Raw genomic sequence first — 57671 nt, forward strand, 5'->3', positions numbered from 1 at the left:
CGCCGCCGTTCCTCGACCGGGCCCGGGAGCGGGCCAGCGGCATGAACAACGTGGACTTTGCCCTCGCCGACGCCCAGACCGAGGCCTTTCCGCCCGCAGCGCGCGACGCCATGATTTCACGTTTCGGTATGATGTTCTTTTCCGACAACGCTGCCGCCTTCGCCAATATCGCCCATGCTCTGAAACCCGACGGGCGCATGACCTTTGCCGCCTGGGGGCCGCTGGCCGGAAACCCCTGGTTCTACATTCCCCACCGCGCGGCCACCGACCGGCTGGGCCAGATGCCCAAGGCAGACCGCAACGCACCGGGGCCTCTGGCCTTTCACGACATTGACCGCGTCACCGGCTTCATGGCCGAAGCCGGTCTTGCCGATATCGAGGCCCATGCCGTTGAAGTTAAGCTGACCCCGCCCGGCGGGTTGGAGGGGGCCTCGGCGCTCTGCACCCGGTTGGGACCAGCCGCGCGGGTCCTGGCGCATTTCAACGGCACCGAGGCGGACGAAGCCGCGATCCGCGACGCGGTCAGCACTGCGCTCGAACCTTACGTCGAAGACGGCCGGATCCTCATGCCCGCCACCATCAACCTGTTCCAGGCCCGGCGCGCCGGAACCGCTTGACGCGGCTCCGGCCATTGCGTATTCGAACCCGGTGAGCGCGGGTATGGTGTAGTGGTAGCGCGCCGGCTTCCCAAGCCTGAAGTGCGGGTTCGATTCCCGCTACCCGCTCCAATCTTTCTGGCAGAGAACCCGATGCAGCTGTTTTCCGACACGGAAAACAGCCCGGAAAACATGTGTTTTCCGGGCCGGAAATCCCCGATTTCCGGTTCCGCCCGGCTCAGCCGGTCAGGACATCCTTGAACTGATCCCGCAGCGTCCGTTTCAGCACCTTGCCGGTGGCGTTCAGTGGCAGCGCGTCCACAAAGACGACGCGGTCGGGCACTTGCCATTTGGCGATCTTGCCGTCGAAGAAGGCCAGCAGTTCCGCCTCGTCGGGCGTCTCTCCCTCGGCGCTCACCGCCACCAGAAGCGGGCGTTCGTCCCATTTCGGATGCGGAACACCGATCACCGCGGCGGTGGCCAGTTTCGGATGCGCCACGGCGATATTCTCCAGCTCGACCGAGCTGATCCATTCGCCGCCCGACTTGATGATATCCTTGGATCGGTCCCGGATCGTCATATATCCGTCGCGGTCCAGCGTTGCCACATCGCCGGTGGCGAACCAGCCATCCGACAGGATCGGCTGGTCCTGCAACTGGAAATAACTGTCCAGCACCCAATGACCACGTACCATCAGGTCGCCCTGGGTCTGGCCGTCATTGGGCAACTGGTTACCGTCGTCATCGACGATCTTCAGTTCGACCCCATAGGGCGGACGGCCCTGGTTCTCGCGCAGCTTGTGCTGTGCCTCGACCGGCAGTTCCGCGTGTTTTGCCAATGGCTGGTTGGTGGTGCCCAGCGGGCTCATCTCGGACATGCCCCAGGCATGCACCGTATCGACGCCGTAGCGGTCGCGGAATTCGGCGATCATCGAGGGCGGACAGGCCGCGCCGCCGATCACCGTGCGGGCAAGGCTCTCCAGCTTGCTGCCCTTGGCCCGTGCTGTCGTCAGCAGGCCCTGCCAGATGGTCGGCACCCCCAGCGCGATGGTCACGCCATACTGGTCGATCAGCCCCACCAGCGCCTCGCCATGCAGATCCGGCCCCGGCAGCACCATGCACGAGCCTGACATGGCACAGGCATAGGGCGTGCCCCAGGCGTTGACATGGAACATCGGCACCACCGGCATCACTACGTCGCGCGCAGAAAAGCCGATGCAATCGCGGGTGTTCGACCCGAAACTGTGCAGCATCGTCGAACGGTGAGAATAGAGCACACCCTTGGGGTTGCCCGTGGTGCCCGAGGTGTAGCACAGGCTCGATGCCGTGCGCTCGTCCAGATCGGGCCATTCAAAACCCGCATCCCCGGTAGCGATAAATTCGTCGTAGAATTCCAGCCCCTCGATCCGCGCCGCAGCCGCCTCGTCGCGCGGCCCCATCAGAATCAGCCGTTCGACGGTGGAAAGTTCGCCGCGAATCCCCTCTACCAGAGGCAGGAAGGTGGCGTCGAAAAACAGGATACGATCCTCGGCATGGTTGAGGATATAGACCAGCTGTTCGGGGAACAGGCGCGGGTTGATCGTGTGCAGCACGAATCCGGCGCCGGACACGCCGTAATACAGCTCCAGATGCCGCCGGTTGTTCCAGGCGAGCGTTGCCACCCGTGACTGTGGCGCCAGCCCGGCCCCGCTCAACGCCGAACCGAGACAACGGGCATTGGCCGCGACCCCGGCCCAATTGGTCTCCTCGACCCCACCCTCGGTATTGACCGACCAGATCGGCGCCTCGCCATGATAGCGCGCAGCATGGTCGATCAGCGACGAGATCAGCAGCGGCTGATACATCATCTGTCCCAGCATTATCGGGTTCCTTCCCTGTTCTTCGCGTGACGGCCGCACCCCGGCGCGACGTCACAAGCATCCTCATCGTGGCCGCGTCGACGCGACCCCGCCCAATGCCGAACCCTGCCAAGCAGCGGACCGGGTGACAATAACTTTGTGTTCGTTTGACGGGCCGGAACCCTACGTCAGCCCGGGGTCACGATGACGCAGAGCATAGGCCACCAGCGCGGCGGTCGACCCATCCTTGCCGGTGGCAGGTTCAGCTCCCTCGACAATGGGGCCCAGAGAGGTCGCCAGTTCCTTGCCCAGCTCGACCCCCCATTGATCGAACGAGTTGATGCCAAGGATCACGCCTTCGACAAACACCCGGTGCTCGTAAAGCGCCACGATCCTGCCCAGCATGTCGGGCGTCAGTTGCGGATAGATCAGCGTGGTCGAAGGGCGGTTTCCCTCGAACACCCGATGACGGGCCTGGCGGTCGAGCTCGGCATCGTCATAGCACCGGCCCGCGACGATGGCGCGTGCCTCGGACAGGGACCGGCCCCGCATCAGCGCTTCGGACTGGGCCACGCAATTGGCCAGCAGGAGGCGGTGGTGGTGGTCCAGCTCCGGCTCGTGTCCGCGGGCGGCCACCATGAATTCACAAGGAACGACCTGACGCCCCTGATGGATCAGTTGATAGAATGCGTGCTGCCCATTGGTGCCCGGCTCGCCCCAGACGATGGGACCGGCGGCCTGATCCAGCGCGGTGCCGTCCATCGCAACCGATTTGCCGTTCGATTCCATTTCGAGTTGCTGGAAATAGGCCGGTAGACGTGCAAGCCGCTGGTCATAGGGCAGCACCGCGCGACTGGGATAACCGCAGACCTGATGATGCCAGATACCGGTCAAGGCCAGCATCACAGGCATGTTCTCGTGCCAGGGCGTGCTGCGGAAATGGTCGTCCATTGCCTGCCCACCGCGCAGAAAGGCGTCGAAATCGTCTGGGCCGATCGCAATCATCAGGCTCAGCCCGATCGGTCCCCACATCGAGTAGCGCCCGCCGACCCAGTCGGCGAAGCCAAAGACATGCGCGTCCGGGATGCCGAAATCGGCGGTTCTGTCCGTCGCACTGGAGAGCGCCGCGAATTGCCGTGCCGGGTCGCCGCCGCCGCGCTGCATCCAGTCGCGGGCAGTGCGGGCATTGGTCATCGTCTCGATGGTGGTGAAGGTCTTGGAGGCGACGATCACCAGAGTGCGCGTCGGATCCAGCCCCCGCAGCGTATCCGCGATATGAGCCCCATCCACGTTCGAGACGAAATGGCAGCGTGGCCCGTCGTGATAGGGTGCCAGCGCCAGCGTGGCCATCGCCGGTCCCAGATCGGAACCACCGATACCGATATTGACCACATCGGTAAAAGCCCCCCCTGCTCCGCTCAACCCTCCGTTTCGCACCGCATCGGTAAAGGCCCTCATCCGCGCCAGGGTCGCGCGCACTTCAGGCATCACGTCGCTGCCATCCACAAGGACCGGCCCGCCATCCAGATTGCGCAGTGCCGTATGCAACACCGCGCGGCCTTCGGTCTCGTTGATCGGTTTGCCCGAGAACATCGCCTCGCGGCGCGCGGCCAACCCGGCCCGCTCGCAGAGCGCGATCAGCGCGGCCCGGATATCCGCGTCGATCAGGGTCTTGGAGTAATCCAGTCGCATCTCGTCCAGATCGGCGCTGAACCGTTCGGCCCGGCTGGGATCCGCGGCGAAAAGATCGAGGATGCGGCGGCCCGACCGGTCAGCGTGAAGCGCGTTCAACTCTTGAAACATGGAAGAAACCTATTCCGCCCAATGGACAGTGATACTGTCCAAAACCGCCGCGATCGGCGCCTCTTCGGGATGCATCGACATGGCCCGCTCAAGTGCGTTGCGCTTGGCGGCGCCATAGATGATCAGGTGCTTTGACAGCGCCCCGTTCAGCACCGGGGCGGTCAACGTGATCCGGGCCTCGGGCTGGGTTTCAGGCCGGGCGACAGCCAGAGTCGGCGCGTCCCCATCCAGCGCTGCCTCAAGCCCCGGCATACCGGGAAAGAGCGAGGCAGTGTGCATGTCCTCGCCCATGCCCAGCACCAGTACCGACAGCGGCAGCACCGGGGTCAGCAGCGTCTCGATCTCGGCCAGACAATCCTCGGGCTCGGCGCCGGGCAGGTAAAGCGGCAGATAGCTGGCGCTGGCGGCGCGGTTGACCAGCAACTGCTGCGCGATCAGCCGGGCATTGGCGCGCGGATGGTCCTGCGGCACGCAGCGCTCATCGGTCGGCAGCACCATGACTCGGTGCCAGTCCAGATCGGCGGCGCAGAGCACGTCGAAGACCGGGCCGGGCGTGGTGCCGCCCGCCACTGCCAGCGTGGCGCGGTCATGGGTCAGCAGTGTCGCCTCCAACTCTCCGGCCAGGCGGTTGGCGAGGTCGATAGCGAGCATTTCGCGGTCGGGATAGTCTTGGATATTCATGGGTTTATCCCCTGCCAGCGGCGACCGTCGCGTCTCATCAGCAGCTCGGCGTCGCCGGGGCCGGTGCTGCCGCAATCATAGGGTTTGGGCACATCGCCACGGGCCTGCCAGCCCGCAATGATCGGGTCGGTCCAGGCCCAGGCGGCCTCGACCTCGTCGCCGCGCATGAAAAGGGTCTGGTTGCCCCGGATCACATCCATGATCAGCCGTTCATATGCATCGGGCGGGTTCTGGTTCTCGGGCCCCAGCGCCTTGGCGAAACTCATGTCCAGAGGCACCTCGACCAGCCGCATGCCGCCCGGTCCAGGCTCTTTGATCGTCACCTTCAGCGTGATGCCCTCGTTGGGTTGCAGCCGGATCGACAACACATTGGCATGTCGCCCAGCCTCTTCGCCAAAGATCGAATGGGGCGCGTCCTTGAACATCACGTTGATGACCGAGGACCGCGCCACCAACCGTTTGCCCGTACGCAGGTAGAAAGGCGTGCCAGCCCATCGCCAGTTGCTGATATGGGCGCGCAGCGCGATATAGCTTTCTGTGATCGAGCGCGGATCGCCCACTTCATCGCGATAGCCCTGCCCGGCACCGCCCACCGGCACCGCATATTGACCGCGCACGATATGGTGCGGCTTTACCGGGTCCAGTGCCCGGATCACCTTGAGCTTTTCATCGCGCACCGCGTCTGGGTCGAACTTGGCCGGCGGTTCCATGGCGATCAGGCACAACAGTTGCATCAGGTGATTCTGCATCATGTCGCGCATGGCGCCGGCCCGGTCGTAGTAATCGGCCCGGCCGCCAACGCCCACGGTCTCGGCCACGGTGATCTGGATATGGTCGACATACTGGCTGTTCCAGAGCGGTTCGAACAGCATGTTGCCAAAGCGCACTGCCATCAGGTTCTGTACCGTCTCCTTGCCCAGGTAATGGTCGATCCGATAGATCTGGCGTTCATGGAAATGCGCGGCCAGAGTGGCGTTCAGCGCCTGCGCGCTGGCCAGATCGTGACCAAAGGGTTTCTCGACCACGATGCGGGTATCCTGGCTGACCAGCCCGTGCTGATGCAGCCGTTCGGTCAGCGCACCAAAAAGACCCGGCCCGACCGAGAAATAGAAGGCACGAACGCCCTGCCCCAATGCCGCGGCCAGCCCGTCCCAGCCCTCCGGTCGGGTGGCATCCAGCGCCATGTAGTCGAGCCGGGCCAGAAACCGGTTGAGCGCATCGGGCGATTGCACCGCCTCGGGCCACAGCTCGCGCAGACCCTGCGCGATCAGGGCGCGATAGGCCTCGGCGTCCATGTCCTGACGCGCGACGCCGATGATACGGTTGCCCTCGGGCATCTGCCCTGCAACCGAGCGCCGGAACAGCGCCGGCAGGATCTTGCGGCGGGCAAGATCACCGGTGCCGCCAAAAACGACCAGATCGAAAGGTTCTACCGGGATGATGCGCGATACCATGGCTGCTCCTTACCGTTTTGCCGGGGTTCTGTCCACTGTTAGCGCAAACAATTCGAACCTCTCCCGGCATCACAAGCCCGTCAAACCATCTGATCCCGCTTTCTTTTCCCGCTACATTACTGCTAGATCAAGCCAATATGCAGGCACAGGCAGGATTGATGAAGGATCACGCGCAACAGACCGCCAATATCGGCAAGTTTCAGGACAGTTTCGTGACAGCGGACGGCCAGCAACGGGCCAGCGTGGCCCTGAGCCGACCCGAGACGCTGTGGTTCAACACGGGCACCCTGTGCAATATCGAATGCGCCAATTGCTATATCCTGTCGAGCCCGAAAAACGACGCGCTGGTCTATATGACCACCGATGAGGTCACCGGTTATCTGGACCAGATCAAGGCGCGCGGTTGGCCGATACGAGAGATCGGGTTCACCGGTGGCGAACCCTTCATGAATCCGCAGATCATCGGCATGGCGCGGGCGGCGCTGGAACGCGGGTTCGAGGTGCTGATCCTGACCAATGCGATGCGCCCCATGATGCGCAAGGCGATGCGGCAGGGGGTGGCGGCGCTGGTGCGCGAGTTCGGCGACAGGCTGACCCTGCGGATCTCGGTCGATCATTACAGCGCGCATTTTCACGACGCCGAACGCGGGCCGGGCAGCTTCGCCAGGACGCTGGCAGGGATGGCCTGGCTGCGCGATGCCGGTGCGCGAATGACCGTGGCCGGGCGCACCGTCTGGGGAGAGAGCGAGGCAGAGGCGCGTGCGGGATATGCCGCGCTCTATGCCGAACACGGGTTTTCCATTGACGCCGCCGATCCCGGCCAGACCGTGCTGTTCCCCGAGATGGACGAACGGGTCGAGGTGCCCGAGATTACCACAGCCTGCTGGGGCATCCTGGGCAAGTCGCCCGACACGCTGATGTGCGCCAGTTCGCGCATGGTGGTGAAACGCAAGGGTGCGGCGCATCCTGTGGTGCTGGCCTGCACCCTGTTGCCCTATGCCCCCGAATTCGAACTGGGCGAGACCCTGGCCGAGGCCGAACGCCCGGTGCAGCTGAACCACCCCCATTGCGCCAAGTTTTGCGTTCTGGGCGGAGCCAGCTGCTCGGCCTGAGGGTCGGGCGGAGTATCGGTTCAGTGCAGCCGGAACTCGCCCACCACGTTGCGCCACTCGCCCGGCGAAATCATCTTGCGGTGAGTGAAACGCACCGAATGCAGCGGGCCGTCGATTTCGCGCTGCCAGAACTCGATGAAGCCGAACAGCCTGGGATGGTCCGGCGCAAGGTCGTAATCCTGCCAGACAAAGGTATTCAGCACATGGATATGGTCCGGCATGTGATAGAAGAATTCCGCCGTGGTCAGCCCATACCCCTTCAGCATCAGCTCGGTTTCTGTTGCGCTCATTTTGAACCTCCAGTTACCCCCGGTTCAGTCAGGATGCCTGATTCTAATAATAAATCCATAAAAACAGTATGTTGGCAATGTGGCGCCGTGGCTGCCAGCCTAATTTCGCTCTATGCATTGCACCTTATGTACGGGGTCTGTTAAGATGCGCCCACAATATATAGAACCTGCACAAGAAACGGGCAGTTTACGTGAGCGATACGCCAGAAACCCCTGAAAACGAAGACGAAACCCCCATCGCGCGCAGCGCCTATGTGGGGCCGACCGTTTCCATCGAATCCGAGATGCGGACCTCGTATCTCGACTATGCGATGTCGGTCATCGTCAGCCGTGCCATCCCCGATCTGCGCGACGGGCTGAAACCGGTGCATCGGCGAATCCTCTATGCCATGCACGAGACCGGCAACGGCCATGACAAGCCCTATCGCAAATCGGCGCGTCCGGTGGGCGATGTGATGGGTAAATACCACCCGCATGGCGACTCGGCGATCTATGACGCGCTGGTGCGGATGGCGCAGGATTTCTCGATGTCGCTGCCGCTTCTGGACGGTCAGGGCAACTTCGGCTCGATGGACGGCGATAACCCCGCCGCCATGCGTTATACCGAAGTGCGGATGGACAAGCCCGCCGCCTTTCTGCTGAGCGATATCGACAAGGAAACCGTCGATTTCCAGGACAACTACGATGGCAAGGACCGTGAACCCACGGTGCTGCCGGCGCGCTTCCCCAACATGCTGGTCAACGGCGCCGGCGGCATCGCCGTCGGCATGGCAACGAACATCCCGCCCCACAACCTGGGCGAGGTGGTGGATGCCACCCTGGCGCTGATCGACGATCCGGACCTGACCAGCGAGCAGCTGATCGACTATGTACCGGGCCCCGATTTCCCCACCGGAGGCGTGATGCTGGGCCGCTCGGGTGCGCGCAAGGCCTATCTGGAGGGGCGCGGCAGCGTCATCATCCGCGCCAAGACCCGCGTCGAAGAGCTGCGGAAGGACCGCTATGCCATCATCGTGGACGAGATCCCCTATCAGGTGAACAAGGCCGCGATGATCGAAAAGATCGCCGAGGCGGTGCGCGAGAAGCGTATCGAAGGCGTCGCCCATGTACAGGACGAAAGCGACCGCAACGGCGTGCGCGTGGTGGTGGAACTCAAACGCGACGCGACGCCCGAGGTGGTTCTGAACCAGCTCTACCGCTTCTCACCGATGCAGACCTCGTTTGGCTGCAACATGCTGGCGCTTAATGGCGGCCGGCCCGAACAGCTGACCCTGCGCCGCTTTCTCACCTGTTTCATCGACTTCCGCGAGGAAGTGGTCGCCCGCCGTACAGCCTATGAGCTGCGCAAGGCGCGCGAACGCAGCCATATCCTGTGCGGCCTGGCGGTTGCGGTGTCGAATGTCGATGAGGTGGTCGCCACCATCCGTTCGTCTGCCGATGCCGCGGATGCGCGCGAGAAACTGATGACGCGGCGCTGGCCCGCCGCCGAGATCGCCGGATACCTGCGATTGATCGACGATCCGCTGTCCAAGATGAACGAGGACGGCACCTATAACCTGACCGAGGTGCAGGCCCGCGCCATCCTTGACCTGCGCTTGCAGCGCTTGACCCAGCTGGGGGTCAAGGAAGTCACTGACGAGCTCGAGGTTCTTGCTGGCAAGATCAAGGAATACCTAGAGATTCTGGGATCGCGCGAGCGGATCATGGGGATCATCGCCGACGAGCTGCGAGAAGTTCGCGAGCAATTCGCCGTGCCCCGCCGCACCGAGATCGTCGACTGGGCCGGCGACATGGACGACGAGGACCTTATCGAGCGCGAGGACATGGTGGTGACCGTGACCTCGGGCGGCTATATCAAGCGTACCCCGCTTGCCGATTTTCGTGCCCAGAAACGCGGTGGCAAGGGTCTGAGCGGCATGCAGACCAAGGAAGAGGACGTGGTCACCACCCTCTTCGTGGCCAATACACATACGCAGCTTCTGTTTTTTACCACCGATGGCATGGTCTACAAGCTCAAGACCTGGCGCCTGCCGCAATCGGGGCGCACCGGCAAAGGCAAGGCGATCGTCAACATCCTGCCCATTCCCACCGGTGTCTCGATCGCCGCGATCATGCCGGTCGATGTGCCGGACGAAGAGTGGGAAAACCTGCAAATCGTGTTTGCAACCACTGGCGGAGACGTGCGCCGGAACCGGCTGTCGGATTTCACCAATGTGCGTCGCAATGGCAAGATCGCGATGAAACTGCCCGAAGACGGGTCCATTCGTCTGGTCAATGCGCGCATCTGTTCCGAAGACGATGACGTGTTGCTGGTGACCAACTCGGGTCGGGCGATCCGCTTCCGGTCCACCGATGTGCGCGTTTTCAACTCGCGCGAATCCACCGGTGTGCGCGGGATCAGGCTGGTCAATACGGGGGATGAGGTCGTCTCCATGTCGGTGATCCGTCATTTCAGCGCCGAACCGTGGGAGCGCAATGCCTTCATCAAACGGTTCCGGGGTGAACTGGGCAATGATGTGACCGAGGACGACGCCAGCGATGACGCCGAAGGCGAAGTCGCCGAAGGCACCCTGTCCGAGGAACGCTATCAAGAGATGCTGGCCGCCAATGATCTGCTGGTGACCATCAACCGCGCGGGCATCGGCAATCTGACCTCGGCCCATGATTACCGCGTCAGCGGGCGCGGCGGCCAGGGGGTCGGCGCGATGCGGGGCGGCGCCATTGTCGCCACCTTCCCGGTCGAGCTTGAGGATCAGATCATGCTGGCGACCTCCAAGGGCCAGTCGATCCGCTGTCCGGTCAAAGGCATCTCTTTCCGCTCGCGTGGTGCCGGTGGTGTCCGGGTCTTCAACACCGGCAAGGGTGAAGAGGTCGTCAGCGTCGCCTGGATCGCCGAACGGGACGACGAGGAAGAGGACGGCGCAGAGTAACCACGCCGAACAAGTTGAAAAAGGGCGCGGGACACCGCGCCTTTTTGCCTTTTAACCAGTTGGAAATTGCTTATGCGGCAATCTGGCCCGAACGGTCACATAGGACGTTCCGGTCATGAACCTCTACCATTGCGCAATCGACCTGAAACACGAGGCCAAGGCACTGGCCTTTGCCGCGGCACTTGAACATTGGATGCAGTATCTCAAGGCACGCGGTGTGGTGCGCGACTGGCGGCTGTTGCGGCGCAAGCTGAACCTGGCCGCCGACAGCTGCCGTGATTTCCTGCTTGAAATCGAGTTTGACGACATGAGCCAACTCGACCGTGCCTTTCGGGTGCTTGGCGAGCATGACGAAGAGGTCGAGCGTCTCTATGGCGCGGTAACGGCCCTGATCGCCCGGTCCGACTTTGGCCTCTACCGCCCCTTCCCGGATCCCGAGCGGGCCGAGCGCATGGCGCTGCTTTAGAAAAGCAATGCCCCGAGAACATAAAGTGCCATGAAGATCACGATCAGGGATCCGATGGTGTAAAACGTCGCCCGGATATCGTGGGTCTGTTTCGTCGCATAGGCCACAGCATGCGCAGCGCGTGCCGCGACGAAACCGTACATAAGGACCTGCGCCAGCCACAAGGGCGGCGCGACCATGACCATCAGAAACCCCGCCATCCAGAAACCGGGAATATTCTCCAGATCGTTGCGGTGCATCCGGCGCGACCGATCGACATAGTCGTCAATCTCCAGCTGCTCGGGACGCGGGTTCGGGTTCAGCGGCGTCTTGCGCAGATCCTCGGGACTGACAAAACCTCCATCCTTTCGCATCATGCGAATGACGGTCATCCAGCCCTGCCCCATGATCTTGAGCACCATCAGAGCGGACGCAATCGCATAGGTCACGAAAACCGGGTTCTCCAACGTCAGATAGTCCAAGATCGCACCTCTTTTTCGACATCCTATCACGAACCAGGATGGTGTTCACCCTGGCCGGGATCACCCGAATTTCGAGCCCGCTCAGAGCCCGTAAAGCGCGCTGAACTTGGCCTCGAGATACTCAAGCAGAGGTTCGGGCCCTGGCTCGATGCCGCTGGCTCGTGCGATCACCTCGCGCGGGGCATACAGGCCGCCATGACGCTGCACCCGATCTGCCAGCCAGCCGGTCGCCGCGGCTGTGTCACCCTGCGCCAGATCCGTCTCAAGACCCGGCACCGCCTGACGCAACGCTTGATAGAGACAGCCGGCATAAACATTGCCCAACGCATAGGTCGGGAAATAGCCGAACAGGCCCACCGACCAGTGCACATCCTGCAAACACCCGTTCGAGGGCTTGTCCACCTGATAGCCGAAATCGGCGGCAAAGCGATCGTTCCAGGCGGCCTCCAGATCGTCGACCGTCAGATCTCCTGCCATCAGCGCCCGCTCCAGATCGAAACGCAGCATGATATGCAGGTTATACTGCACCTCGTCCGCCTCGGTGCGGATATAGCCGCGGTGCACCGTGTTGACGGCGGCATAGAACGCATCCTCATCCGCAATCCCGAAATCGCCAAACGCCTCGCGCATCTGGGCAAACAGCCAACCGGTATAGGCGCGGCTGCGGCCCAGCTGGTTCTCGTAAATCCGGCTCTGGCTTTCATGCACCCCCATCGACACGCCGCGTCCCAGCGGGGTCAGCAGATAGGCGCGGTCGATATTCTGCTCATAGGCCGCGTGGCCCACTTCGTGAATGGTCGAGTAGAAACAGTTGAACGGATCGGCCGGATTGGTCCGCGTGGTGATCCGCACATCGAGACCGGAACCGGAACTGAACGGATGCACCGCCTTGTCGACCCGGCCATGCGCCATGTCATAGCCAAAGCTGCGCGCCAATTGCCGGCTGAGCTTCATCTGGGCGGACTCGTCGAACTCCCCCTCCAGCCGTTGTGGCATCGGGCGGTCCAGCACCGCAGAACGCAGCGCCACCAGGCGCGGGCGCATGGTGTCAAAGGTCTCGGCGATCTGGGCCGCACTGGTGGCAGGCTCGTATTCCTCCAACAGCGCGTCATAGAGATCGCCGCCCTGGGCCAGCGCCTGCCCCTCTTCGCGGCGCAGCGCGACGACCTCCTTCAGCACGGGCAGAAACGCCGCCACGTCCTCGGTCGCCCGCGCCTCGGCCCAGATGCCTTGCGCCCGCGCCGTGGTGCGGGCCAGCGCGCGGGCCAGATCGGCGGGCACGCGCGCGGTCCGATCAAAGCTGCGTCGGATCTCGCGCAGCTGCGCGGCGCCGGCCTCGTCCGGCGCCGCGGCCGCCGCCAGCCAGTCGCCCACCTGCGGGTCGGTGCGACGGGCATGCAGCACACCGGCGATGGCGGCGCTTTCCTCGGCCCGTTGCGGCGCCGCACCGCGCGGCATCATTGTTTCCTGATCCCAGCCCAGCCGCCCGGCGATCTGGTCCAGCGCCGCCGTCTCGCGGGCATGCGCCATCAACTGTTCGAATGCGCTCATGATGTCTTATCCCCGGATAGAGGTTGCAATCGGATAGGCGCAGAGGAACCGCGCCCGCAGGATCAGCACAAAAACCCCAACCGCCAGCAACTGGTGCAGGATGGCGATCTGCCAGGGCGCGGCATATAGGACGGTGACGATGCCCAGCACCACCTGCAGGCCCAACGCTGCAAAGCCTGCGTTGAAGGCAAAACGGGTTTGCGCATGCGCGCTGCGGCGCCCACGCAGCCAGGCCATCACCCCGTAGGCCAGCAGCAGATAGCCGACGATACGGTGGATGAACTGCACCAGACCTGGGTTTTCAAAGAAGTTGCGCCAGACTGGGCTCAGCTCCAACGGGTCGGGCGGGATCACCTGCCCCGCCATCAGCGGCCAGTCGACATAGTTGCGCCCGGCATCGAGGCCCGCCACCAGCGCGCCGATCAGGATTTGCAGGAATGCAAGATGCAGCCAGCCCGTGGCCAGACCGAACAGCCGCGCCTCCTTGGCACGGCGGGCCTGCATCAGATCGCGCTCGCTGCGCCCCAGTTGCAGGATGTACCAGGTCAATAGGCCCAGAATGACAAAGGCCAGTCCCAGATGCGTGGCCAGCCGGTAGGACGCGACCGAGGTCATGCCCTCGCCCTGGGTCACGCCCGAGGCGACCATCCACCAGCCGACCGCGCCCTGCACCCCGCCCAGCACGCCGGGCAAGACCAGCCGTCCGGTCCAGCCAGCGGGGATCTTGCGCGCGATCAAAAAGCCGAAGAACCCCAGCGCCCAGACCAGTCCGATCACCCGGCCCAGCTGCCGGTGCCCCCATTCCCACCAGTAGATCGACTTGAAATCGGCCAGTTCCATCCACTGGTTCTGCAAGCGCCACTGGTCGATCTGCTTGTACTTGTCGAATTCCGCCTGCCAGTCGGCCTCGCTCAGCGGCGGCACAGCCCCCGTGACCGGACGCCATTCGGTGATCGACAGCCCGCTATCAGTCAGCCGGGTCAGCCCGCCCACCACGATCATCGCCACCACCAGTGCAAAGAGCACCGCCAGCCAGGCCCGGATCGCGCCGCGCGCGCCGCCCCGTCCCCGGTCGATCATGCCGGGCTGCGCCGCCGCCGCCCGCGTTCCGTCCGAGACCTCTTCAAAGATGCTGCGCTTGCCGCTCATGCCATCCTCATTCCTGTCGCTTTGACTGCAAGCTAGGCCTCGGGCGCGCCAAGGTCCAGCACCCGGCTCAGCCGCGTTCCTTCCAGCGGACCATCTGCCGCATGATCCCGTGCAGCATCTGCACATCCGCGCGGGTCAGCCGCATCCGGCTCCACAGGTTGCGCAGGTTCTGCTGCATGCCTTCGGCCTTTTCGGGAGGAAAGAAGAAGCCCGCCTCGTCCAGCCGCTGCTCGTAATGCTCGGCCAGCTTCTCGATCTCCAGACCGGTGGCCCACTCGCCCTTGGGGCCGGGCGTGTCTGACAGATGCACCACGTCCCCGGTCTGGCGCATCCACTCATAGGCCACCAGCAAAACGCATTGGCCAAGGTTCAACGAGGCATAATCGGGGTTCACCGGCACGGTGATGATCGCATTGGCGCGCGAAATATCATCGTTTTCCAGCCCGGCCCGTTCCGGCCCGAACAGCACCGCCACCTTCTCTCCCGCCGCCAGTTTCTCGGCGGCCAGCTGCATGGCGCGCTCGGGGCTGAACACCGGCTTGGTCATCTCGCGCGGACGCGCGGTGGTGGCAAAGACATAGGTGCAATCCGCCAGCGCGCCCGGCAGATCGTCATAAAGCTGCGCCTCGTCCAGCAGCCGCCCCGCACCCGAGGACATGGCCACCGCCCGGCTGTTGGGCCAGCCATCGCGCGGCGCCACGATGCGCATCCGGTCCAGACCGAAATTCCACATCGCCCGCGCGGCGGCACCGATATTCTCTCCCATCTGCGGCCGCACAAGCACGATTGCGGGCTGCGCCTTGTCGCTGGGCATGTCTCACCTCCGAATGCTGTGCCCGCTCTAGCGCCCGGCGACCTGATGGACAAGACCGCCCCTGCCCTTCATTCCGCTACAAATACTCCGGGGGACAGAACAAAATTCGACGAATTTTGTTCGCCCCGGGGGCGGAGCCCCCGAATTGGGATCCTGTGCGGAGCCCCCGGAAACCAGCCCTTGACCAGAAGCCCCTTCGCCATATTCCCATTCGCCGTCCGATCGGCTAAACCGCAGCAACTCCAGACCAGAGGTCCCGCCATGGAAACCCCCGAACAGCCGCAGCTTTATCTGATCACCCCACCCAGCATCGACCTCGACTTGTTTCCCGACCAATTGGCGCGTGTCCTCGACGGGGCCGATATAGCCTGCATCCGCCTGGCCCTGGCCAGCCGGGACGAGGATCTGCTGTCACGCGCGGCGGACGCCTGCCGCGAGGTCGCCCATGCGCGCGATATCGCGCTGGTGATTGCCGATCACGTGCTGCTGGCCCAGCGGCTGGGGCTGGATGGGGTGCATCTGTCGGATGCCGCCCGCTCGGTCCGCAGCGCCCGCAAGGAACTGGGCGCCGATGCCATTGTCGGCAGTTTCTGCGGCACATCTCGCCATGACGGGATGAACGCGGGCGAGGCCGGGGCCGATTACGTGGCCTTTGGTCCGGTGGGCGCGCATGGGCTCGATGACGGCAGTGTGGTCGATCCCGAACTCTTTGAATGGTGGTCGGCGGTGATCGAGGTTCCGGTGGTGGCCGAGGGTGGACTGACGCCCGAGATGGTGCGCAGTCTGTCCGCGCAGACCGATTTCTTTGGCATCGGCGACGAGATTTGGGGCGCCGAGGACCCGCTGGCCGCGCTCAAGACACTGACGGCGGCGATGGGCCGGGACTAGGCCAGCAGAGTCCGTTCCACCACCCAATACGCGCCGATCATCGCAATCAGCATCGAGGCCGGGATCGCGATGCGACCCCGGTACCAGCGCCGGTTGCGAAACCACAGGCCGACGCTCAGGAACGCGGCGGCGATCACCGCCAGCTGGCCCAGCTCGACCCCGATGTTGAAACCCAAGAGTGCCGGCAGGAACTGACCGGCGGGCAGGCCGAATTCCTCCAGCACGCCGGCAAAACCCAGCCCGTGCAGCAGACCGAAGCCAAAGACCATCACCGGACGCCAGGCATGCAGGCGGCGCACCAGGATGTTTTCCAGCGCGACAAATGTGATCGAGGCGGCGATCAGCGGCTCGACAATCGCCGGTTCCACCCGGATCGTCCCCGTCGCCCCCAGCGCCAGCGTCAGCGTATGTGCCAGCGTAAAGGCGCTGATCTGCCACAGCAGCGGCCGTAGTCGCGGCGACAGGAAAAACAGGCCCAAGACAAACAGGATATGATCCAGCCCCTTGGGCAGGATATGGGTGAAGCCCACCGGAATGTAGGCCTGAAAGGTCTCGAGCGGCCCCAGCGCCGCGCCGCCTGCCAGCGGGATGGGCGGGCTGCTTTCACCGCCCTGAAGGTAGCCGGTATAGGGATCGTCGACCCCTTGTTGGCGCAACACCAGCGCGCCCGCTCCACTGGGCCAGGTCAGTGTCAGGCTGGCCGCGCCAGCGGGCAGATATGCGGTGAGCAGCAGGTGCGAGACACGTGGCAGGTCGGGATTGCCGACGACCGGAATGCGCGCACCTTCATAGGACAGTTCCAACGGCACGCCACCGGCGTTGAGACTCAGCTGTTCCTTCCAGGCGACGGCGAAATCCCGCACCTTCGGCTCCAACTCGGCCGCGCCCATGGCACGTAGCTGGTCATAACTGTCCGACCCATCAGAATCGTCGGTATCGCCCAGCCCATCCAGGTCGATCCCGGCCACAAAGGCTTCGACGTTTAGACGCAGATCAAGGATGACTGTCTCATTTTCGACCCGCAGATCGGCAACCGTGGGCGTGACCTCATGGGCGCTGGCCCCCTCTGTAAGCGGGCTTGACAGCAGCGCCACAAGCGCCAGCTTGAACAGCACCGCCAAAAAGGCTCCGCCCATGTTCCGCATCCTTGTCCCTCTCCTCTGCCTCATGTTTGTTGCCCGGGTCGGGCTTGCTCATGAGTTTTGGATCGAACCCCATGAATATCAAGTGGAAACCGGAGCTGAACTGGTGGCCGACCTGCGCGTGGGAGAGCGGTTCGAGGGCGCCGCGCAAGTTTTCTTTCCCGACCGCGCCCCCCGATCCGAGATCCGGGTCGGCGGCGAAATCAGACCCTATGCAGGGAGAATGGGCGATGTTCCGGCGATCGGGCTGGTGGCCGACGCGTCGGGCCTGTGGGTGCTGGTGCACGAGACCAGCCCCAGCAGCGTGAAATACAAGGAATGGCAGAAATTCGCGGATTTCGCCGCCCATAAGGACATCCCCGACATAAAGGCCCGGCACGAGGCGCTCGGCCTGCCGCCGGTCGATTTCTTCGAGACCTATACCCGCCACGTCAAGGCGCTGGTCGGGGTTGGCGCCGCGGAGGGCAAAGATGGCGAAACCGGGATGGAGACCGAATTCGTCGCGCTCACCAACCCCTACACCGACGATCTTTCAGACGGCATGCAGGTGCTGCTGCTCTATCAGGGTCAGCCACGCCCGGATGCGCAGGTCGAGATATTCGCACGCGCGCCCGATGGCGCTGTCACCGTGGATCTCGCCCGCACCGATGCGACGGGGCACGCCACCCTGCCCGTCTTGCCCGGATACAACTATCTGCTCGATGCGGTGGTCCTGCGCCCCGCGCCCGAAGGGGAACGCGCGGTCTGGCAATCGCTCTGGGCCGGGCTCAGCTTTGCGGTGCCCGTACGCTGACAGGCGCGCTACGCTTGAACGGCCGTTTCTCCTGTGCATTCTTGGATCGGAGAGATTTCGTTGACCCGGTATTCACCCAAGCCTCAGGAGCGGCCACCTTGTCCAGCAAGTTCATCATCCATCACATTCCAGTCTGCCCATTTTCACAACGGATCGAGATACTTCTTGCCCTGCGAGGTCTGACCGATGCGGTCGAGTTCCGCGTTGTCGACATCACCCGACCACGTGATCCCGAGCTTTTGACGAAGACCCGCGGAACCACTGCCCTGCCGGTGCTGGAAACGCCGGACGGCAAGATCATCAAGGAAAGCCTCGTCATTCTGCGCTATCTCGACGAGGTTCTGCCCGGCGCGCCCTTGCGGCGCCGCGATCCGGCGGAACATGCGATCGAATCCATGCTGATCGCCAAGGAGGGCGCGTTTGTCACCGCGGGATATCTCTACGTGATGAATCAGGACCGATCACAGCGCGCGGCGCATCTGGACCGGCTGCTGGGCCTCTATCGCGGCCTCGATGATTTTCTTGTCGAACACAATCCCAAAGGCACATGGCTGTTTGATGCGTTCGGACTGGCCGAGGCGGTTTTCGCTCCGATCTTCAAACGGTTCTGGTTCCTGGATTATTACGAGGATTTCACGCTGCCCGACGATCCGGCCTATGACCGGGTGCGCGTCTGGCGCGAGGCCTGCATGGCGCATCCCGCTACCGATCAGGTGAGCGAGGAAGAAATCGTGAAGCTTTATTACGATTACGCGCTTGGCGCCGGGAACGGCGCGCTGGTCGATGGGCGCACGGTGTCGAGTTTCGCCTTCGAACCGGACTGGCGGTCACGGCCATGGCCTCCGCGCGAGAAATATGATGGCACCGCCTCGGACGCGGCACTTGGCCTCGTATCCGCCTGAGCGGGATGTGCAAGCCCGCTTGCACCTGCCTGCGCCCTGCGGCATGAGGGCAGAATGACCCAAACCTCGGATATCCTCTGCATCGGCTCGGTCCTTTGGGACGTGATCGGACGCTCGGCCAGCCATATGCGGCAGGGCTCGGACGTGCCGGGCCGCATCACCCGCCTGCCCGGTGGCGTCGCCATGAACATCGCCATGACGCTGGCGCGCTTCGGCATGCGCCCCACCCTGCTCACCGCCATCGGCCGCGATGCCGAGGGGGACGAGCTGATCCGTGCCTGTACCCAGATGGGCATGAACACCGATCACGTCTATCGCTCGGAGGACCTGCCCACCGACCGTTACATGGCGGTCGAGGGCGCCAACGGGCTGATCGCCGCCATCGCCGATGCCCATTCACTCGAGGCGGCGGGTGCCAAGATCCTGCGCCCGATACTGGACGGGCCGCTGGGCAATGCCGCCGCACCCCATGCCGGGCCGGTGGCGCTGGATGGCAACCTGACCCTGTCGCTGCTGGAAGAGATCGCACACAGCCCCGCCTTTGCCCGCGCCGACCTGCGGGTGGCCCCGGCTTCGCCCGGCAAGGCCGAGCGGTTGCTGCCCTTTGTGCGTCAGGGTCGTGCCACGCTCTATGTCAATCTCGAGGAGGCGGGCCTGCTCTGCCAGACCGAGTTCACCGACTCCGCCAGCGCCGCCCAAACCCTGCTTGAGCGCGGCGCCCAGCGGGTTCTGGTCACCGATGGCGGACGCTCGGCCAGCGAGGGCGACGCCAACCGCCTGATCACCCAGACCCCGCCCGCCGTTCTGGTCACCCGCGTGACCGGCGCGGGCGACACGTTCATGGCGGCCCATATCGCCGCCGAGGCGCAGGGCGCCGACCGCGACAGCGCTCTGTCGCGCGCGCTGCATGCCGCCGCAACCTATGTATCCGGAGAGACCCCCCTGTGATCGACCTGCACCTGTCCGCCGAGGTTCACGCCGCCCGTGTCGCGGGCACCCCTATCGTGGCGCTGGAAAGCACCATCATCACCCATGGCATGCCCTATCCGCAGAATGTCGAGACCGCCCGCGCAGTCGAACAGGACATCCGCGACGCCGGCGCGGTGCCCGCCACCATCGCGGTGATCGAGGGGCGGCTGCATGTGGGGCTGGAACCCGATCAGCTTGATACGCTGGGTCAGGCGCAGGGGGTGGCGAAACTCTCGCGCGCCGACATGGCCGCCTGTATCGCCACCGGCGGCACCGGCGCCACCACCGTGGCCGCCACCATGATCGCCGCCCGCTTTGCCGGGATCGAGGTGTTTGCCACCGGCGGCATCGGTGGCGTGCACAAGGGGGCCGAGCACAGCTTTGACATCTCGGCAGACCTGCACGAATTGGCCCAGACCCCGGTCACCGTGGTTGCCGCCGGGGCCAAGGCCATTCTCGACCTGCCCAAGACGCTTGAGGTGCTGGAAACCCTGGGCGTGCCGGTCATCGCCTATGGGCAGGACAGCTTTCCCGCCTTCTGGTCGGCCACCTCGGACCTGCCCGCGCCGCTCAGGATGGAGGACAGCGCCAGCATCGCCCGCGCCCATGCCACTCGCCGCGCGCTGGGCCTGCCGGGCGGCCAACTGGTCGCCAATCCGATCCCGACTGTCGACCAGATCGCTGCCGAGGATCTGGCCCCGGTCATCGCCGAGGCGCAGGCCCAAGCCGATGCGCAGGGCATTTCCGGCAAGGCGGTCACCCCCTTCCTGCTGCAGGCGATCTTCGAGGCAACCGGGGGCCGCTCGCTGACGGCGAATATCGCGCTGGTGCGCAACAATGCGCGCCTGGCCGCGAAAATCGCCCGGGATCTGATCGCGCTGGGCGGCTGAGGGCGGTTTCCTCACCCCCCCATTGCGGGCGCGCGGCGGAATGACTACGTTCGCCCACAAACGCGCGGACGGACCCGATGAACACACCCTTTGACGAAGAACCTCACCACGTGAAACCGCGCCGCTTTGCCGGGCTGCGCGCCTCGTTCCTGACCGGCATCGTGGTGATCGCACCGGTCAGCCTGACCATCTGGCTGTTCTGGTCCGTGGTCGGCTGGGTCGACAGTTTCGTTCTGCCGCTGGTGCCGCATCAATTCCGCCCCGAACAGTATATCGGCATCAACCTGCGCGGTGTCGGGGTCATCTTCCTGCTGGTCTTCACCATTCTGGTGGGCTGGATCGCCAAGGGTATCATCGGCCGCTCGCTGATCCAGTATGCCGAGGGGCTGGTCGACCGGATGCCCGTGGTGCGCTCGGTCTATTCCGGGATCAAGCAAATCTCGGAGACGGTGTTTGCCCAGACCGAACGCAGTTTCGAACAGGCCTGCCTGATCCAGTATCCACGCCGGGGCATCTGGGCCATCGGCTTCGTCTCGACCACCGCCAAGGGCGAGATCGCCGACAAGGCCGAGACCGGCGGCCGGTTGATGAGCGTGTTTGTCCCCACCACGCCCAACCCGACCTCGGGCTTTCTGCTCTATTTCCCCGAAGAGGACGTGATCATCCTCGACATGACGGTCGAGGACGCGGCCAAGCTGGTGATCTCGGCGGGCCTTGTCTATCCCAACGACAAGCAAAAGAGCGACGAGTGAGCGTCATTCGCGCCGCCCGGCCCGAAGACGCCGCCCCGCTGGCGGCGCTCTCGATCGAGGTCTGGCTGGCCACCTATGTCAAACACGGTGTGCGGGCGGATTATGCCGACTATGTCCTGACCACCTTCACCCCCACCGCCATGGAGGCGCTGATCGCCGCCTCCGACAGCACGGTGCTGGTGGCCGATTGCGCCGAGGGGATCGGCGGCTACCTCCATCTCCGGTATGACAGCCCGGCCCCGGCGGGCAATGCCCAAGTCGAGATCGACAAGCTCTATGTGCAACCACGCCATCAGGCCGCCGGGCTGGGCCGTGAGCTGTTACAGGCAGGACTGGAGAGGTTGGCCCCAGGCACGCCCGCCTGGCTGATGGTCAGCTCTGAAAACGAACCTGCGCTGCGGTTCTACCGCGCGCGTGGATTTGCCCATGTGGGCGACACCCATTTTCGGCTGAACGAGAACGCCTATCTGAACCATGTGTTCCAGATCGAGGCCGGGGCCTAGCCGAACATCGCCTCCATATCGACAGTCGAGCGCTGGCCCAAGTCGTCCTTATGGGCATCCAGAAACGAATCCGCCGCCGTCCGGCCCGCCTGTTTCAGCCGATCCAGGATCTGGGGCAGCGGCACCACTTTGGTTGCCACCGACAGGCTGTTCATCAGCGCGTCATCGGCGATCATGTGAACCAGGACCCGGCTCATCCGGCCCCGCTCCAGCGTGCCATCCTCCAGCAGGCGCTGCACGAAGTGGATCGCCCGCAACTCGCGCAACAGGGACGAGTTGAAGCTGATCTCGTTGATCCGGTTCTGGATCTGCTGCGGCGTGACCGGCAGCGCGTCGCGCTCCAGCGGGTTGATGTTGACGATCACCACATCGTCGGGCAGGTCGCGGTTGAAGAGCGGAAACAGCGCCGGATTGCCGGTATAGCCGCCATCCCAATAGGCCTCGCGCCGCCCGGTCTCGGGATCGTCGATCTCGATCGCCTGAAACAGGGTCGGAAGGCAGGCCGAGGCGAGGATGGCGTCGGTGCTGATCTCTTCCTCGGCAAAAACCCGGATCTTGCCGGTGCGCACACGGGTGGCGCAGATGTAGAGCTTTGGCCCCTCATGAGCGCAGACATTGGCGAAATCCAGCGCCTCGACCACCGGGCGCAGCGGGTTGCCGTAGAATGGCCCATAGGCATAGGGCGACACCAGCCGCGACCATGTTTCGGCCAGGGCAAAGGGGGCGGAATATTCCAGCATCCGGGCCAGCTGCGCCGGATCCCCGGCCCCCAGCCAGCCGCTGATCCGGTCGTCGTTGACCGCGCCCATGCGTCGCCAGACCCGGTCAAGTGCTGCGCGGGCGCCCTCTCGCCCTCCGGCCACCATGCCGGCCTTGAAGGCGGCCCCGTTCAGCGCCCCGGCCGAGGTTCCGGTGATCGCCGCCACCTCGACATCCGGCTCGTCCAGCAAGCGGTCGAGCACGCCCCAGGTAAAAGCGCCATGCGCGCCACCTCCCTGCAAGGCCAGATTGATCCGACGCACCGCGATCCCCTCTTCATTTCGCTACAAATACTCCGGGGGGAGGCAACAAAATTCTGCGAATTTTGTGCCGGGGGGCAGAGGCCCCCTCCGCCCTCGGCTCAAAGTGCGGTCCAGCCGCCATCGACACTGATCGTGGTGCCGGTGATCTGGGCCGCCGCATCGGAACACAGGAACACGGCGGTGCCGCCCAATTGTTCGACAGTGGCAAATTCCTTGGACGGCTGCCGCTCCAGCATGACCTTCTTGATCACGTCCTCGCGGCTCATCCCGTATTTCTCCATCGTGTCGGGGATCTGCGCCTCGACCAGCGGGGTAAGCACATAACCGGGGCAGATGGCGTTGCAGGTGATCGGCTCCTGCGCGGTTTCCAGCGCCACGGTCTTGGTCATGCCAACCACCCCATGCTTGGCGGCCACATAAGCCGCCTTGAAGGGCGAGGCGGTCAGGCCATGGGCCGAGGCGATGTTGACGATCCGGCCCCAGCCCGCCTCGCGCATCATCGGCAGTGCGGCGGCCATGGTGTGAAAGGCCGAATTCATGTTGATCGCGATGATGGCATCCCATTTTTCCTGCGGGAACTCGTCGATCGGCGCCACATGCTGGATACCGGCATTATTGATCAGGATGTCGCAGCGCCCGGCCTGCGCGATCAGCGCCCGGCACTCCGCTCCCCTGGACATGTCGGCTTTGACGTAGCGGGCGGCCACGCCGAATTCATCGGCGAGACCTGCGGCCAAGGCGTGATCCTCGTCGCGGTCGGTGAAGGAGTTCAGAACCACATCGGCTCCCGCCCGGGCCAGTTCACGGGCAATCCCCAGGCCGATGCCTGAATTCGATCCGGTAACGATAGCGGTCTTGCCGTTCAGCGACATGTCTTTCCCTCTCTGAAACAGGTTCTGTCGCGCAACACCCTGCCATGCTGCACCTGCAAAGAAAACGGGTATTTCCGGGGGCGGTGAGAGAAAGGGGGGCGGAGCCCCCCGCCACAAAATTCGTAGAATTTTGTCACCTCCCCCCGAAGTATTTCGGGCGAAGTGAAGTGCGCATGGCTGTGCGGGTTTTTGCTGCTGCGCTATCTGAGCTGCCAAAAAAAACGCCCGCACAAGGCGGGCGTTAAGTTATTGAGGCAGGTTTCATACAGGCAAGAAACCTATCGAGCAGTGACCCCTTTATAAGCAATTCCGCGCCCGCATCCAAGCTAAAAGTTTGAAAAGACGTGAAACCATCGTTAGAGTGAGGGTCAAGAAAATAAGGCCCGAGCAGGATTGTTGCGCAAGTGCGACCAGATTATTTCCGACAGTTCCGCCTGCTGACGGCGGGAATCGCCTTTCTATTGGGCACCAGTTTAGCCAATGCAGAATCACGTCATGCCATAGCTATGTATGGCGAGCCTGCCTTGCCACCGGATTTTGTGTCCCTGCCCTATGCCAACCCGGACGCGCCCAAGGGCGGGCGCGTAGTGTTCGGCAACACCGGCGGCTTTGACAGCCTCAATCCTTTTGCCCAGAAAGGCACCTTTCCCTGGCAGATGCCCTTCTGGTCGTATGAGAGCCTGATGGGCCGGTCTTGGGACGAACCCTTCACGCTTTACGGTCTTTTGGCCGAATCGGTCGAAGTGCCGCCGGACCGCGCATGGGTCGAATTCACCCTGCGAGAAGAGGCCCGATTCTCGGATGGCAGCCCGGTCACGGTCGAGGATGTGATCTGGTCCTACCAGACCCTGGGCACCGAGGGGCATCTGCGCTATCGCGGTTTCTGGTCGCGCATCGCCCATATCGAAGCCACCGGGCCGCGCAGCGTTCGGATCACCTTCGCCGATGACGACCGCGAACTGGCCATGCTGGCCGGTCTGCGCCCGATCCTGCAAAAGGAACAATGGCAGGGTCGCAGCCTGGCCGAGGGCAGCATCCACGACATCCCCATCGGCACCGGCCCTTATGTGGTCTCGACTTATGAGCCGGGGCGCTACGTGAGCTTTGCCCGCAATCCCGACTATTGGGGCGCCGATCTCGGCTTTCGCCGCGGCACGATGAATTTCGACGAAATGCGGATCGACTTTTTCGGCGACGGCACGGTGCTGATGGAGGCATTCAAGGCCGGCGAACTGAGTGCCATTCGCGAGTTCAACGCCCAGAAATGGGACAGCGCCTATGATTTCCCGGCCGCCCAGCGTGGCGATGTGATCAAGACCGAGATCGCCCATGGCAAACCTTCGGGGATGACCGGTTTCGTGATCAACACCCGGCGCGCACCCTTCGATGACTGGCGCCTGCGCGAGGCGCTGCTGTTGGCCTTCAACTTCGAATTCATCAACGACACGGTGACCGGTGGGGTGATGCCGCGCATCACCTCGTATTTCTCGGGCACCGATCTGGCCTATCGGCCCGGTCCCGCCAGCGGGCGCGAGGCCGAGTTGCTGGCCCCCTTTGCCGCGGATCTGCCGCCCGGCACGCTCGAAGGCTATGCCCTGCCCCAGGGCGATGGCACCGCGCGCAACCGCGCCAATCTGCGCCGTGCCGCGCAATTGCTGGAACAGGCCGGGTTCCGCATCGAGCAGGGTCAGCTGCTGGGGCCAGACGATGCGCCGCTGGCGCTGCGGTTTCTGCTGCGCCAGGGCGACAGCGACATGCAGACGGTGCTCGAGATCTATACCCGCGCGCTGGAGCGGCTGGGCATCTCGGCCCAGATCGAAAAGGTGGACAACGCCCAATATACCGCCCGCGTGGCCGAGCTGGATTTCGACCTGACCCCTTTCCGCCGTGACCTGTCGCTGTCGCCCGGTAACGAGCAAAGGCTCTATTGGGGCTCGCAAAGCGCGGGTCAGCCGGGCAGCCGCAACCTGATGGGCGCGGCTTCTCCCGCCATCGACGCCATGATCGACGCCATGCTCGCGGCCACCACGCAGGAGGAGATGACCGAGGCAACCCGCGCGCTGGATCGGGTCTTAACCGCTGGACGCTATGTGATCCCGATCTGGCGCTTCGATGTGGGACGCATCGCCCATATCAGGCAGCTGCGCTTTCCGCCCAATCCACCGATCTATGGCGACGGGCCGCAATACATGCCGGATGTCTGGTGGTATCAGGACTGATCCGACGGCACTCGCCAAAGGTGTGACTCCAGCAAATATTCGCCCAAATGTCGTGCGGCGTTTTGCCCGGTGCTTGCAAAGCTGTTACATTTCTAGGCTGAGACAAGGGAGGAGCGTTTCCGTCAACCACCCACGAAGGAATGCTCAGCGATGTTGACCTGGACCGACCTGACACAGGATTGGGCAAGCGCCTTTGCCCGGGCAAAGCGCCGGTTTCCCAATCTGGATGATAGTGACATGCCGTTCCTGAAGCTCGACCGCGGCCGATTCGAAGCCTATCTGGCCGACCGCCACAACCTGACCCTGTCAGAAGCGCGCGAGGAGCTGGAGGATTTTCTCTATGTCGAAACGCTCAGCCGCGAACTTGATGACTAGGCGTTGCCTCAGGTCAGCGATGTGACCCACAGGATGGTGGCGTCCTCGTCACTGACCGACACCACGTTATGGCCCATCGAGGCATCGTAATAGGCGCTGTCGCCCCGGCGCATCTCGATCGGTTCGTAGAATTCGGTATAAAGCCGGATCACTCCGGTCAGCACATACAGGAACTCTTCGCCGTCATGGCGGACCCAACCGTCGAATTCCTCCATCGTGCGGGCGCGGACGCGGGCGCGATAGGGTAGCATCTGTTTCTTGGTCAGGCTGTCGGCCAGCAGCTCGTGTTCATAGGTGGCGGTGGCATGGCCCGCGCCCGAACCCGATTTGGTCACCGTCATGCGCCCGTTCACCTGTCCCTTTTGCGGCGGGGTGAACAGCTGGGGCACCGAGATTTGCAGCCCCACCGCCAGCTTCTTGAGCGCCTCATAGGTGGGCGACATCTGGCCGTTCTCGATCTTGCTCAGCGTCGAGCGGGCCAGACCGGCCTGGCTGGCCGCTTGTTCCAGCGTCCAGTCGCGGGCCTTGCGCAGCTCGCGCACGCGTGCGCCCAGATCCAGCGGTTCGGCCTCGGCCTCGGCGCCGTTTTCACGGGCGATACGGATCAGGGATGACGGGTCGCGCTTGGTCATGACCGGTCTATAGGCGCAGCCACGCCCGCTTGCAACGGGCGCGGTGTCAGGCTAGCCAAGGCCATGCTGTCGATCTTTGACCAAGGGCCGCCGCAGCCCTGCCCCGCCCCGTTCAACCTGGCCGCCCACGTGATGCGCCATGCCCGCCGCCAGCCCGACAAGGTGGCGCTGTCGGTGCTGCGCCCCGGTGGAGCCGAGGATTGGAGTTATGCCCGACTGGAGCATGCCATTCTGGGCACCGCGACGGGGCTGTTGCAAGCGGGGCTGGCGCCCGGTGACATCGTGCTGATGCGGCTGGGAAACACGGTCGAATTTCCGATCGCCTATCTGGGCGCCATCGCGGCAGGGATTGTGCCGGTGCCAACCTCGTCGCAACTAACCGAGCCAGAGACCGCGCGCATGATCGCCGATCTGGCGCCCGCCGCCATCCTGCGCGCGCCCGATGTGGCCTGTGCCCCGCATCCCAAACAGATCGGCATCGAGGCGCTGAACGCGATGCACGCCCTGCCGCCCGCCGACTATGCGCTGGGCGACCCCGAGCGGCTGGCCTATGCGGTCTATACGTCGGGCACCTCGGGCAAGCCGCGCGCCGTGGCCCATGCCCATCGCGCCATCTGGGCACGGCAGATGATGGTCGAGGGCTGGTATGGGCTGACGCCCGAAGACCGGCTGTGCCATGCGGGCGCCTTCAACTGGACCTATACGTTGGGCACCGGATTGATGGACCCCTGGGCCATCGGCGCCACCGCGCTGATCCCCGAACCCGGCACCGATATCGCCGCCCTGCCCGGCCTGCTGGCCGCCCATGGCGCCACCCTCTTTGCCGCAGCACCCGGTGTGTTTCGCAAGATGCTGCACGGGACGGGCTTGCTCGACCTGCCCGCTTTGCGCCATGGCCTGTGCGCGGGCGAAAAACTGCCCCGTGCCTTGCACGAAAGCTGGACCCGCGCCACCGGGACCGAGCTGTACGAGGCGTTCGGAATGTCCGAATGCTCCACCTTCATCTCTTCCAGCCCCGCCCATCCGGCGCGTGGTGACGCTCTGGGACAGCCGCAGGTGGGCCGCCGCGTCGCCATCCTCGGCCCCGACGGGCCGGTGCCGCAGGGCCAGCCCGGCACCATCGCGGTGCATCGGGGCGACCCCGGCCTGATGCTGGGTTATCTGAACGCGCCCGACGAAGCCGCCGCCCGGATGCAGGGCGACTGGTTCCTGACCGGCGATCAGGGTGCCATGGCCATCGACGGGCAGATCACCTATCTGGGCCGCGACGATGACATGATGAATGCGGGCGGCTATCGCGTCTCGCCGGTCGAGGTCGAGGCCGCGCTGATCCGCTTTCCCGGCATCGAGCAGGTCGGCGCCGCCGCCGTCGAGGTGAAACCCGACACCTATATCATCGCCGCCTTCTATACCGGCCCCGCCGAACTGGACGCGGGCGCGCTGAGCACCTATGTCGAGGCCAATCTGGCCCGCTACAAGCAGCCGCGCGCCTTTGTGCATCTTCCGGCGCTGCCCACGGGTGGCAATGGCAAACTCCTGCGCCGGGCGCTCCCGGCCTATTTCAAGGCCCCGCAACCATGACCCAGACCGTCAAGCTCGACATCCTGTCCGATCCGATCTGCCCCTGGTGCTATATCGGCAAGACCCAGCTGGACAAGGCGCTGGCGGCGATCCCGGATCATCCCTTTGTCATCGAATGGCACCCCTTCCAGCTCAACCCCGACATGGCCCCCGAGGGCATGGACCGGCGCGAGTATCTGGAGCGCAAGTTCGGCGGCAAGGAGGGCGCGGTGCGCGCCTATGCGCCGGTGGTGGAACATGCCGAAAAGGCCGGGCTGGCGATTGACTTCGAGGCGATGCAGCGCACCCCGAACACGCTGGACGCCCATCGCCTGATTCACTGGGCCGGGGTCGAGGGCAAGCAGACAGAGGCCGTCGATGCTCTCTTTGCCGCCTATTTCACCGAAGGTCGCGATATCGGCGACGCCGAGGTGCTGGCCGATATCGCCGACAGTATCGGCATGGATGCCGCCGTGGTCCTGAAACTGCTGAAATCGGATGCCGACCGCGACGATATCGCCAAGCGCGACAGCCATTCGCGCGAGATGGGGGTCAGCTCGGTCCCGACCTTCATCGTTGCCAACCAGCACGCGGTTCCGGGCGCGCAGCCGCCGGAGTTGTGGGAACAGGTGATCCGCGAAATCATGTCTCAGATCGAGACCACCTCCGCATGAACGCACAGATATCTGTGCGGTTCTGAACTGGTCCCCTCTGCCCGCCCATGTTAGCGCCAAAGCAGAGGAGACCCCCAGATGGCAGACCGGATGTCCAAGGCCGAATTCATCGCCCTGATCGCGATGATGTTCGCAACCATCGCCTTTTCCATCGACTCGATGCTGCCCGCCCTGCCCGAGATCGGGCAGGAACTGAGCCCCGATGCGGTGAACCGGGCGCAGCTGATCCTGACCTCTTTTGTGTTGGGCATGGGCATAGGCACGTTCTTTACCGGTCCGCTGTCGGATGCCTTTGGCCGCAAGCCGGTGATCTATGGCGGTGCGGCGCTTTACATCCTGGCCAGCGCGGTAGCCTTGTTCAGTTCGTCGCTCGAACTTGTGCTGGCTGCCCGTGTCGCCCAGGGACTGGGTGCTGCCGGGCCGCGCGTGGTGGCAATGGCCGTGGTGCGCGACCTTTATGCCGGGCGCCAGATGGCACGGATCGTGTCGATTGCGATGCTGATCTTTACCCTGGTGCCGGCGGTGGCACCGCTGTTGGGCGCGGGCGTGATCGCGCTGGTCGGCTGGCGCGGCATATTCCTCTCGTTCATCCTGTTCTCTACCATTGTTGTGCTGTGGATGGGGCTGCGCCTGCCGGAATCGCTGCCGGTCGAGAACCGCCGCCCGTTTCGCGGCCCGCTATTGGCCGATGCGGTGCGCCAGATGTTCGCCCATCCCACGGTGCGCCTGTCGATCATGGTGCAGACGCTGTGCATGGGCACGCTCTTTACCATGCTGACCATGGTGCAGCCGGTCTATGACGTGATCCACGACCGCGCCGACAGCTTTCCCTTCTGGTTCGCGTTGGTGGCGCTGATCTCGGGCTCGGCCAGCCTGCTCAACGCGGCGCTGGTGGTGCGGCTTGGCATGCGCCGAATGGTAACCTGGTCGCTGGGCGCACAGATCGTATTCACCACCGCCATGATCGTCAGCGGCTGGGTCGAGATGTCTCCCGACGCGCGGTTCGGCCTGTTCGTGGCCTGGCAGACGGCGGTGTTCTTCATGGCCGGCACCACGCTGGGCAATCTGAACGCCATCGCGATGGAGCCGATGGGCCATATCGCTGGCATGGCAGCCTCGGTCATCGGAGCAGTCGCCACCGTGCTCGCCGCCGCCATCGCCGCCCCTGTGGGCCTGCTGTTTGACGGCTCGATGGCACCGCTGACCACCGGTATCCTGATCATGTGCGCGCTAGGCTTTGCCCTGATGCTGCATATGGGCCGGATCGAGGAGCGGGCGATCGCCTGACCTTTTCCTGCCGCGCGGCCTGTTCTAGTCTCAGGCTGAAAGCAAAGGGAGGTGAGGATGAGCGATTACGGCTATGATCTGGGCAACTACAGCTGCCCAGTGACCACCACCGCGCCCCAGGCGCAGCTGTGGTTCGACCGGGGCCTGATCTGGACCTATGGCTATAACCATGCCGAGGCCGCAGCCTGTTTCCGCCGCGCGCTGGAACATGACCCGGATTGCGCCATGGCCCATTGGGGCCTCGCCTATGCCAGCGGCCCAAATTACAACATGCCGTGGGAGCGTTGGGACAGCGCCACCCGGGCCGAGGCGCTGGCCACGTCCTTTGATGCAAGCCAGGCCGCGCTGGCGCGGGTCGAGGGCGGCACACTGGTTGAACAGGCGCTGATCCGCGCCCTGCCCGCACGCTATCCTCAGCGAGAGTTGGACGCGGACATGCACCGCTGGGACCACGATTTTGCCGACGCCATGCGCACCGCCTTTGCCGCGCATCCCGATCACCTCGACCTGCGCGCGATCTATGCCGAAAGCCTGCTGAACCTGACCCCATGGAAGATGTGGGATCTGGCCACCGGCCAGCCCGCCCCCGGTGCCGCCACGCGAGAGGCGCAGGAGGTACTGGAAACCGCCCTGAGTGACGCCCCGGGCGCGATGAGCCATCCGGGGCTTCTGCACCTCTATGTGCACCTGATGGAGATGTCGCCCACCCCCGAAAAGGCGCTGAAGGCAGCGGATGTGCTGCGCACACTGGTGCCCGATGCTGGCCACCTGGTGCATATGCCCACCCATATCGACGTGCTTTGCGGCCAATATCACGATGTCGTCCACTGGAACCGCCGCGCCACGCTGGCCGACCGCAAGTATCTCGACCGCGAGGGCGCGTTCAACATCTATACCGGCTATCGCATCCACAATTGCCATTTCGCCATCTATGGCGCCCTGTTCCTGGGCCAGATGCAACCGGCGCTGGAGGCCAATCGCGATCTCTGGGCCTCGGTCCCCGAAGAGATGCTGCGCATGGAAAGCCCGCCGATGGCGGATTATTTCGAGAGCTACATGGCGATGGGGCCGCATATCCTGATCCGGTTCGGCCGCTGGGACGAGGCCATCGCGCTGGAACCGCCCGCCGATCCGGATCTCTACCGCACGCTTACCGCTACCGTGCATTACGCCCGTGCCGTCGCCTTTGCCGCCACCGGCCGCGTGACCGAGGCAGAGGCCGAGGAACAGGTGTTCCTGAGCGCTGCGGCCCGGGTGCCCGAAAGCCGGTTGCTGCACAACAACCGCGTCATCGACCTTCTTGATATTGCCAAAGAAATGTTGCGCGGCGAGATCGAATACCGGAAGGGCAACTACGATCTGGCCTATACCCATCTGCGACGCTCGGTCGAATTGGACGACAATCTGCCTTATGACGAGCCCTGGGGCTGGATGCAGCCCACGCGCCACGCCCTGGGCGCGCTGCTGTTCGAACAGGGCCATACCGACGAGGCCGAGGCAGTCTACCGCGCTGATCTGGGCCTGGGCGGCCAGTTGAGCCGCGCCGCCGTTCATCCAGATAATATATGGAGTCTAAAAGGTTTGCACGATTGTCTGAAAGCGCGTGGCGAAACGGTCGAGATCGTCCAGATCCGCCAGCGGCTTGACTTGGCGCTGGCGCGGGCCGATCGCGCGGTCGGCGCTTCGTGTTTCTGCGCTCAGGCGGCGATGCGGGCGGCCGAGTGACGATGAGAGTACTGATCCTGTCACTGGTCCTGTTTCTGGCCCAGCCCGCACTGGCCCAGCGGCAGAGCTTTGTCCCCCGGGACGAGGCCTTGGCAAATACTGAGGTTCTTGCCCTGCGCGACAGTCTGCGCACAGCAGTCGCCGTGCGCGATCTTGACGGGCTGGCCGCCGCAGCCTGCCCCGATCTTAGCCTCAGCGACGACGGCCCGGGCGGTCCGGACGAATTGCGCCAGATGCTGACCCCATCGGGCACCAATCCCCAAAGCGCGGTCGACAACCGGTGGCAGGCGCTGGCCGAAACACTGGCCGCGCCGGGATATTTCGATGCCGAGGGCGAGTTCTGGATGCCCTATCACTGGCGCATCCAGTTGCCCGCCAGGATCGATCCGACACAGGCCTTTTTCGTCGATGGCGAGAATGTAAACCTGCGCAAGGCCCCGGACCGAAGCGGGGATATCCTGACGCGGGTCAGTTTCGAGGTGGTACTTGTCGCCGGGTTCGACCCCGAGGCCGAGTTTCGTGCCGTGATCCTGTCAGACAGCACACGCGGCTATCTGCATCGCGATTACCTGACACCGATGTCAGGAGCCCGCGCGGCTCTGGTCCAGTCGCCAGAGGGCATCTGGCAACTTTGCACATTCACCACCGGGCGTTGACCACGCGGGGGCAAAATCTTCGACGAAGATTTTGCATGCAGATTTTCACTTGAAAATCTGCGCGCTACGCCTTGCTCTTCTTCTCCGCCGCGACCTTTTCGGCCAGATCCCGGGCCACCGCAAAGGCACCCTTGATCTTGTCCGCATCCGACCGCCAGTCCCGCCGCACCACGATCTTGTTGTCCTTGATCTTGGCCAGACCCTTTTGCGCCTGAATGAACTCGACCAGCCCCGCTGGCGAGGCGAACTTGTCGTTGTGGAACTGGATGGTCGCGCCTTTTGGCCCGCCGTCCAGCTTGGCGATGCCTGCGCGCTTGCACATGGCCTTGATCCGCACCACCAGAAGCAGCGTGTTCACCTCCTTCGGCAGCTTGCCAAACCGGTCGATCAGTTCGGCGGCAAAGCCTTCCAGCTCCACCTTGGTACTGAGCGATGAAAGCCGCCGGTAGAGACCCAGCCGCACGTCCAGATCGGGCACATAGTCCTCGGGGATCAGCACCGGCACGCCCAGATTGATCTGCGGCGCCCATTGGTCGTCGGCCTCGCTCAGCCCCTCCATCTGGCCGCTGCGGATCTTGGCGATCGCCTCTTCCAGCATCGACTGATAGAGTTCATAGCCCACATCGGGCATCTGGCCCGATTGTTCCTCGCCCAGGAGGTTGCCGGCACCGCGAATATCGAGGTCCTGCGAGGCCAGCGAGAACCCGGCGCCCAGCGTGTCGAGCGAGGCCAGCACCCGCAGCCGCTTTTCTGCGGCAGGGGTCAGGCGCACCCTCGGTTTGGTGGTCAGATAGGCATAGGCGCGCGCCTTGGACCGGCCCACGCGGCCCCGGATCTGGTAAAGCTGTGCCAGTCCGAACATATCGGCCCGATGCACGACCATCGTGTTGGCGGTGGGGATGTCCAGCCCGCTTTCGACGATGGTCGTCGCCAGCAGCACATCGTATTTGCCGTCGTAGAACGCGTTCATCCGGTCGTCGAGCTCGCCCGCCGCCATCTGGCCATGCGCCACCACATAGGTCAGTTCCGGCAACTGTTCCTTCAGGAACGCCTCGATATCCGGCAGATCGGTGATGCGCGGCACCACATAAAAGCTCTGCCCACCCCGGTAATGCTCGCGCAGCAGCGCCTCGCGGATGGTGACCGCGTCGAATTCGCTGACATAGGTGCGGATGGCCAGCCGGTCGATCGGCGGCGTGCCGATAATCGAGAGATCCCGCACGCCGGTCAGACTCAGTTGCAGGGTGCGCGGGATCGGTGTGGCCGTCAGCGTCAGCACATGCACGTCCGAGCGCAACTGTTTCAACCGCTCCTTGTGACCGACGCCGAAATGCTGCTCCTCGTCGATGATGAGCAGACCGAGATTCTGGAACCGGATGCCCTTGGCCAACAGCGCATGGGTGCCGATCACGATATCCACCGTGCCGCGCGCCAACCCCTCGCGGGTCTGCTGCGCCTCCTTGGCCGAGATGAAACGGCTGAGTTGACGCACCTCCAGCGGAAAGCCCCGGAACCGGTCGCGGAAGCTGGCGGCATGCTGGCGGGCCAACAGCGTGGTGGGTGCGATCACCGCCACCTGCAGCCCGGACATGGCCGCAACAAAAGCCGCGCGCATGGCCACCTCGGTCTTGCCAAAGCCGACATCGCCGCAGATCAGGCGATCCATCGGCATGCCCGAATGCAGATCGTCCATCACGTCACCAATGGCGCGCAGCTGGTCGTCGGTCTCCTGATAGGGAAAGCGGGCGCTAAAATCCTCCCAGGCATGCGGTGGCGGGTCCATCACCGGCGCCTTACGCAGGGCACGCTCGGCGGCCACCCGGATCAGCCGGTCAGCCATCTCGCGAATGCGTTCCTTCAGCTTGGCCTTCTTGGCCTGCCAGGCACCGCCACCCAGCCGGTCGAGCAGCCCCTCTTCATGGCCGTATTTCGACAAGAGCTCGATGTTCTCGACCGGCAGGTACAGCCGCGCCTCCTCGGCATAGTCGAGCGCGATACACTCATGGGCGGCACCGGCGGCGGTGATCACCTCGAGCCCGCGATAGCGCCCGATGCCGTGATCCACATGCACCACCAGATCGCCGGGGGTCAGCGACTGGGTCTCGGTCAGGAAATTCTCGGCCTTGCGACGCTTCTTGGGCTGGCGGATCAGCCGGTCGCCCAGCACGTCCTGTTCCGAGATCACCGTCAGGCCAGGCGCCTCGAACCCGTGTTCCAGCGCCCAGACCGCCAGATGCAGGCCGCGCTTGCCAATGCGCGTGCCGTTGGTCACCGGGATCGCCTCGGCCAGGCCCTCATCTTCGATCAGGCCGGTCAGACGCTCGCGCGCGCCTTCGGAATACGAGGCGATCAGCACCGGACCATCCGCCAGTCGGACCTTAAGATGCTCCGCCAAGGCCCCAAACAGGCTGACGTTTTCCAGTGCGCGCTCAGGCGAGAAATTGCGCCCGATCCGGCCGCCCGCGTCGATCACACCGGGGCCGCTGGCCTGCGGCAGCGGGTTGAACTGCATCACCCGCCGATCCGCCAGCAGCGCCGACCAACCCGCGTCGTCAAGGTAAAGCAACCCCGGCGGCAAGGGTTTATAGACACTGTCCATCCGGGACCGGTCCGTCATGGCCAGACGGCGGGTTTCGTACTGGTCCTGGATACTGTCCCAGCGCGCCAGCCGGGTCGGTGTCACTTGATCGTCCAGCGTCACAGTGGCACCGGGCAGATAGTCGAACAGGGTTTCAAGCTGCTCGTGAAAGAAGGGCAGCCAGTGTTCGACACCCTGATGCTTGCGCCCGGCACTCACCGCCTCGTAGAGCGGATCGTCGCTGCCGGCGGCGCCGAACTCGATGCGATAGTTCTGGCGGAACCGGGTGATGGCCGCCTCGTCCAGAATGACCTCGCTGACCGGGGCCAGTTCGATCAGGTCGAGTTTCTCGGTGGTACGCTGGGTGGCGGGGTCGAAGCGGCGGGCGCCGTCCAGCACATCGCCGAAGAAATCCAGCCGCACCGGCCCGCTGTCACCGGGCGGATAGATGTCGATGATACCGCCCCGGATCGCGTAATCGCCGGGCTCCATCACCGTGGGGCTCTGGCTGAACCCCATGCGGACAAGGAACTGCCTTAGCGCCTGTTCATCCACGCGCCGCCCGACCTGGGCGCTGAACGCCGCCTCGCGCAGCAGGTCGCGCGCGGGCACCCGCTGGGTTGCCGCGTTGAGCGTGGTCAACAGCACGAAACGGTCCGGCATCTGGTGCACCAGCGCCGCCAGCGTCGCCATCCGCGCGGCCGAAACATCGGCATTGGGCGAGACCCGATCATAAGGCAGGCAATCCCAGCTTGGGAACACAAAGACCGGAAGGTCGGGCGCGAAAAAGGCCAGCGCCGCCCGCATCGCCTCCAGCCGCTTGTCGTCGCGGGCCACATGCAACACCGGGCCACCCGCGCGGGCGACCTCGTTCAGGATCAGCCGCGCGTCAAAGCCTTCGGGCGCGCCGCCCACCAGCACATGGTTCGGTGCCGTCATCGTGACTTGCCCCTGTCCGTTTCCGTCCGTCTAGCCCAGAACCCCGATAGACAGGTTCTGATACATTCCCCAAAGCGAGGTGAAGAAGATCGACACCATGCCGATGACCTGGATGTATATCCGACAACGCCCGATGGCCCGCGCCAGTTCCTCTCCCGTCAAAACCTGCCCACGTACCCGTCGCGCCGTCGACAAGTTCAACAGCGCCACCAGCGACATCGGAAAGGCCAGCAGGAACACCGCCTGCGCGAATTCCATCCTGTAAAAGAACCCAAGCATCGCCAGCGCCGACAGGGTGAAACAGCAAAAGGCAAAGATCCACAGTCCGGCGGTGTCGACGATATATAGCATGCGGTTCACATTGACCCGCGCGATATCGTCCAGATCCTGCGCCGCCTGCCCGCCGACCCGGCGGGCGCGGGTCACCATGTCATAGGGCACGCCCAGAACCCAGTGGCTGGCCGAGGACCAGACCACCGCCAGCGCGATCCAGAACCACAGGTTCGAGAAGCTGCGCATGTCGATAAGTTCGAAGATCGAGGAATACCAATCCAAACGCTCTGCCCTTCCCTCTGGCCGTCACCGCGGCCTTCTATCCCGCTTGCGCGGCCATTGGTACCCTTGTGACCGGATCAATTCCATGCCACCCAATGCACAAATGTGCAAGGAGAGCCATGCATGACCCCAACCGTCGCCGCCTTTCCCGCCGCCCGTTTCCGGCGCGCCCGCAAATCGCCCGCGCTGCGCGCGCTGGTGCGCGAGAATTCCCTTGGCGTCGACGATCTAATCTGGCCGGTTTTCGTGCGCGACGGCGAAGGGATCGAGGAACCGGTGCCCTCGATGCCCGGCGTGATGCGCCGCTCGGTCGACAAGATCGCGCAGGCTGCGGTCGAGGCGCAGGCGCTCGGCATCCCCGCCATCTGCCTGTTCCCCTACACCGATGCTGCGCTGAAGACCGAGGATTGCGCCGAGGCCTGGAGCCCCGACAACCTGTCCAACCGCGCCATCCGTGCCATCAAGGCCGCTGCCCCCGAGATCGCGGTGATGACCGATGTGGCGCTCGACCCCTATAACATCAACGGCCATGACGGTTATGTGGTAGAGGGTGAGATCGTCAATGACGAAACCGTCGAGGCGCTGGTGAAGATGACGCTTGCCCAGGCCGAGGCAGGCGCCGATATCATCGGCCCCTCGGACATGATGGACGGGCGTATCGGCGCCATGCGGCAGGCGCTTGAGGCGGCCGGGCATCGCAACGTCCTGATCCTCAGCTATGCCGCCAAATATGCCAGCGCTTTTTATGGGCCGTTCCGCGACGCGGTCGGTGCCTCGGGCGCGCTGACCGGCGACAAGAAGACATATCAGATGGATCCGGGCAACAGCGACGAGGCGCTGCGCCTGATCCAGCGCGACTTGAGCGAAGGCGCCGATATGGTGATGATCAAGCCCGGGCTGGCCTATCTGGATATCTGCCACCGGGTGAAGCAGAGCTTTGGCGCTCCCACCTATGCCTATCAGGTCTCGGGTGAATACGCGATGATCCGGGCGGCGGCGCAGAATGGCTGGATCGACGGCGAAAAGGTGATGCTGGAAAGCCTGTTGGCCTTCAAGCGCGCCGGTTGCGACGGCATCCTGACCTATTTTGCCCCCGAAGTGGCCCGCATCCTGCAAGGCTGACAGCGCGGGCAATCGGCCCGACGGGCGATATCCCGCGCAAACAGGGCAGTTGTTTGGTGACAGCCGGGCCCGTTCGGCGTAATGTCGCGGCCAAGACCGGGAAAATCCGGCTTGTCAGGCAACAATACAGAGATCGAGAGATATGAGCAGTATCCACCCTCCCCGACTGACCCGTCGTGGCTTTGCCCTTGGCATGGCCGGTTTGACCGTGACCGCCGCCTGCGGCAATGGCGTCGGCAATTCCAATGCCTCGCAGATCGACGCACGCGTCAACGCCACCCTGACCGAGATGTATGCCCAGTTTCCCAACACGGTCGAGATCTCGCAAAAGTCAGCAGGCATGCTGGTGATGCCGCTCCTGACCGAGGCCGGTTTCGTCTTTGGCGGCGGCTATGGGCGTGGCGCCCTGCGCATCGACGGGGTGACGGTTGATTATTACTCGGCCGTCAAGGGCAGTGCCGGCTTGCAGGTGGGTGCCCAGCAATATGCCCATGTCCTTTTCTTCATGACCCAGGCCGCGCTTAGCGAATTCCGCCGGTCGAGTGGCTGGGCGGCGGGGGCCGATCTGGAATACGTGGTCAGCGATCAAGGCGACTCTCTGGCCGCCGATACCAATACGCTCCGCTCGCCGATCCTGGCGGCAGTGTTTGGCCGCGCAGGCCTGCGCGTGGGCGCGACGTTGGAAGGCACCAAATACACCCGCATCATTCCCTGATCAAGGTGCGCTACGTGGTCCCGACCGGGTCCTGATCCATCGCAGGGGCGGCCGCCGAGCCGCCCTTTCGTTTTCTCTGCCAATCCCCTAATGTCGCTCGGGAAATCCGAGTTCGGGGAAATCACGGGTCGCTCATGGGTCTGCTCTTTCGCTGGCTACTTCGCCTTGCCGCCGGTCTGATCGCAATTGCCGTCGCGGCTGTGGTGCTGATCTATTATCTGGCCGGTCAATCGCTGCCTGAATACGACCAGACACAAGAGGTGGCCGGGCTGACCGCGCCGGTCGAGATTGTGCGCGACACCCATAACGTGCCGCATATCTTTGGCAGTTCCGACCCGGACGTATTCTTTGGCCTCGGCTATGCCCATGCACAGGACAGGCTGTGGCAAATGACCATGCTGCGCCGCACCGTGCAGGGGCGCCTCTCCGAGGTTTTCGGCCCGCGCACCGTCGGCATAGACCGCCTCTTGCGGCGGCTTGACCTTTATCGGCTGGCGCAACAATCGGTCGGCGCCCAGGACGCCTATGCCACCGCTGCCCTCAAGGCCTATGCGGCAGGTGTAAACGCGCGCCTGGCCGAGATCAACGACGAGGCACTGGGCCGCGGCGCGCCAGAGATGTTCCTGTTCAACGCCCCCGTCGCCCCCTGGCAACCTGCCGACAGCCTGGCCATCATCAAGCTGATGGGGCTGCAACTGTCGGGCCATCTGGAGGAGGAGGTGCTGCGCGCCCGCACTTCGCTGATGCTGAGCGATCCCGCGCGGCTGGCCGATATCCTGCCTGACGCGCCAGGTACCGGCACCGCCGCGCTGCCGGAATATGCGGACCTGTTCCCGGACCTGCCCCGCTATGCCGCCGCGCGCGAAACACCACGCGATCCGCTGTCGCCCTTGCCGCGCCGGGGCCTGGCCGGAGCGTCGAATGCCTGGGCAGCGGCGCCCTCGCGCTCGGCCAGCGGCGGCACTCTGCTCGCCAATGATCCGCATCTGGGCTTTGCCGCGCCGTCGACATGGTATCTGGCACGGCTGGAACTGGCCAAGGGCGGCGTGATCGGCGGCACCATTCCCGGCATGCCCGCGGTTCTGCTGGGACGCAGCGAGCGGCTGGGCTGGGGCCTGACCTCGTCCTACATGGACGATCAGGACCTGTTCGTGGAAAAGCTGAACCCCGAGAACCCCGAGGAATACCTGACCCCGGACGGCTACAAAGCCTTTGAAAGCCGCCCCTCGATCATCGAGATCAAGGGCGCCGCCCCGATCACGCTGACCCTGCGCTGGACAGAGAACGGGCCGGTCCTGCCCGGCAGCGTCTATGACCTGGAGACCATCACTCCGCCTGGCCATGTGATGTCGCTGGGCTGGACCGTGCTTAACCCCCGCGACACCTCGATGTCGGCGGCTCTGGCACTGGTCAATGCCGGCACGGTGCACGAGGCGATCCGCGCGACCGAGACCTATATCGGTCCCTCGCAGAACCTGACGCTGGCCGACCGCGAGACCGTGGCGCTGAAGATGGTGGGCGCGGTGCCCCGCCGTGACTCGCGCCATCAAAGCCAGGGTCGCCTGCCCGCACAGGGCTGGCGGGCCGAGAACCGCTGGCAGGGCCGGATGCCCTATGCGTCGAACCCGGAATTCGTCGGCCCCGTGGGCGGCATTCTGGGCAATACCAACAACAAGCTGCTGGAACGTCCCTTTCCCAACCATATCTCGTTTGTGTGGGGCGATACCCAGCGGGTGACCCGCTGGCAGAGGCTCATGCAATCGCGCGAGGTGCATACCCGCGACAGTTTCATCGAGGCGCAACAGGACCCGGTCAGCCCGGCGGCGCGCACCCTGCTGCCGCTCATTGGCGCCGATCTGTGGTTTACCGGCGAGGCCGCGCCCGAGGGCACGCCCGAACGCCAGCGCCAGATCGCCCTGACCATTCTTGCCGAATGGAACGGCGAGATGAACGAACACCTGCCCGAGCCGTTGATCTATGCCGCCTGGCTGCGCGCCCTGCAAAAGCGGTTGATCACCGACGAGCTGGGGCCACTGGCCGCTGAATTCAAACATGTCGAGCCGCTGTTCATCGAACGGGTGTTCCGCGACATCGACGGCGCCGCGGTCTGGTGCGATATCCGCCAGAGCGCGCCCAGGGAAAGCTGCACCGAGATCGCCCGGCTGGCGCTGGACGATGCGCTGGTCTGGATCGGCGAGCGATATGGCACCGCGCTGGAAAGCCTGCGCTGGGGTGACGCGCACCAGGCCACCCATGACCACCCGGTCCTGGGCGAGGTGCCGGTTCTGCGCTATTTCGTGAATATCCGGCAATCGACCAGTGGCGGCGACCACACGCTGCAACGCGGACGCACTTCGGGCGAGGATCCGGACCCGTTCCGCAATGTGCATGGCGCAGGCTATCGCGGGGTCTACGATTTCGCCGATCCCGACAGTTCGGTCTTTGTCATCTCGACCGGGCAATCGGGGCATTTCCTGTCCCGCTATTATGACGATCAGGCACAGTTGTGGCGGCGCGGCGAATATATCCCGATGTCGCTGGATGCTGATCTGGCACGCGCGGCGGCGGTGGGGGTGACCCGGCTGCTGCCCGCTCCCGAATGAGGATGGAGGGCTATGCCGCCGATCTGATCGCGCTGGGGCTGTTGTTCCTGGCCGGTCTGGCTGCCGATCAGCTGGGCGCCCGCAGCCGGTTGCCGCGGGTGACGCTGCTGTTGTTCTGCGGGCTGATGGCCGGTTCGGCGGGGTTTGACCTGATCCCAGAGAGCCTCGCCGCCGTCTATCCAATCGTGTCGGTCATCGCACTCAGCATGGTGGCGTTCCTCTTGGGGGGAGAACTGTCGCTGCGCACGCTCAGCGCCCATGGCCGCGCCATCGTGGTGATCTCGCTGATGGTGGTGATGGTGACGCAGCTCACCGTTTCGGCCGGGCTGGCGCTGATCGGCATGCCGCTGGCGGCGGCGCTGATCGTGGGGGCGCTGGCCACCGCCACCGATCCGGCGGCGACGCTCGACGTAATCCGGCAGGGCCAAGCCACCGGAGATTTCCCCCGCAGGCTCAAGGGCATTGTTGCCATCGACGACGCCTGGGGCGTGTTGCTCTTTGCGCTGGTGGCGGTACTGGCCGGAGCGGTCGAAGGGAACGGGTCCGGCCCCGGCCTGCTGGGCGGCGCGCTGGTCGAGATCGTGGGTTCGGTCGCGCTGGGCCTGGCCGTCGGTCTGCCCGGCGCCTATCTGACCGGGCGCCTATCGGGTGGCGAGCCGCTCAGAATCGAGGCGCTGGGGCTGGTGTTCCTGACCGCGGGCCTGTCACTCTGGCTGGAACTCTCCTATCTGATCGCGGGGATGACGGCGGGCGCGGTGATCGTCAACCTGGCCCATCACCACAAGCGGGCCTTTCGCGAGATCGAGCATTTCGAATGGCCGTTCATGATCGTGTTCTTCATCCTGGCAGGCGCCACGCTGGACCTCGGCGCGCTCTGGGCGGTGGGTCCCCTGCTGATGGGCTATGTGGCGCTTCGGGTGCTGGGCCGGGTAATGGGCGGCTGGGCCGGGGCCAAGCTGGCCGGAACCGCGCAAGCCGAACGCCCGTGGTACGGCCCGGCCCTGCTGCCGCAGGCCGGGGTTGCCATCGGCATGGCGTTGATCGCGGGTGATCTGTTTCCCCAATACGCGGATATGATCACGGCGCTGGCCATCGGCGCCACCGTGGTGTTTGAACTGGCCGGACCGCTTGCCGCCGCCTATGCACTTCGCCGTGTCAGCGGTAGCGGGGATCAGAGCGCAGCGTAGCGCGCCGCCTGCTGCGGGGTCCACAGCACCGTCAGGCGGAACCCGTCCTCGGTCTGTTCTTCTGCCTGAACAACATCCTGCGCGAACAGCCACGCGCGCCGCTTGCCCTCGGCAAAGCCCAGGGTCAGCACCGCCTCGCTGCGGGTTTCAGCCAACGCTTCGGCGATGGCCGACAACAGAGGCTCCAACCCCTCGCCCGTCACCGCCGACACTGCAAACAGCGACCCATCGCGCGCGGTCCGCTCGCGCAGCGCCGCGCGCTTGTCGGGGTCGAGCAGATCGACCTTGTTCCAGACCTCGAATTTCGGCCGCCCCTCGTCCACCCCGAGCGAGGCCAGAATGGCCTCGACATCGCGCGCCTGTTCCTCGGTCGCGGCATGACTGATATCGCGCACGTGAACGATGAGATCGGCCGCCAGCACCTCTTCGAGTGTGGCGCGGAAGGCGGCCACCAACTCGGTCGGCAGATCCGAGATGAAGCCCACCGTGTCACTCAGGATCACTTCGGGCCCGTCGGGCAGAACCACCCGCCGCATGGTCGGGTCGAGCGTGGCGAACAGCATGTCCTTGGCCATCACCTCGGCCCCGGTCAGCCGGTTGAACAGGGTCGATTTGCCCGCGTTGGTATATCCCACCAGCGCCACGATCGGATAGGGTACCTTGGCGCGCGCCTTGCGGTGCAGCTCGCGGGTCTTGACCACCTTGTCGAGCTGCCGCTTGAGCCGCACCAGCTGTTCGTCGATGGCCCGCCGGTCGGCCTCGATCTGGGTTTCCCCCGGACCGCCCACAAAACCCAGACCGCCGCGCTGACGCTCCAGGTGGGTCCAGGCGCGCACCAGCCGGGTCCGCTGATAGCTGAGTGCCGCCATCTCGACCTGCAAAACGCCTTCGCGGGTACGTGCGCGGTCGCTGAAGATTTCCAGGATCAGGCCGGTCCGGTCGAGTATCTTGACCTTCCACGCCTTTTCCAGATTGCGCTGCTGTACCGGGGAAAGCGGCCCGTCGATCAGAACCAGCTCGACCTCGTTGTCGTGAAACAGGGTGGCCAGTTCCTCAACCTTGCCCGATCCGAACAGGTGGCCGGGATGCGGTTTGGCCAGGCGCACAATACCCGATCCGGCGACGTCGAGATCCGGCAATGCCGCGGCCAAAGCCACGGCTTCTTCCAGCGCCGGAACCGGGTCGCGGCGGTCAAGGTCGGATTTGAGTTCGGGGTGCAGCACCCAGGCCCGGGTGCGCGCCCGATCATGTTCCATCAATTGGCGTCTTCGCCCTCATACAGGCTGATCGGCTGGGCAGGCATGATGGTCGAGATCGCATGCTTGTAAACCAGCTGCGACTGTCCGTCGCGGCGCAGCAACACGCAGAAATTGTCGAACCAGGTGATCACACCCTGCAATTTCACACCGTTGATCAGGAAAATCGTGACCGGAACCTTGGTCTTTCTGACGTGATTCAGGAATGCGTCCTGCAGATTTTGTCTGTCCGAAGCCATTTTTGTTCAATCTCGCCTTTGTTCTTGCAACGCGATGCGGACCAACGCGCTCCCTCAGGCGGAGTATGTCGCGCGAATTTGGGATATGCCAGCCGAAAATATAGGTTATCTGCGAAAGCACCGGCTGCGCCCGGCGCTCAGTTCCGCCACAGCGCCGGGGTAATCAGCGCGATAAAGGCCAGCGTTTCCAGCCGTCCGATGATCATCGCGCCGCTCAGGATCAGCTTGGCCGCGGCTGGCATCTCGATCAGGCGGATCGGCGCTTCGGCGCCGATCTCGATCAGCGGGCCGGTGGTGCTGAGCGAGGCAATGCTGAGCACCATGGCAGTTTCGAAATCCGACCCCGCCGCCGCCAGTGCCATCGCGATCGCCGCCAGCGAAATGGCAAACAGCATGAAGAACACCCATGCGATAAAGGCTCCGTCACGCTGGATGCGGCGATTGCGTCCGGTCGCGGAACTGACCGACGAAGGATGCACCAGCCGCTGCATCTCGCGCATGCCGTTGAGATAGAGCGCGTAAACCCGCAACAGCTTGACCCCGCCAGCGGTGGTGGCAACACCGCCGCCGATCACCGACAGGCCCAGAAGGATCATCCCCGGCGTGCCCAGTCCGGACCACTGCCGTGCTTCGGCCCAGTCGGTCGATTCGAAACCGGTGGTCGTCAGAAAGGACATCACCGTGAACAGGCTGCCCCAGAGCGCCCTGAGCGCCAGCGCGAGGTTTTCGCTCGACGCGATCTCGAAGGCACCGGACCAGTGACGCAGGAACAACAGCGCCGGCACCCCGATCAGGATCAGCAGGCCGATGCGAAACTCGGGGTCCTGATCCAGCCGGGCATGGCCGCGCATGGCGGTATCCGACGAGAAGGTGAGCCGCGACAGGGCGAAGAACATGAACAAGAACAGGATCGCCTCGCCCGTCAGGCCCGAGGCACTGCCCGACAACCCGCCTACCGGCGAGATGCCCGAGGTCGCCATGACCGACATCGCGTGACAGATCGCCACCAGACCGGGATCACCCGCCGCCAGCAGCAGGATTGCCACCACCAGCGTCAGACCGGCATAGACCGGCGCCAGCGTCGCCGCGATTCGGATCAGCCTGCCGCGCGGATCGACGCTTTCGCCCTGCCCGACCAGCACCCGGCCCGGCTGTCCCTGGGCCGTCACCTCGAACCCGCCCAGCGATAGCGGCGCCAGGATGGCCGAGGCGGCGATCCACATCACCAGCCCGCCCAGCCAGCCAACCTGCGCCCGCCACAGATGCAGCGTCTCGCTCAACCGTCCGGGGTCGGGAAACATCTCGGCGCCAGTGGTGGTGATGGCGCTGACCATCTCGAAATAAGAGTTCAGGAAACTCGTGGTCTTCAGCGCGTCGTGAAACGGCACCGCCAGAAACAGCGGCAACAACGCAAAGGTGGACAACAGCGCCGCCAGCTGCCCCAGCACCCCGTGGCGCGACGGGCGTCCGGCCCGCGCCAGCGCGATGGTGGTGACGGTCACCAGCCCCAGAATGCCGGAATAGAAGAACGAGCGCGAGGTGGGATGATCGTTCAATGTCAGGGCATAGGCCGCGGGCACCCACATCATGACCGAGAACAGGCCCCAGATCAGCAGGGCCAGCGGCAGTTGCCGCAACAGGCCGGTATCCTCTTTGAGCCCGCGCCGTGCCATCAGAAGAAGTCGATCGAGACCTGCATCAGCCGCTCGACCTCGGGCACGTCGTCGGCCATGGCGAATATGGCGATCACGTCCCCCTCCTCGACTCGCATCTCTCCGGTCGGGCGCACCACCTTGCCCTGTTTGCGCACCGCACCCACCAGAACGCCCTCGGGAAAGTCGATGTCGCGCAGGCGCTGACCCGCCATGGGTGAGGTCGACAGCACCTCGGCCTCGATCACCTCGGCCTCGGCATCGCCGATGGAATAGACCTGCCGCACCCGCCCGTGCCGGATATGACGCAGGATCGAGCTGACGGTGGTGGCGCGCGGGTTGATATAGGCGTCGATCCCCAGCGGCGGCATCAGCGCCACCAGGGTCGGGTCGTTGATCAGCGCAATCGCCAGCCGGCAGCCCTCGGCTTTGGCGCGCACGGCAGCCAACATGTTGGTGCGGTCATCGTCGGTCACCGCCAGCATCGCATCGGCACGCGAGATACCGGCCTCGGCCAGCAGGCCCGCATCCATACCATCGCCATGCAGCACGATCGTGCGTTCCAGCGCCTCGGCGGCGCGTTCGGCATTGCCCCGGTCGCGCTCGATCACCTTGGCATGAATACGGGTCTTGTGCTCTTCCAGCGCGCGGGCCACTTCGAGGCCCACGTTCCCGCCGCCCACAATCACAACACGATCCTGCTTTTTATATGTTTTGCCAAAGACTTCCATGGTTCTGTTGACGTCATCCACATGACAGAAGACATAGCATTCGTCGCCTGCGAAGATCTGGTCTCCAGGTTCCGGGGCAAACAGCGTGCCTTCGCGCCGGATCCCTACAACGATGGCGCGCAGGGTGGAAAACAGGTCGGTCAGCTGGCGCAGCGGCGTATTGATGACCGGGCTTTCCTCGTCCACCGACAGGCCGATCAGTTGCGCCTGACCGTCCATGAAGGTCTCGGTATCAAAGGCTGAGGGTGCCGACAGGCGCCGCATGGCGGCGGCGGCCACCTCACGTTCGGGGCTGATCACCACGTCAATGGGCAGATGTTCGCGCCGGTAAAGATCGGAATAGATGGCGTTGAGATAGGATTTTGAGCGCAGCCGCGCGATCTTGCGTTGGATGCCGAATACTGAATGGGCCACCTGGCAGGTGACCATGTTGACCTCGTCGGAATAAGTAGCCGCGATGATCATGTCCGCGTCACGCGCGCCCGCCCGTTCCAGCACATCGGGGTAGGAGGCGAAACCGGCAATTCCCTGCACGTCCAGCGTCTCGGTCGCACGGCGCACCAGATCGGGGTTGTTGTCCACCACGGTCACGTCGTTCAGTTCGCCCGACAGATGCCGTGCGATCTGCCATCCGACCTGCCCGGCCCCACAGATGATGACCTTCATTCCCTGGCCCCTTTTGCCTGAGGGTTTTTGAATGACAGAAGGCCGGGACAGGGTCAATTCAATTGTCAGACGCCGAATTCAGTGCCACTCTGACATGCATGAAACTCTGGACCCTGCCCCTTGCCGCCACAGTGATTCTAACGGGTTGCGGCCCGCTTTCGATCTATTACCGCGAGGGCGTCAGCGTCACGCGGCAACAGTCGGATACGCTTGATTGCGAGGTCAAGGCGCTGCGCGATGCGCCGGTGGCCAATCAGGTCCGGCAAAGCCCGCCGATCTTTTATCCGGGGCGCACCGTCTGCAACTCTGCCGGTCAGTGTTACACCACGCCGGGCAACTGGGTGCCGGGCAATGTCTATACCGTCGACGCCAATTCCGGCTTGCGCGCCCGTGTCGAACAGCAATGCATGGCCGCCAAGGGCTATGCCCCGGTCGAACTGCCCCGATGCAGCGAGGCGGTGGCTGCCCAGGTACAGCCGGTGCGCGGCGCCAAGTTGCCGGCGCTGGGTCCGAATTCCTGCGTGGTGACCTATCAAGACGGCTCGTATCAGGTGGTCACGCCCAGGCCCGCGGGCTAGGGGCGCGACCGCTCCCCTTACTCGGCGGCCTCCACCTCTTCTTCGTCCATATGTGCCACGCGGGCGCCCGACTTGCTGGAGGTGACCACGCCCAACGATTTCAGCTTGCGGTGCAGCGCGCTGCGCTCCATCCCGACGAAACTGGCGGTGCGGCTGATATTGCCGCCGAACCGGTTGATCTGGGTCAGCAGGTATTCGCGCTCGAACGCCTCGCGCGCCTCGCGCAACGGCAGCGTCGCCAGCGCGCCCGACAACACCACCCGGCCCTCTTCGGCGGCCTTGTCCTCGTCGCTGGGCAACTCGCGCGCCTCGATGGCACCGGTGCCCTCGCCCAGGATCAACACCCGTTCGATCAGGTTCTTGAGCTGGCGCACATTGCCCGGCCAGGACATGGTCTGCATCAACGCGACCGCCTCGTCACTCAACTCGCGCAGTGGGAGGCCCTGGCTCTGGTGGCATTGTTCGATAAAATAGCCTGCCAGAACCGGAATATCCTCGCGCCGGTCCTCAAGAGAGGGCACCGCGATCGGCACCACGTTCAGACGGTGATACAGCTCCTGGCGGAAGCGTTCGGCCTGAATCTCGGCCTCGAGATCGCGGTTGGTGGACGAGATCACCCGCAGATCGACCCGCACCTTGTCGGTGCCGCCGACGCGCTGGAATTGCTGATCCACCAGCACCCGCAGGATTTTCGACTGGGTTCCGGACGGCATGTCCGCCACTTCGTCAAAGAACACCACACCACCATGGGCCTGTTCCAGCAGACCGGGTTCGACACCACGCTCCTGGCTTTCACGACCGAACAGCATCTCTTCCATCCGCTCCGGCTCGACCCCGGCGCAGTTGACGGTGACAAAGGGCGCATTGGCACGGTTGGAATGGGCATGGATATAGCGCGCCGCAATCTCCTTGCCCGCACCCGCCGGCCCGCGCAACATCACCCGGCCATTGGATTTGGTCACCTTGTCGAGCTGGCCGATCATGGTGCGGAACGCTGCCGACTGGCCGATCATCTCGGCGCTGGTCACTTCGCGGCGTTTCAGTTGCGCATTCTCGCGGCGCAAGCGTGAAGTTTCCATCGCGCGGCGGATCACCACCATCAACTGGTCGATATTGAACGGTTTCTCGATGAAATCATAAGCGCCCTGCTTGATCGCGGCCACCGCGATTTCGATATTGCCGTGCCCCGAGATGATCACTACCGGGACATCCGGGTTGTCACGTTTCACGGTCTTGAGGATGTCGATTCCATCCATCCGGCTGTCCTTCAGCCAGATGTCGAGGATCAACAGACCCGGTGGTTCAGAGTTTATTTCGGCCATGCATTCATCGGACGTGCCCGCCAAACGGGTGGTATAGCCCTCGTCCTCGAGAATATCCGAGACCAATTCCCGAATGTCGCGTTCGTCATCAACGATCAGAATATCACTCATGTCGGTCCTGCTTTCGCCTTGTTTCTGGCCGCCTGTCTCTGCATGGCGGATCTGGAGGCCGGGTCGTAGCCCGGCAGTCGGATAACGGCCATGGCGCCGAAATGGTCCTGGCCGTCAAAGACGGGCGCATCCTCCAGATGCAGCGTCCCGCCATGTTCCTCGATGATCTTCTTGACGATGGGCAGGCCCAGCCCGGTGCCCTCGTCGCGGGTGGTGACATAAGGTTCGAACAGGCGCGCCCTGTCCTCGGGCAGGCCGATCCCGTTGTCGGCAATGGTGATCTGGCTGCCATCGGCATCGCCCGACAGGGTCACCCGTATCTCGGGGGAAAGATTGCCAGGTACGCCCTTTTTAATCAGACTTTCAATCGCTTCACCCGCGTTCTTGATCAGGTTCGTCAGCGCCTGGCTGAGCATGGTAGCATCCACATTGCCCATCAGGGGCGCATCGGGCAGATCGGCACTGATGCGCACATCCGGCTGACCGGTCTGTTGCAGCAGCACCGCGTCGCGCACCAGCCGGGTCAGATTCTCTTCGTGCCGGTCGGGTTCGGGCATGCGGGCGAATTTCGAGAATTCGTCAACTATGCGGCGCAGGTCGTTGGTCTGGCGCACGATCACATCGGTCATAGATTCCAGGCTGTCGCAATCGGCCTCGTCCAGCTTGCGCGAGAACTTGCGCTTGATGCGCTCGGCGCTCAGTTGGATGGGGGTCAGCGGGTTCTTGATCTCATGCGCGATGCGCCGGGCCACATCGCCCCAGGCCGCCATCCGCTGGGCGCTGACCAGGTCGGTGACATCGTCAAAGGCGACCACGTAGCCTTCCAGCGTGTCATCCTCGCCGCGCCGGGTGGACATGCGGACCAGCAGGTTTTCCAGCTGCCCCTTGCGGGTCACCTTGATCTCGGCCTGCACGGTTTCCTGCGCGGTCCCGACAAGGCTCTCGAACAAGGGCACGAACTCGGGCACAGCCACCGCCAGGTCGAGGCTTTGTTCATCGCCCGACCAGTCGAGCAGCCGTTCGGCCGAGCGGTTGACGAAGGTCACCCGCCCCTGCGCGTCCAGCCCGACCACGCCCGAAGTGACCGAGCTGAGCACGGAATCGAACAACCGCCGGCGGCGTTCGATCTGGTGGGTGTTTTCCAAAAGCGTGTCGCGTTGTCCCTTCAACTGGCGTGTCATCTGGTTGAAGTACCGCCCCAGCATGGCGATCTCGTCGTCACCCTGTTCCTCGGGCACCTGTACGCTCAGATCGCCGCCCCCGACCCGCTGCGCCGCCGTGGTCAACCGCCCCACCGGGCGCGACAGGCGTTCGGCGAACCACAGGCCCAGCCAGACCGCGGCCAGGATCAGGATCACCGCAAAGCCCAGATACAGCAGGCCGAATTCGAACAGCACCCGACCCCGTTCATTCTCGAGCTGCTGGTACAGGTGCACCGTTTCCTTGGTATCGTCGAGCAGGTTGAGGATCTCGCCATCCACCTCTCGGCTGACATAGAGATAACGGTCAGGATAGGCCTGAAGCATCACCAGCGCGCGAAATTCGCTGTTGTCCCAATCCTGGATGATGACATGACCGTTGGTCTGGGCGGCGCGGAACTGGTCGGGCGCGGGTTGCTCGTAATCGAACTGATAGGACCGGTCGCCACGCGCCCTGATCTCGCCGCCGCCGTCCACCACGTAAGCTTCGCGCAGGCCGCGCTGAATCTGGCCCTGACCCTGGGCCAGCACACCGCGCAGCTCGGCATCAGAGATGAAGAAATTGAGCGAACGTGCCTGATCCAGATAGCGGGCCAATGCGCGGGCGTCCTGGGTCAGCCCCTCGCGGTGTTCCAGCTCATAGGCCTCGGCCGCCGCGAGCGAGCTGCCGACCACGTTGCGCACCCGGTCCGAGAACCAGCCTTCGAGCCCGATATTGAGCGTGAGCCCGGCAAAGATAGCCACCGTGATCGTCGGGATAAGCGCCAACAGGGTAAACACCCCGATCAGGCGCAGGTGCAGGCGGGATCCCGCCGATTTCTCGCGCCGGGCGGCCACCAGCCGCCCCACCTGCGACAGCACCAGCGCCGCCAGAACCAGGATATAGACAAGGTCTGCAAGCAGGATGAGTCGCAACGTGGTCGACCCGGCCCCCAGATCGAAGGGTCCGGTCACCAGATAGGTCGCAACGGTCAGGATCGGCCCCAGAACAACCAGGCCCAAGGTCCCGATATTGCGGGCTTTTCGCGTCTTGCGCCATTCGCTGAGCGAAAGAAACGTCCCGTTCTGTGACCGGGTTGCCACCTGCTGCCCTCATCCTGATGTGCCGCCGAAGCGGCTTACCGCCATATTTCGTGGTCTTTGCCGGGTTGCGGCCCGGATGCCACGCTTTGTGTGGCGATATTACATCAGTTTGCGCCGCCGTGTCACCTCTATATCGAGATCGGTGATTTTCTTGCGCAACGTATTCCGGTTGATCCCCAGAAGATCGGCGCATTTTGCCTGATTGCCGCCCGATGCTTCGAGCGCGATTTCGATCAGCGGCGCCTCGACTTCGCGCAGGATGCGCTGGTACAGGCCCGGCGGCGGCAGGACATTGCCGTGCAGGTCGAAATACCGCCTCAGATGCCGCGCAACCGAGCCCGAAAGCTTTTCGGCATCGCCGTGCCCTCCAAGCGCGGGTTCCAGTTCGGGCTGATTGCCCAGCACCTGCTCGACCTCGGTTCGCGAAATCTCCTCGGCCCGGCTGATCAGCGACAACCGGCGCACCGCGTTTTCAAGTTGCCGAACATTGCCCGGCCAGGAATAGAGGCGGAACAGTTCGGCCGCGCCGGTGCCCAACCAGCGCTTTGGCGCCCCCTCGCGTTCGGCCTTGGCCATGAAATACTCGGTCAACAGCGGTATATCGTCCACCCGCTCGCGCAGGGCGGGCACATGGATGGGCGCCCCGCATAGCCTGTAATACAGGTCGCGCCGCAGTTTGCCCGTCTCCATCGCGCGGGCCGGATCGCCCTGGCTGGTGGCCATGAAACGCGGCACGTAATCGCCGGGCGCATCCATCATCCGCACGATCCGGCCCTGAATCTCGTCGCTGATATCGGCGATCTCGTCGATCAGCAGCGTGCCGCCCTTGACCCGCGCCAGCACCCGCGCCGGCCCTTCGAGTTCCATCAGGTCTGCGGCGGTGACCGAGATGAAGGGCAAGGTGCGGCGGTCCGAGAAATCGTGGATGGTGCGCGCGATCAGCGACTTGCCGGTACCGCTTTCGCCCGAGATCATCACCGGCAGGTCGGTGTTCATCACCTTGGCCACCAGTCGGTAAAGCGACTGCATCGCCGGGGTGCGCCCGACCAGCGGCAACTCGTCGGGCCGCTCGGCGACCTCGTCGCGCGGCTCGGAGGGCGCGCTGCGCCGCTTCTGCTCCAGCGCACGCGCGGTGCGTTTCATCAGGTCAGGCAGGTCAAAGGGTTTGGGCAGGTAATCATAGGCCTCGGCCTCGGCGGCCTGGATCGCGGTCATGATGGTGTTCTGGGCCGAGATCACGATCACCGGCAGGCCGGGCCGGTCCTGGGCGATCTTGGGCAGCATCTCCAGCCCGTTGCCATCGGGCATGATCACATCCGAGATCACCACATCGCCCTTGCCCTCGGCCACCCAGCGCATCAGCGTGGTCAGGGACGAGGTCGCATGCACCTTGCACCCCGCCCGCGTCAGCGCCTGGGTCAGCACCGTGCGGATCGTGCGGTCATCGTCGGCCACCAGAACCGTGCCATCCATCAGTTGCTCTCCTTTTCGCCGCTTTGCTTCGGCACCCTGGGCAGCGACAGGCGGAACACCGTGCGGCCAGGGACCGAATCGACGGCGATCCAGCCGTCATGGTCGGAAATGATCTTACTCACCAGCGCCAGGCCCAGCCCGGTGCCATTCTCGCGCCCCGAAACAAAGGGATCGAAGATATCGGCGCGGATCTCTTCGGGCAGGCCCGGACCGTCATCGATCACCTCGACCTGAAGCGGCAGGGAATGGCCCGAGCCGTCATTGCGGCGCAGGCGGAAGGAATGTTCGAAATAGGTATGCAGCCGGATGGTGCCGCCACCCGGCGCCGCCTCGGAGGCGTTTTTCAGCAGGTTCAACACCACCTGCAACAGCTGGTCGGGATCGCCATAGGCCAGAGGCAGCGAGGGATCGTAATCCTCGATGATCTTCATATGCGCGCCAAAGCCCAGCAGAGCCGAGCGTCGGGCGCGGTCCAGCACGTCGTGAATATTGACCGGCTTGAAATCGGGCACGCTGAGATTGCCGAACTGTTCGACCTGCTCCAGCAGCTTTACGATACGGCGGCTTTCGGCCACGATAAGATCCGTGAGTTCAAGGTCTTCGGCCGCAAGGTTCATGCTCAGAAGCTGGGCGGCGCCGGTGATGCCCGCCAGCGGGTTCTTGATCTCGTGTGCCAGCATCTCGGCCATGCCGATGGCGGATTGCGCCGCCGATTTCACCGAATGGCTTTGCGTCATCCGCCCGGCCAACTCGCGCGGGCTGACCAGCATCATCATCACGCCGGGACTGCCGATCAGGGGGGCGATCTGGATGGCGCATTGCAGCGGTGCGCGATTGCCCGAGCCGACATCTATATCGTTGACAAACAGGGGCGTGCCCTGGGTGCGGGCACGTTCGAACGCCGGTTCGATCGGCGCGTCGATGGCCAGCTGATCCCAGACCGGTTGACCCAGCACCGCCTTGCGCGACAGGTTCAGGAAACCTTCGGCGGCAGAGTTCACGTCGACGATCCGGTTGCCCGCATCGATCAGGAAGGCAGGCACCGGCAGCGAGGCCCAGATGGCGTTCTCAGCGCTCATGCCGCCGCCTCCGCCGCGCCGTTCAGCGCCTCGGGCAGCAGGCGCAACACGGCATCGGGGTCGCGCGTGGTCAGCACCTGTTTGCGCAGCACGACCGGGGTGCCGGCCTCGTCCATGTACCATCCCAGATGCTTGCGCGCCACGCGCAGGCCCAGGTCGCGCCCATAGAAATCCAGCATCGCCTGATAGTGGCGCGCCACCATGTCGGCCAGCACCGCACCCTGCGGCACCTCTGGCGCGGGCGTGCCATACAGCGCATGGGAAATCTGCGCCAGCAGCCAGGGTCGCCCCTGTGCGCCGCGCCCCACCATCACGCCATCGGCGCCAGACCGCTCCAGCGCCTGCCGGGCCGTGTCGGCGCAGGTAATATCGCCATTGGCGATCAGCGGCACATCGACCGCCGCGCGCACTGCCGCAATCGCCGCCCAATCGGCGCGTCCCTTGTAGAACTGACAACGGGTGCGGCCATGGATGGTGACCATCCGCACGCCGGCATCAGCCGCGCGCCGCGCCACATCGGGTGCGTTCATCAGCGTATCGTCCCAGCCCAGACGGGTCTTGAGCGTCACCGGCACCTCTACGGCCCCCACGACCGCCTCGATCAGGCGCAATGCGTGATCGGGAGTCTTGAGCAGGGCCGAGCCGGAATAGCCGTTGGTCACCTTCTTGGCCGGACAACCCATATTGATATCGATCACCCGCGCGCCCCGGTCGGCAACCTGACGGGCGGCCTCGGCGATCCAGTGCGTATCGCGCCCGGCCAGCTGCACGGCGGTGTTTTCCACATCCGCCGACAGTTCCGCCCGCTCGCGCACGCCCGGTTTGGCCTGCACCATCTCCTGGCTGGCGACCATCTCGCTCACCACCATGCCGGCGCCGAATTCCATCACCAGGTCGCGAAAGGGCCGGTCGGTGATTCCGGCCATCGGCGCCAGGATCACCGGCGGGGTCAGGGTCTTGTCTCCGAGATGCAGCGTCACCTGTGCCTAATCCTTGTGCAATTGAGGTCTTGGTAATGAAGCCACGGCCATTGCACAATGAATCGCGCCTAATCAAGGGCCAGGAATTACGCATCTGCCTAATTTTTAATCGATTCACCACGGGTCATTGCCAGCGAAGGCGTCACCCCATAAAGATCGGGCATCACCCGCCTGCCCCGCGCCCGAGGACCACCATGACCACAGCCGCCATCATCGTTGCCGCCGGGCGTGGCACCCGCGCGGGCGGGGGCATGCCCAAACAATGGCGCCCGCTGGCCGGGCGCCGGGTCGCCGACTGGACGCTGGACCGCTTTGCGCTCCCACAGATCACCCATGTGGTTCTGGTGCTGCATCCCGAGGACCACGACGCCTGGGACGAGTTTGCCACGACCCCGCTGATCCTGGCGCCGGGCGGTTCTGATCGCGCGGGCTCGGTCCGAAATGGGCTGGCGGCGCTGGACGGTCTGGACATCACCAAGGTGCTGATCCATGACGTCGCTCGTCCCTGTGTCTCGGCCGCTACGATCGGTGCCGTTCTGGACGCGCTCGACAGCCATCCCGGCGCGGCGCCCGGGCTGGCGGTGACCGATGCGCTCTGGACCGGGGCCGAGGGTCTGGTGACCGGCACCCGCGACCGTGACGGGCTGTTTGCTGCGCAGACGCCGCAGGGCTTTCGCTATGGCGCCATCGTCGCGGCCCATGCCGCCCATCCTGGCGCTGCGGCGGATGATGTCGAGGTGGCGCGCGCCGCCGGGCTGAGGGTGGCCATCGTACCCGGCGACCCGGACAACCTGAAAATCACGCGGGCCGAGGATTTCGCCCGCGCCGAACGGATATTGAGGCAGGATATGGATGTAAGGCTTGGCAACGGATATGACGTGCACCGGTTCGGACCGGGCGATCACGTGATCCTCTGCGGTATCAGGGTGCCGCATGACCGGGGCCTGCAAGGGCATTCCGACGCCGATGTGGGCATGCATGCGGTCACTGACGCGCTTTATGGCGCCCTGGCCGAGGGCGATATCGGCCGCCATTTCCCCCCCTCGGACCCACAATGGAAGGGCGCGGCCAGCGAGATTTTCCTGCGCCATGCGGTCGATCTGGTGCGCGCGCGTGGGTTCATTGTGTCGAACATCGACTGCACGCTGGTTTGCGAATACCCCAAGATCGGCCCGCACGCCGTTGCAATGCAACAGGAAATGGCCCGGATCATGGAGCTGGATGCAGGCCGTGTATCGGTCAAGGCCACCACCTCCGAGCGGTTGGGTTTCACCGGCCGGGGCGAAGGGATCGCCGCGCTGGCCACCGCCTGTCTGGTGAAACCATGAGTGTCGCGTCGCTGATCGGCACCGTCGGCGGCGTCGGCTATCTGCGACCCGCGCCGGGCACCTGGGGTTCGCTGGCGGCGCTGCCGCTGGCCTGGGTCCTGCATCAGCTGGGCGGCTTTCCCCTGCTGGCGCTGGCCACTGCGGGCGCCTATTTCGCCGGACTCTGGGCGACGCGGGTGATGACCGCGGGTAAGGCCGATCACGACCCCTCGGAAATCGTCATCGACGAGGTGGCGGGCCAGTTCCTGGCGCTCTGGGCGCTCTCCCTGCCCGCCTGGTTGCACGGGCTCGACATCTCGGTGCTCTGGCCCGGCTGGATCGCGGCCTTTGTCCTGTTTCGCCTGTTCGACATCACCAAGCCCGGCCCGGTCGGCTGGGCCGACCGCCGGGGCGACCCGATGGGAGTGATGCTGGACGATATCATCGCCGGTCTTTTTGCCGCCATCTGCACTGCCCTGCTGGCGGGCTTTTCTCATGGAGTACTGGGCCTATGACTGTTGCCGACCTGCTGGAGCGTGCCCGAAAACAGGGCACCAAGATCGCCACCGCCGAAAGCTGTACGGGCGGCATGGTGATCGCCGCCCTGACCGACATTCCCGGAAGTTCCGACGTTGTCGAACGCGGGTTCGTCACCTATTCCAACAGTGCCAAACAAGAGATGCTGGGCGTGCGCAAGGCCACGCTCGACTCGTATGGCGCGGTGTCCGAACAGGTCGCGCGTGAGATGGCCGAGGGCGCGCTGGATCATTCCCGCGCCATGCTGGCCGTGTCGATCACCGGCATCGCCGGCCCAGGCGGATCCGAGTTCAAGCCCGAAGGCCGGGTCTGTTTCGCGCTGGCGGGCGATGGCATCGCCACCAGCAGCGAGACAGTCGAGTTCGGCGCGTTGGGCCGCGCACAGGTACGCACCGCCGCCCGCGACCATGCCCTGGCGCTGCTGGGTCGCGGCCTTTCCATGATCGCTGCCTGAACCGGCAAAGCCCGGGCCGGAGCGCCACTTTTTTCATCACTTGAAAAAAAGCGGCAAAAACAGGCAGGTTTCCGGCAGGCCGCCTCTTTTTCCCGCGCCCTAAATCCGCACAACCGCTCTCACCACTCGCATTCGCAGCAAAGGAGAGCGGCCCATGAACGGAGCCGATACCGCCTGGATCATCGTGGCCACGGCCCTGGTCCTCTTCATGACATTGCCGGGGCTGGCCCTGTTCTATGGCGGCCTCGTGCGCGCTCGCAATGTGCTGAGCGTCTTCATGCACTGTTTCGCCATTGCCTG

General features: G+C 64.4%; 51 protein-coding genes and 1 tRNA gene (2 of these 52 only partly in view). 28 read left to right on the forward strand and 24 right to left on the reverse strand.

All coding sequences use genetic code 11. The features are described from left to right. Both AC2FNA_RS00805 and AC2FNA_RS00810 read left to right on the forward strand, forming a co-directional pair. Positions 1 to 617, forward strand: partial view of a class I SAM-dependent methyltransferase gene (locus AC2FNA_RS00805; protein WP_496823687.1) — the 3' portion only. Its footprint begins 241 nt before the window's first position; the window shows 617 of its 858 coding nt (coding positions 242-858); its start codon lies off the left edge, out of view; its stop codon occupies positions 615 to 617. Between the two features lie 37 nt (positions 618 to 654). Beyond that, positions 655 to 728: transfer RNA gene (locus tag AC2FNA_RS00810), tRNA-Gly, on the forward strand. Between the two features lie 106 nt (positions 729 to 834). Here AC2FNA_RS00810 and dmdB read toward each other — a convergent pair. The 4 genes from dmdB to zwf all read right to left on the reverse strand — a co-directional run bounded on the left by dmdB (position 835) and on the right by zwf (position 6371). Then, entirely contained in the window at positions 835 to 2454 is a 1620-nt protein-coding gene (gene dmdB, locus AC2FNA_RS00815; RefSeq protein WP_496823689.1) for a 3-methylmercaptopropionyl-CoA ligase, read from the reverse strand. Positions 2455 to 2616: 162 nt separating this feature from the next. Further along, a complete protein-coding gene (pgi, locus tag AC2FNA_RS00820; RefSeq protein ID WP_496823691.1) occupies positions 2617 to 4236 on the reverse strand; it encodes a glucose-6-phosphate isomerase in 1620 nt (539 codons plus the stop codon). Positions 4237 to 4245: 9 nt separating this feature from the next. Then, a complete protein-coding gene (gene pgl / locus AC2FNA_RS00825) occupies positions 4246 to 4917 on the reverse strand; it encodes a 6-phosphogluconolactonase (RefSeq protein WP_496823693.1) in 672 nt (223 codons plus the stop codon). Continuing rightward, positions 4914 to 6371, reverse strand: coding sequence for a glucose-6-phosphate dehydrogenase (gene zwf, locus AC2FNA_RS00830; protein ID WP_496823695.1), 1458 nt, complete (start codon positions 6369 to 6371; stop codon positions 4914 to 4916). The genes pgl and zwf overlap by 4 nt, the downstream gene beginning before the upstream one ends. A gap of 158 nt (positions 6372 to 6529) precedes the next feature. On the opposite strand from zwf, the gene AC2FNA_RS00835 reads away from it, so the two are divergent. Further along, positions 6530 to 7483, forward strand: a complete 954-nt coding sequence (locus tag AC2FNA_RS00835) for a radical SAM protein (protein ID WP_496823697.1) — start codon at positions 6530 to 6532, stop codon at positions 7481 to 7483. Between the two features lie 20 nt (positions 7484 to 7503). Here AC2FNA_RS00835 and AC2FNA_RS00840 read toward each other — a convergent pair whose 3' ends face one another. After that, on the reverse strand, positions 7504 to 7773 hold the full coding sequence (locus AC2FNA_RS00840; protein WP_496823699.1) for an usg protein: 270 nt from the start codon (positions 7771 to 7773) through the stop codon (positions 7504 to 7506). A 191-nt stretch (positions 7774 to 7964) separates the two neighbouring features. On the opposite strand from AC2FNA_RS00840, the gene gyrA reads away from it, so the two are divergent. Together gyrA and AC2FNA_RS00850 are read left to right on the forward strand one after the other, a co-directional pair. Beyond that, entirely contained in the window at positions 7965 to 10703 is a 2739-nt protein-coding gene (gene gyrA / locus AC2FNA_RS00845; RefSeq protein ID WP_496823701.1) for a DNA gyrase subunit A, read from the forward strand. Between the two features lie 115 nt (positions 10704 to 10818). After that, positions 10819 to 11169 carry a DUF6614 family protein gene (locus AC2FNA_RS00850; protein ID WP_496823703.1) on the forward strand — a complete coding sequence of 117 codons (351 nt, stop codon included), beginning with the start codon at positions 10819 to 10821 and terminating at the stop codon, positions 11167 to 11169. On the opposite strand, the gene AC2FNA_RS00855 is transcribed toward AC2FNA_RS00850, so the two are convergent. The 4 genes from AC2FNA_RS00855 to AC2FNA_RS00870 all read right to left on the reverse strand — a co-directional run bounded on the left by AC2FNA_RS00855 (position 11166) and on the right by AC2FNA_RS00870 (position 15144). After that, a complete protein-coding gene (locus tag AC2FNA_RS00855) occupies positions 11166 to 11630 on the reverse strand; it encodes an MAPEG family protein (protein WP_496823705.1) in 465 nt (154 codons plus the stop codon). The genes AC2FNA_RS00850 and AC2FNA_RS00855 overlap by 4 nt on opposite strands. Before the next feature lie 81 nt (positions 11631 to 11711). After that, on the reverse strand, positions 11712 to 13181 hold the full coding sequence (locus AC2FNA_RS00860) for a carboxypeptidase M32 (protein WP_496823706.1): 1470 nt from the start codon (positions 13179 to 13181) through the stop codon (positions 11712 to 11714). Between the two features lie 6 nt (positions 13182 to 13187). Then, the gene (gene ctaA, locus AC2FNA_RS00865; protein WP_496823708.1) at positions 13188 to 14330 is read right to left on the reverse strand and encodes a heme A synthase; all 1143 of its coding nucleotides are present in this window, start codon (positions 14328 to 14330) and stop codon (positions 13188 to 13190) included. A gap of 67 nt (positions 14331 to 14397) precedes the next feature. After that, positions 14398 to 15144 carry an RNA methyltransferase gene (locus AC2FNA_RS00870; protein WP_496823710.1) on the reverse strand — a complete coding sequence of 249 codons (747 nt, stop codon included), beginning with the start codon at positions 15142 to 15144 and terminating at the stop codon, positions 14398 to 14400. 261 nt (positions 15145 to 15405) lie between these two features. Here AC2FNA_RS00870 and AC2FNA_RS00875 point away from each other — a divergent pair, with 261 nt between their 5' ends. Next, complete coding sequence (locus AC2FNA_RS00875) at positions 15406 to 16032, forward strand: thiamine phosphate synthase (protein WP_496823712.1); 627 nt, start codon at positions 15406 to 15408, stop codon at positions 16030 to 16032. Here AC2FNA_RS00875 and AC2FNA_RS00880 read toward each other — a convergent pair. Beyond that, positions 16029 to 17168 (reverse strand): HupE/UreJ family protein, encoded by a 1140-nt coding sequence (locus AC2FNA_RS00880; RefSeq protein WP_496823713.1) that lies wholly within the window; start codon positions 17166 to 17168, stop codon positions 16029 to 16031. The genes AC2FNA_RS00875 and AC2FNA_RS00880 overlap by 4 nt on opposite strands. Positions 17169 to 17199: 31 nt before the next feature. On the opposite strand from AC2FNA_RS00880, the gene AC2FNA_RS00885 reads away from it, so the two are divergent. From AC2FNA_RS00885 to AC2FNA_RS00910, 6 genes are all read left to right on the forward strand, one after another. Further along, entirely contained in the window at positions 17200 to 17967 is a 768-nt protein-coding gene (locus AC2FNA_RS00885; RefSeq protein WP_496824301.1) for a DUF4198 domain-containing protein, read from the forward strand. A gap of 98 nt (positions 17968 to 18065) precedes the next feature. Beyond that, on the forward strand, positions 18066 to 18869 hold the full coding sequence (locus AC2FNA_RS00890) for a glutathione S-transferase family protein (protein ID WP_496823715.1): 804 nt from the start codon (positions 18066 to 18068) through the stop codon (positions 18867 to 18869). 54 nt (positions 18870 to 18923) lie between these two features. Then, entirely contained in the window at positions 18924 to 19817 is an 894-nt protein-coding gene (locus tag AC2FNA_RS00895; protein ID WP_496823716.1) for a PfkB family carbohydrate kinase, read from the forward strand. Beyond that, positions 19814 to 20728 (forward strand): pseudouridine-5'-phosphate glycosidase, encoded by a 915-nt coding sequence (locus AC2FNA_RS00900; protein WP_496823718.1) that lies wholly within the window; start codon positions 19814 to 19816, stop codon positions 20726 to 20728. Before AC2FNA_RS00895 ends, AC2FNA_RS00900 begins: the two co-directional genes overlap by 4 nt. 77 nt (positions 20729 to 20805) lie before the next feature. After that, positions 20806 to 21480, forward strand: a complete 675-nt coding sequence (locus AC2FNA_RS00905) for a DUF502 domain-containing protein (protein WP_234175626.1) — start codon at positions 20806 to 20808, stop codon at positions 21478 to 21480. After that, a complete protein-coding gene (locus AC2FNA_RS00910; protein ID WP_496823719.1) occupies positions 21477 to 21983 on the forward strand; it encodes a GNAT family N-acetyltransferase in 507 nt (168 codons plus the stop codon). The genes AC2FNA_RS00905 and AC2FNA_RS00910 overlap by 4 nt, the downstream gene beginning before the upstream one ends. Here AC2FNA_RS00910 and AC2FNA_RS00915 read toward each other — a convergent pair. Both AC2FNA_RS00915 and AC2FNA_RS00920 read right to left on the reverse strand, forming a co-directional pair. Next, positions 21980 to 23005 (reverse strand): patatin-like phospholipase family protein, encoded by a 1026-nt coding sequence (locus AC2FNA_RS00915; protein WP_496823721.1) that lies wholly within the window; start codon positions 23003 to 23005, stop codon positions 21980 to 21982. The genes AC2FNA_RS00910 and AC2FNA_RS00915 overlap by 4 nt on opposite strands. A 98-nt stretch (positions 23006 to 23103) precedes the next feature. Beyond that, positions 23104 to 23877, reverse strand: a complete 774-nt coding sequence (locus tag AC2FNA_RS00920; RefSeq protein ID WP_496823723.1) for a 3-hydroxybutyrate dehydrogenase — start codon at positions 23875 to 23877, stop codon at positions 23104 to 23106. A gap of 404 nt (positions 23878 to 24281) precedes the next feature. Between AC2FNA_RS00920 and AC2FNA_RS00925 the strand changes: the two genes are divergently transcribed. Continuing rightward, positions 24282 to 26096, forward strand: a complete 1815-nt coding sequence (locus AC2FNA_RS00925) for an extracellular solute-binding protein (protein WP_496823725.1) — start codon at positions 24282 to 24284, stop codon at positions 26094 to 26096. A 150-nt stretch (positions 26097 to 26246) separates the two neighbouring features. Beyond that, positions 26247 to 26471 (forward strand): hypothetical protein, encoded by a 225-nt coding sequence (locus AC2FNA_RS00930; protein WP_496823727.1) that lies wholly within the window; start codon positions 26247 to 26249, stop codon positions 26469 to 26471. 8 nt (positions 26472 to 26479) lie between these two features. Here the strand turns inward: AC2FNA_RS00930 and AC2FNA_RS00935 are convergent, their stop codons facing one another. After that, positions 26480 to 27103, reverse strand: coding sequence for a helix-turn-helix domain-containing protein (locus AC2FNA_RS00935; RefSeq protein ID WP_496823729.1), 624 nt, complete (start codon positions 27101 to 27103; stop codon positions 26480 to 26482). Between the two features lie 63 nt (positions 27104 to 27166). Here AC2FNA_RS00935 and AC2FNA_RS00940 point away from each other — a divergent pair, with 63 nt between their 5' ends. The 5 genes from AC2FNA_RS00940 to AC2FNA_RS00960 all read left to right on the forward strand — a co-directional run bounded on the left by AC2FNA_RS00940 (position 27167) and on the right by AC2FNA_RS00960 (position 33005). Then, positions 27167 to 28684, forward strand: a complete 1518-nt coding sequence (locus AC2FNA_RS00940; RefSeq protein WP_496823731.1) for a class I adenylate-forming enzyme family protein — start codon at positions 27167 to 27169, stop codon at positions 28682 to 28684. After that, the gene (locus AC2FNA_RS00945) at positions 28681 to 29337 is read left to right on the forward strand and encodes a DsbA family oxidoreductase (RefSeq protein ID WP_011047796.1); all 657 of its coding nucleotides are present in this window, start codon (positions 28681 to 28683) and stop codon (positions 29335 to 29337) included. Before AC2FNA_RS00940 ends, AC2FNA_RS00945 begins: the two co-directional genes overlap by 4 nt. Before the next feature lie 78 nt (positions 29338 to 29415). Continuing rightward, complete coding sequence (locus AC2FNA_RS00950; RefSeq protein WP_496823733.1) at positions 29416 to 30624, forward strand: multidrug effflux MFS transporter; 1209 nt, start codon at positions 29416 to 29418, stop codon at positions 30622 to 30624. 57 nt (positions 30625 to 30681) lie between these two features. Further along, the gene (locus tag AC2FNA_RS00955) at positions 30682 to 32349 is read left to right on the forward strand and encodes a tetratricopeptide repeat protein (RefSeq protein ID WP_496823734.1); all 1668 of its coding nucleotides are present in this window, start codon (positions 30682 to 30684) and stop codon (positions 32347 to 32349) included. Positions 32350 to 32351: 2 nt separating this feature from the next. After that, on the forward strand, positions 32352 to 33005 hold the full coding sequence (locus tag AC2FNA_RS00960; RefSeq protein ID WP_496823736.1) for an SH3 domain-containing protein: 654 nt from the start codon (positions 32352 to 32354) through the stop codon (positions 33003 to 33005). A gap of 64 nt (positions 33006 to 33069) precedes the next feature. On the opposite strand, the gene mfd is transcribed toward AC2FNA_RS00960, so the two are convergent. Beyond that, entirely contained in the window at positions 33070 to 36522 is a 3453-nt protein-coding gene (gene mfd, locus AC2FNA_RS00965) for a transcription-repair coupling factor (protein ID WP_496823738.1), read from the reverse strand. Positions 36523 to 36552: 30 nt separating this feature from the next. Further along, positions 36553 to 37077, reverse strand: coding sequence for a component of SufBCD complex (locus AC2FNA_RS00970; protein ID WP_496823740.1), 525 nt, complete (start codon positions 37075 to 37077; stop codon positions 36553 to 36555). Positions 37078 to 37200: 123 nt separating this feature from the next. Here AC2FNA_RS00970 and hemB point away from each other — a divergent pair, with 123 nt between their 5' ends. The 4 genes from hemB to AC2FNA_RS00990 all read left to right on the forward strand — a co-directional run bounded on the left by hemB (position 37201) and on the right by AC2FNA_RS00990 (position 42704). Then, the gene (hemB, locus tag AC2FNA_RS00975; protein ID WP_496823742.1) at positions 37201 to 38199 is read left to right on the forward strand and encodes a porphobilinogen synthase; all 999 of its coding nucleotides are present in this window, start codon (positions 37201 to 37203) and stop codon (positions 38197 to 38199) included. 142 nt (positions 38200 to 38341) lie between these two features. Next, on the forward strand, positions 38342 to 38914 hold the full coding sequence (locus AC2FNA_RS00980) for a lipid-binding SYLF domain-containing protein (protein WP_234145572.1): 573 nt from the start codon (positions 38342 to 38344) through the stop codon (positions 38912 to 38914). 134 nt (positions 38915 to 39048) lie between these two features. Continuing rightward, entirely contained in the window at positions 39049 to 41517 is a 2469-nt protein-coding gene (locus AC2FNA_RS00985; RefSeq protein WP_496823744.1) for a penicillin acylase family protein, read from the forward strand. Between the two features lie 2 nt (positions 41518 to 41519). Continuing rightward, positions 41520 to 42704: a cation:proton antiporter gene (locus tag AC2FNA_RS00990; protein ID WP_496823746.1), complete on the forward strand. Its 1185-nt coding sequence runs from the start codon at positions 41520 to 41522 to the stop codon at positions 42702 to 42704. On the opposite strand, the gene hflX is transcribed toward AC2FNA_RS00990, so the two are convergent. From hflX to trkA, 4 genes are all read right to left on the reverse strand, one after another. Continuing rightward, positions 42689 to 43960: a GTPase HflX gene (gene hflX / locus AC2FNA_RS00995; protein ID WP_496823748.1), complete on the reverse strand. Its 1272-nt coding sequence runs from the start codon at positions 43958 to 43960 to the stop codon at positions 42689 to 42691. The two genes, AC2FNA_RS00990 and hflX, sit on opposite strands and share 16 nt — an antisense overlap. Then, positions 43960 to 44199 carry an RNA chaperone Hfq gene (gene hfq / locus AC2FNA_RS01000; RefSeq protein ID WP_011047807.1) on the reverse strand — a complete coding sequence of 80 codons (240 nt, stop codon included), beginning with the start codon at positions 44197 to 44199 and terminating at the stop codon, positions 43960 to 43962. Before hfq ends, hflX begins: the two co-directional genes overlap by 1 nt. A gap of 137 nt (positions 44200 to 44336) precedes the next feature. Then, positions 44337 to 45872, reverse strand: a complete 1536-nt coding sequence (locus AC2FNA_RS01005; protein ID WP_496823751.1) for a TrkH family potassium uptake protein — start codon at positions 45870 to 45872, stop codon at positions 44337 to 44339. After that, on the reverse strand, positions 45872 to 47248 hold the full coding sequence (gene trkA / locus AC2FNA_RS01010; protein WP_496823753.1) for a Trk system potassium transporter TrkA: 1377 nt from the start codon (positions 47246 to 47248) through the stop codon (positions 45872 to 45874). Before trkA ends, AC2FNA_RS01005 begins: the two co-directional genes overlap by 1 nt. Before the next feature lie 98 nt (positions 47249 to 47346). Here trkA and AC2FNA_RS01015 point away from each other — a divergent pair, with 98 nt between their 5' ends. Beyond that, positions 47347 to 47826: a hypothetical protein gene (locus AC2FNA_RS01015; protein ID WP_234166471.1), complete on the forward strand. Its 480-nt coding sequence runs from the start codon at positions 47347 to 47349 to the stop codon at positions 47824 to 47826. 17 nt (positions 47827 to 47843) lie between these two features. On the opposite strand, the gene ntrX is transcribed toward AC2FNA_RS01015, so the two are convergent. The 5 genes from ntrX to dusB all read right to left on the reverse strand — a co-directional run bounded on the left by ntrX (position 47844) and on the right by dusB (position 55073). Further along, positions 47844 to 49259 carry a nitrogen assimilation response regulator NtrX gene (gene ntrX, locus AC2FNA_RS01020; protein ID WP_496823755.1) on the reverse strand — a complete coding sequence of 472 codons (1416 nt, stop codon included), beginning with the start codon at positions 49257 to 49259 and terminating at the stop codon, positions 47844 to 47846. Further along, a complete protein-coding gene (locus tag AC2FNA_RS01025; RefSeq protein ID WP_496823757.1) occupies positions 49256 to 51541 on the reverse strand; it encodes a sensor histidine kinase NtrY-like in 2286 nt (761 codons plus the stop codon). Before AC2FNA_RS01025 ends, ntrX begins: the two co-directional genes overlap by 4 nt. A 99-nt stretch (positions 51542 to 51640) precedes the next feature. Beyond that, entirely contained in the window at positions 51641 to 53014 is a 1374-nt protein-coding gene (locus AC2FNA_RS01030; protein WP_496823758.1) for a response regulator, read from the reverse strand. After that, positions 53014 to 54093: a two-component system sensor histidine kinase NtrB gene (locus AC2FNA_RS01035; RefSeq protein WP_496823759.1), complete on the reverse strand. Its 1080-nt coding sequence runs from the start codon at positions 54091 to 54093 to the stop codon at positions 53014 to 53016. The genes AC2FNA_RS01030 and AC2FNA_RS01035 overlap by 1 nt, the downstream gene beginning before the upstream one ends. After that, positions 54090 to 55073 (reverse strand): tRNA dihydrouridine synthase DusB, encoded by a 984-nt coding sequence (gene dusB, locus AC2FNA_RS01040; protein WP_496823761.1) that lies wholly within the window; start codon positions 55071 to 55073, stop codon positions 54090 to 54092. Before dusB ends, AC2FNA_RS01035 begins: the two co-directional genes overlap by 4 nt. Positions 55074 to 55267: 194 nt before the next feature. On the opposite strand from dusB, the gene AC2FNA_RS01045 reads away from it, so the two are divergent. The 4 genes from AC2FNA_RS01045 to AC2FNA_RS01060 all read left to right on the forward strand — a co-directional run. Continuing rightward, positions 55268 to 56401 (forward strand): bifunctional 2-C-methyl-D-erythritol 4-phosphate cytidylyltransferase/2-C-methyl-D-erythritol 2,4-cyclodiphosphate synthase, encoded by a 1134-nt coding sequence (locus tag AC2FNA_RS01045; protein ID WP_496823763.1) that lies wholly within the window; start codon positions 55268 to 55270, stop codon positions 56399 to 56401. Then, complete coding sequence (locus tag AC2FNA_RS01050; RefSeq protein ID WP_496823765.1) at positions 56398 to 56895, forward strand: phosphatidylglycerophosphatase A family protein; 498 nt, start codon at positions 56398 to 56400, stop codon at positions 56893 to 56895. Before AC2FNA_RS01045 ends, AC2FNA_RS01050 begins: the two co-directional genes overlap by 4 nt. After that, positions 56892 to 57371, forward strand: coding sequence for a CinA family protein (locus tag AC2FNA_RS01055; protein ID WP_496823767.1), 480 nt, complete (start codon positions 56892 to 56894; stop codon positions 57369 to 57371). Before AC2FNA_RS01050 ends, AC2FNA_RS01055 begins: the two co-directional genes overlap by 4 nt. Before the next feature lie 154 nt (positions 57372 to 57525). Next, positions 57526 to 57671, forward strand: the beginning of a protein-coding gene (locus AC2FNA_RS01060) for an ammonium transporter (RefSeq protein WP_496823769.1). It continues 1036 nt past the right edge of the window; only the first 146 of its 1182 coding nucleotides appear in the window; the start codon lies at positions 57526 to 57528; its stop codon lies beyond the right edge, outside the window.

The organism is Ruegeria sp. YKSD163 (assembly GCF_059612905.1).

Bases quoted from the DNA above. Each gene is read 5' to 3' on its own strand.
- dmdB (WP_496823689.1), bottom strand. From the start codon at position 2,454: ATGCTGGGACAGATGATGTATCAGCCGCTGCTGATCTCGTCGCTGATC.
- pgi (WP_496823691.1), bottom strand. From the start codon at position 4,236: ATGTTTCAAGAGTTGAACGCGCTTCACGCTGACCGGTCGGGCCGCCGC.
- pgl (WP_496823693.1), bottom strand. From the start codon at position 4,917: ATGAATATCCAAGACTATCCCGACCGCGAAATGCTCGCTATCGACCTC.
- zwf (WP_496823695.1), bottom strand. From the start codon at position 6,371: ATGGTATCGCGCATCATCCCGGTAGAACCTTTCGATCTGGTCGTTTTT.
- AC2FNA_RS00835 (WP_496823697.1), top strand. From the start codon at position 6,530: ATGAAGGATCACGCGCAACAGACCGCCAATATCGGCAAGTTTCAGGAC.
- AC2FNA_RS00840 (WP_496823699.1), bottom strand. From the start codon at position 7,773: ATGAGCGCAACAGAAACCGAGCTGATGCTGAAGGGGTATGGGCTGACC.
- AC2FNA_RS00850 (WP_496823703.1), top strand. From the start codon at position 10,819: ATGAACCTCTACCATTGCGCAATCGACCTGAAACACGAGGCCAAGGCA.
- AC2FNA_RS00860 (WP_496823706.1), bottom strand. From the start codon at position 13,181: ATGAGCGCATTCGAACAGTTGATGGCGCATGCCCGCGAGACGGCGGCG.
- ctaA (WP_496823708.1), bottom strand. From the start codon at position 14,330: ATGAGCGGCAAGCGCAGCATCTTTGAAGAGGTCTCGGACGGAACGCGG.
- AC2FNA_RS00870 (WP_496823710.1), bottom strand. From the start codon at position 15,144: ATGCCCAGCGACAAGGCGCAGCCCGCAATCGTGCTTGTGCGGCCGCAG.
- AC2FNA_RS00875 (WP_496823712.1), top strand. From the start codon at position 15,406: ATGGAAACCCCCGAACAGCCGCAGCTTTATCTGATCACCCCACCCAGC.
- AC2FNA_RS00880 (WP_496823713.1), bottom strand. From the start codon at position 17,168: ATGGGCGGAGCCTTTTTGGCGGTGCTGTTCAAGCTGGCGCTTGTGGCG.
- AC2FNA_RS00885 (WP_496824301.1), top strand. From the start codon at position 17,200: ATGTTTGTTGCCCGGGTCGGGCTTGCTCATGAGTTTTGGATCGAACCC.
- AC2FNA_RS00895 (WP_496823716.1), top strand. From the start codon at position 18,924: ATGACCCAAACCTCGGATATCCTCTGCATCGGCTCGGTCCTTTGGGAC.
- AC2FNA_RS00905 (WP_234175626.1), top strand. From the start codon at position 20,806: ATGAACACACCCTTTGACGAAGAACCTCACCACGTGAAACCGCGCCGC.
- AC2FNA_RS00920 (WP_496823723.1), bottom strand. From the start codon at position 23,877: ATGTCGCTGAACGGCAAGACCGCTATCGTTACCGGATCGAATTCAGGC.
- AC2FNA_RS00930 (WP_496823727.1), top strand. From the start codon at position 26,247: ATGTTGACCTGGACCGACCTGACACAGGATTGGGCAAGCGCCTTTGCC.
- AC2FNA_RS00935 (WP_496823729.1), bottom strand. From the start codon at position 27,103: ATGACCAAGCGCGACCCGTCATCCCTGATCCGTATCGCCCGTGAAAAC.
- AC2FNA_RS00940 (WP_496823731.1), top strand. From the start codon at position 27,167: ATGCTGTCGATCTTTGACCAAGGGCCGCCGCAGCCCTGCCCCGCCCCG.
- AC2FNA_RS00945 (WP_011047796.1), top strand. From the start codon at position 28,681: ATGACCCAGACCGTCAAGCTCGACATCCTGTCCGATCCGATCTGCCCC.
- AC2FNA_RS00950 (WP_496823733.1), top strand. From the start codon at position 29,416: ATGGCAGACCGGATGTCCAAGGCCGAATTCATCGCCCTGATCGCGATG.
- AC2FNA_RS00955 (WP_496823734.1), top strand. From the start codon at position 30,682: ATGAGCGATTACGGCTATGATCTGGGCAACTACAGCTGCCCAGTGACC.
- AC2FNA_RS00960 (WP_496823736.1), top strand. From the start codon at position 32,352: ATGAGAGTACTGATCCTGTCACTGGTCCTGTTTCTGGCCCAGCCCGCA.
- mfd (WP_496823738.1), bottom strand. From the start codon at position 36,522: ATGACGGCACCGAACCATGTGCTGGTGGGCGGCGCGCCCGAAGGCTTT.
- hemB (WP_496823742.1), top strand. From the start codon at position 37,201: ATGACCCCAACCGTCGCCGCCTTTCCCGCCGCCCGTTTCCGGCGCGCC.
- AC2FNA_RS00980 (WP_234145572.1), top strand. From the start codon at position 38,342: ATGAGCAGTATCCACCCTCCCCGACTGACCCGTCGTGGCTTTGCCCTT.
- AC2FNA_RS00985 (WP_496823744.1), top strand. From the start codon at position 39,049: ATGGGTCTGCTCTTTCGCTGGCTACTTCGCCTTGCCGCCGGTCTGATC.
- AC2FNA_RS00990 (WP_496823746.1), top strand. From the start codon at position 41,520: ATGGAGGGCTATGCCGCCGATCTGATCGCGCTGGGGCTGTTGTTCCTG.
- hflX (WP_496823748.1), bottom strand. From the start codon at position 43,960: ATGGAACATGATCGGGCGCGCACCCGGGCCTGGGTGCTGCACCCCGAA.
- hfq (WP_011047807.1), bottom strand. From the start codon at position 44,199: ATGGCTTCGGACAGACAAAATCTGCAGGACGCATTCCTGAATCACGTC.
- AC2FNA_RS01005 (WP_496823751.1), bottom strand. From the start codon at position 45,872: ATGGCACGGCGCGGGCTCAAAGAGGATACCGGCCTGTTGCGGCAACTG.
- trkA (WP_496823753.1), bottom strand. From the start codon at position 47,248: ATGAAGGTCATCATCTGTGGGGCCGGGCAGGTCGGATGGCAGATCGCA.
- AC2FNA_RS01015 (WP_234166471.1), top strand. From the start codon at position 47,347: ATGAAACTCTGGACCCTGCCCCTTGCCGCCACAGTGATTCTAACGGGT.
- ntrX (WP_496823755.1), bottom strand. From the start codon at position 49,259: ATGAGTGATATTCTGATCGTTGATGACGAACGCGACATTCGGGAATTG.
- AC2FNA_RS01030 (WP_496823758.1), bottom strand. From the start codon at position 53,014: ATGGATGGCACGGTTCTGGTGGCCGACGATGACCGCACGATCCGCACG.
- AC2FNA_RS01035 (WP_496823759.1), bottom strand. From the start codon at position 54,093: ATGAGCGCTGAGAACGCCATCTGGGCCTCGCTGCCGGTGCCTGCCTTC.
- AC2FNA_RS01045 (WP_496823763.1), top strand. From the start codon at position 55,268: ATGACCACAGCCGCCATCATCGTTGCCGCCGGGCGTGGCACCCGCGCG.
- AC2FNA_RS01050 (WP_496823765.1), top strand. From the start codon at position 56,398: ATGAGTGTCGCGTCGCTGATCGGCACCGTCGGCGGCGTCGGCTATCTG.
- AC2FNA_RS01055 (WP_496823767.1), top strand. From the start codon at position 56,892: ATGACTGTTGCCGACCTGCTGGAGCGTGCCCGAAAACAGGGCACCAAG.